We start from the raw sequence: 55,814 nt of genomic DNA on the forward strand, positions 1-55,814 counted from the left end.
TGCAGCAAGTCCGCTTCGCTCTTGTCTTGTGTGATAAGAATCACCACATCAGGACGCGCAGCGATGATGGCTTCGAGATTGGGACGCTTGGCATTTCCCCCTTGCCCTACAAGAGGCACCGTGTGCACCCAGTCGCGATTGACCCATGTGTACGTTCGGCGGCGCACGTCTTGTCGTTCAATGGCCTCGACACCTACAACCTTATCGCGCCCGTGAAGGTATGTCACAAAACTCAAACTCGTCCCCAACGGCACAACGCGTTCAACCTGCAAAGGAAGCGACACCGTTCTACCTAAGACATCTCTAACTTCTTGGTGCGTTGCGCAAGCTAGCGTTGCTAGTAGTACCACGCACCCTAAAATAGCTCTCAAACTACCCATGTAATCAACTCCAAGCCCATGTTAAGGCGGTACTCCACTTGGCCGTTTTGACGCAACGGGGCCAGTGTTTTTTCAAGCTGCATATCAGAAAGCGTTGGGTTTTCCTCAAAAGCCACCACATACTCTCTCGCTTGCCGCAGCGCATCTTCCCACTCCATTTGACGCCGAGAGGTTTCCCTAAACGTGTGTACTTCACAAGGAAGACAACAGGCCTCTAGCCATGCTTTTAGCGGGGTAACTTCGTCAAACACACGGGTGCGAATTTTATATTCTTGTACTAGCGCATCTTGGATGTTAGAGTGTTTGACGCCTGCCCAGCCCAAATAAGCTACCGGCCCCCTCGTGTGGTGCAAAAGTTTTTCGTACTCTTTTGGGGTGCGAATCGCAGGGGTTTTAGAAGCAAAAATGAGGTCAAATTTTCGCTCTCCCAGTGCCAAGACATCCCAGCTTGCCTGCACTGTTTGGACGTTGGCGATGGCACAGTCCGCAGCGTCTTTAGCTAAGATGTCAAGCATTTTTTGCGACAAATCCATCCCCACAACGTGCGCAACACGCTTGGCTAAAGAGAGTGTGTAAATCCCCGTACCGCACCCAATATCCAAGGCCTCCGTTTGAGGATTCATGTACCCTTTGGCCTCCAAAATGTGCCAAATCTTTTGTGCAAAAGCATCCTCGGCGGGATTGTAGCGTGGAAAATACTCCGCTTTTTGATCCCATCTTTTCTCTTCTTCGTGACGACTAACACCCTTAGACAATCCTTCTTTCATGCCTACTCCTTTAAATATTTACTGTATCAATAATCATTATTAATTTGAAGTCTAACAAAGTGAGGCTAAGGAGTAGCTTATGTAACTATGCACATAACTATGCTGTTAATTTTTTTCTTACATGTAGGCTTATATATTTAAAATAGTAGTAAAAAAGCGTTACATGTAAGGCAAAAACGCCTTACATGTAAGCAGGAGGGGAAATTACTCGACTTCGGCGTCGATGACGTCGTCGTCTTTTTTCTTGGCTTCTTTTTTGGAAGCTTCGGCGTTGGGGTTTTGGTCTTTTTTATACATCGCTTCGGCAAGCTTGTGGCTGGCTTCTGTGAGTGTTTTGACCTTCGCGTCGATCTCTTCCTTGGTCGCGTTTTCGTTTTTAAGCGTTTCTTTAAGGGCGTCAAGTGCGCCTTGGATGGTCGCTTTGTCCTCGGCACTGATGGCTTCACCAATCTCACCTAAGGATTTTTCTGTTTGATGCGCTAGCGCGTCGGCTTGGTTGCGCGTTTCGACGGCTTCTTTGCGTTTTTTGTCTTCTTCTTTGTGCAGTTCCGCGTCTTTAACCATTTTTTCGATTTCCGCTTCATCAAGCCCTGAACTACCTGTGATCTTAATCTCCTGGACTTTACCCGTAGCTTTGTCGCTTGCAGACACAGTCAAAATACCGTTGGCGTCGATGTCAAAAACCACTTCGATTTGTGGCACACCACGTGGTGAAGGCGGAATGCCTTCTAGGTTAAACTGCCCCAAAGACTTGTTGTCTTTCGCAAATTCACGCTCCCCTTGAAGGACGTGAATGGTCACCGCAGGTTGGTTGTCTTCAGCAGTAGAGAACGTTTGGGTTTTTTTCACAGGGATGGTCGTCCCTTTTTCGATAACACGGGTCAACACGCCACCTAGGGTTTCGATGCCAAGGCTAAGGGGCGTTACATCAAGCAACAACACGTCTTTCACGTCGCCTTTAATAACCGCACCTTGAATCCCCGCACCAATGGCGACTACTTCATCAGGGTTTACAGACTTGTTAAGGTCTTTGCCAAAAGCCGCTTTTACGCGCTCTTGCACCAAAGGCACGCGGGTAGAACCACCCACCATAACGATCTCTTGCACTTCGTTTTTTGTCAATCCCGCGTCTTTTACAACCGCGTTGATTTTATCAATAGTCTCTTGCACCAAATCTTCAATCATCCCCTCAAACTTGGAGCGGGTAAGCTTTTTGACCAAGTGTTTTGGGCCGCTTGCATCCGCGGTGATAAAGGGCAGGTTGATTTCTGTTTCACTCGCACTGGAGAGTTCTTTTTTCGCGTTTTCTGCCGCTTCTTTAAGGCGTTGAAGTGCCATCACGTCGTTTTTAAGGTCGATGCCATTGGCTTCTTTAAACTCTTTGATGAGCCAGTCGATGAGGCGGTTGTCAAAATCATCCCCACCCAAAAATGCGTTACCGCCAGTGGCTAAAACCTCAACCACATTATCGCCCGTTTCAAGCACGGTCACGTCAAAGGTCCCGCCGCCCAAGTCGTATACGACGATTTTTTCGGCTTCTTTTTTGTCAAGTCCATAAGAAAGTGCCGCCGCTGTTGGCTCGTTGATGATGCGAAGCACGTTTAGTCCCGCGATGGTTCCTGCTTCTTTAGTGGCTTTACGTTGCGCGTCGTTGAAGTACGCAGGCACCGTGATGACCGCGTCGGTGACGCTCTCGCCCAAAAACGCTTCCGCGTCTTCTTTGAGTTTCATGAGCACTTTTGCGCTGATTTCTTGTGGCGTATACACTTTGCCCGCAATCTCAATAGCGCACGCGCCATTGCGGTCAACCACATGGTAAGGCAAGCGTTTTTTCGCTTCCACAGCCGCGTCTTCGTTGCTCATCAACCCCATAATGCGCTTGATAGAGTAGATAGTTTTCTCAGGGTTTGTGACGGCTTGTCGTTTGGCAGTGTCGCCCACAAGCACTTCACCCTTGTCGGTAAAGGCTACCACGGAAGGTGTTGTGTTTTTGCCTTCTTTATTACTAATAACCTTGCTCTCGCCACGCTCATAGACTGCAACACATGAGTTAGTGGTTCCAAGGTCGATTCCGATTACTTTTCCCATTGTTTTTTCCTTTTACTGATTTTTACTTTGAAATACTCACCATCGCAGGCCGTAAAACGCGGTCTTTGATGGTATAGCCTTTTTGAAACACTTGGACAATCTGGCCGCCTTCGTGCTCCGCACTTTCTACTTGCATGACCGCTTCGTGCACGTTGGGGTCAAATTCCCCTTCGCCACTCACCGTACTCACGCCGTGTTTTTCAAAACATTTTTTAAACTGTTCAATCGTTAGCGCGATGCCCTCTTGAATCTTGCCCGCCGCTTCGTCCCCTTGACTGCCTGTATTTGCCGCAATCTCTAGGGCGTCGATAACAGGCAAAAGGTCTCGCGCAAACTGCTCGTGTGCATAAGCGATGGCCTGATACTTCTCTTTTTCAAGGCGCTTGCGCAAGTTTTCAAACTCCGCATTCGCACGAAGGTAGCGGTCTTCAAGAACGCTCACTTGCTCTTTTAACGCCGCCACTTCTTCCTCGCAAGAGGGCGCTTCTAACACCTCTTGGACATTTTCTTCTTCTAGTGGTTGCTCACACACAGGCGTCTCTTCCTGTGGCGTATCGGTTGCATTTTTTTTACTCACGCATCCTCCTTTGTCATCATAAAAAACCGCTCATAGTCGGCATACAAGCCGCCCAAACAAAACACATGCGCGTCCTCACCTTGGTAAATCGCTTTGTGCTTCATGGCGACGTACCCCTCTGGCACTAAATCTTCAAAAAAAAGTCCCTCGGTGAGCGCATCTGGAAATCCAGGGTCTAAAAAGAGGCGAAACATGGTCGGGTTTTCCTCAGCTTTTGCCATTTCATACACGCTCATTTCTCCTCGCTTAAACAACACTTTTGCCTCTTTGACACGTGCTGCTTTGTCGCGCAATTCGTACAACCCGACCTGAGCACCAATACTCTCAAGGTCTTTAGGCGTTGCGCCTATGAGGCTCGTCAAAAAACGCTCCAGGGGGCTTGAATACCCCAACACTATCTCTTCGCCGCCTAAAACTAACAATAAATAACGGTTTTCAATATTTACAATCTCTTGGAGTGCTAGAGGCACCGCTGAGAGCACAAGACAGTATAGGCCAAAGGCGTCCACTGCAAGGGCAAGCTTGTCGCTCAGTTTGAGCGGTCGGTCAAAACGCAAGCGTTCTTCCCAATACTGCTTCATCGCAACATCCGTAGGCACGCGTCCCCCGCTTACATGTAGCTGGGTAAGCACACCCTCTTGGGAGAGTTTTTTAAAATACACACGAATGGTTGAGGCGGGAATGTCTCCTGGCATACGCAAGCCAAGTTCAGAAGAACCGATAGGAAGGTTCTCTTCCAAATAGGCTTTGATAATGGAGTCAAGGATTAAATCGCGCTTACTTACTCGTGGCATATTAGCACTCTTCCTTTCTGATTGCTAGGTGTATTATACAGCATTGAGTGAATAGATGTCAAGAGTTTATATGCAATGCTTTAAATAAAGATTCTTTAGTCTAGTAGACTCAATCTTTAGAAGAAGTGTTGCACAGGAAGGCGTTTTCAGCAGGCGTGAGGGGAAAGGGTTTGGAAGAGGTTCTACATGTAAGGCAAAAAATCCTTACATGTAAGGCGAAAGAAAAAACGAACGAAGTTTGTAAAACACACGGAGGTAAAAAGGGGTTGGTTTGGAGCACAAGCAAGAGAAAAGGTCGTCAAGTCCTTGGCGCTCTTGGTTGGTTAAGCGGGTCATTCCTTTTCCTTTAGTCCTCGACGAATGCGTCGAATTAAATGCAAGGCATCTTCATCTTCTAGCTCGCACAGCAATTCAAACACAGCCTTAGCCGCCTGAGGGTCTGAGTTGCCAAGTCTCCAGTCTTGATAGGTGCGCATGGAAACCCCAAGTCGCTCGGCCATCTTTTTCTGAGAAATCTTTTTGCCAAAATGTTTCGACTCCACCGCATTGTGAAGCAGATTGAAAATGTCGCTCGTTTTCATGGTGGAGATTATAGCCTAGATTGAATTAAATACCACAAATCTTTCACATAAACAGTAGAATGTTACCACAAGTAGGTAGTAAATGCAACCAAAAAAGTCTAAAAATACTTATTTTATGCAGAAAAGCGTATAAAAAGGCTTACATGTAAGAAGGAAAAAATACAAAAGGGGAAAAGCGGGGAGGAAAAAGGCGGCAAGATGCCGCCGTGGATTATTTGTCTCGAAGTCCTAACTCAGCAATAACTGTGGTAAAGGTTGCATAATCTTTACGTTTAAGGTATTTCATGAGGCGTTTGCGTTGGCCAACAAGTTTCAAAAGTCCTAAGCGAGAAGAGTGATCTTTCTTGCTTACTTTTAAGTGTTCTGTCAAATACTTGATGCGCTCAGTAATGAGTGCAATTTGAACCGCTGGAGAACCGGTATCTCCCTCTTTTTTGGCAAACTTAGCAACAATTTCTTGTTTTTTCGCCGAATCCAAAGCCATAGTGACCTCCTGATTGGTAATATTTGGAGCGGTATTCTACCCAAATAAACCAAAAAAAGGCTGAAACCTCTCCTCTTTTCAAAAGCGTGAATTAGGTCGCGTCTTTAAACGAAAGTGCAGTGTAGATTTAGTACTATTATACTCTTATTTGCAGATCCACTAGGAGTCCTGATGCTATTAACCAAAGCGAGTGAATACGCCCTGCTCTCCTTGATTGCTATCTCTCAAAAAGAGACGCCACAAGATGTAGACACCCTTTCCACACAGTTAGGCATTTCCAAAAGTTTTTTGGCCAAAATCCTCCAAAGCCTCGCCAAAGAAGGCGTGCTTCGCTCTTTCAAAGGAGCCCACGGCGGGTTCTTGCTCTCTCAAGAGGCCAGAAAAATGACCATCAAACACATCATCGAATGCGCCGAAAAGCGCGCCATGAATGTCTTTGAATGCTCCCCATCTCCTAGCCTGTGCCCCAACAACCGTGCTGAATTTTGTAAAATTTGGCCCTTTCTCAACAAACTCCAAACAAAAATTGATGACTTTTTGGATACCATGACGCTCAACGATATCATTAAAGAATAAAGGCAGTGTTTGGCACGTTCTAAGCGGAATATCCTCGCCCTTATAGCTCCTTTTTTAGAACCTCTTATTCGGGCTAAAGACCTTACTATTGTTGCTTTGATTATGGCGATTCTTGCCATCATCATCGTCCCACTGCCTAGTGGTGTGCTCGATTTTTTCCTTACCATTTCCCTTTCCCTCTCGGTGCTGATTATCCTTATTTCTCTCTATATTCCCAAGCCCACCGACCTTACCACCTTTCCAACCCTCATCCTTATCATCACCCTCTTCCGCCTCTCACTCAACATTGCCACCACGCGGATGATTTTAAGCAAAGGCCACGAAGGGCCAGATGCCGTGAGTGACATCATCTCAAGCTTTGGAGAGTTTGTCGTAGGAGGCAACTACGTCATCGGGATTATTGTCTTTACCATCCTTGTGCTCATTAACTTCATGGTCGTCACCAAAGGCTCCACGCGGGTTGCCGAAGTGGCCGCGCGCTTTACACTTGATGCCATGCCTGGCAAGCAAATGGCCATCGATGCTGACTTAAACGCGGGGTTGATTGATGAAAAGACCGCCAGAGAACGCCGTGAATCCATCATCCAAGATGCCAACTTTTACGGCGCCATGGACGGTTCAAGCAAATTTGTCAAAGGTGACGCAGTCGCGGGCATCATCATCACCATCATTAACATCATCGGCGGGTTTTTAATCGGGGTTTTTCAAAACGACCTCGACATGGCCACCAGTGCGCAAACCTACACTATTTTAACCATCGGGGATGGTCTTGTTTCCCAACTTCCTGCCCTCATCTCCGCCACAGCCACAGGCATCATCATCACACGGGCTAGCAAAGAAGAAACCAATTTTGCCGAAGGCGCCATCAATCAACTTTTTGATGAGTACAAAACCTTGCTCATTGTGGGTTTTATTTTGCTCATCTTCGCCCTTGTGCCTGGACTTCCTACCTTTTCACTGGGGTTTGTTGGAATGATTTTTTTAAGCATTGGGTATTTAATGAAACAGACCAAAGAGGGCAATCTCACCCTCGACCTCACCAAACCTTTGCCTAAAGCGGAGGCAAAAAAAGCAGCGGAGGCAAAAGAGGCCGAAAAGAAACCTGTGCGAAAAAGCCCTGATGAAATCAAAAAAGAAGAAGAAAGTGCCCTGCAAGACATCTTGAAACTAGAAATCCTAGAACTTGACCTTGGCTACCAACTCATCAAACTTGCCGACCCAAACCAAGGGGGAGACTTGCTAGAACGCATCCGTAGCATGCGCCGTAAAATCGCCCAAGACTTTGGCTTTTTGATGCCCCAAGTGCGCATCCGAGATAACTTACACCTTAGTCCAAACCACTACCAAATCCAACTCAAAGGCATCGACATAGGCTCAGGAGAGATTTACCCTGATAAATTCCTTGCCATGGATAGCGGTCTTGTCACCGACGTCATCCAGGGCATCCCCACCAAAGAGCCTGCTTTTGGCCTAGATGCATTGTGGATTGACCCTGATAAAAAAGAAGATGCCATCATTAAAGGGTACACCGCCGTAGACCCCGCCACAGTCATCTCAACCCACATGAGCGAACTGGTGAAAAAATACGCCGAAGAGTTGCTCACGCGCCAAGAAGTGCAACATTTGGTTGACAAACTCAAGCACGATTATCCTGTGGTTGTGGAGGATTGTTTACGCGTGGCAAGCATTGGGCTTATCCAAAAAGTACTCAAAGCTCTTTTACATGAAAATATTCCCATTAAAGACCTCCTCACCATCCTTGAAGCCATTAGCGACGTGGCAGAGATTACAAAAAATGTGGACATCCTTGTTGAACAAGTGCGCGCCAAGCTTTCTCGCGTCATCACCAAGCTTTACAAAGACGAAGAAGGCCGGCTTAAATTGCTCACCTTTAACGCCACTAGCGAACAACGCCTTCTTGACATGCTCAAACAGCGCGATGGCATGCGCGATTTGATGCTCAACATTGGCCAAATCAATGCCTTGGTTCAAACCACTACCAAAGAAGCCCAGCGACTCCTTGGGCGTGGCATTGCTCCTGTGGTCATCATTGTCGACCCCTTGTTGCGCAAATCCCTTTCGGATATTTATGAAAAATTTGGCTTAGATGTTGTGGTGTTAAGCCACGCCGAAATCGACCCGAGCACCCCTTTTGAAGTCATGGGCTCTATCGAAATCGAAGGCTTTTAAGCTGTACACACTACGAAGGATTGTCTTATGAATACCTACCACCTTTATCACCTCTCCCATACCGACCTTGATGGGTACGGGTGCCAACTGGTCACCCAACACTATTTTGAAAATGTCAGCTTTTATAACTCCAATTATGGCAAAGAAATCGAAGAGCGTTTTTTGGAGATTCTTGAAGAGATGGAAGAGCGCAAAGCGGATAAAAACCTCGTCCTCATTACCGACCTAAACCTGACGGTCGAACAATGTGAAAGCCTCGAAAAAGAGTTGCAAAACGCCTCCGTAGAAGCACGATTACTCCTACTTGACCACCACAAAAGTGGCGAAGACTCTTACGAAAACTATCCGTGGTATATGCTAGATGACACACGCTGTGCCACCAAAATCACCTATGATTTTTTTGCTTCTATCTACCAACCCGATGACGCACTAGGGCGCTTTGTAGAGGTGGTCAATGCTGTGGATATTTGGCTTGACCAAGACCCAAATTTTGAGCTTGGAAAGGTCGGCCTTGGCCTTGTGGCAAACGCCAAAGAGATTAACCGCATCATGTTCGCCAAGCCCAACAGCCACTACCTCCTTACCCTTCTTCAAAGCACGCAAGCGTTTTTTGACCAACACAACCCGCACATTGCTCTTGATGAGGCTATTCATATGCTCAAAAAACGTTATTTTAGAGCGGACAAGCCTGATGACACCCTTAGCAATCTTGTCTCTAGCCACATGGTTACCTTACTAACGCGCTACAAAGAGCGCATGAGCATTCATTACAAGGGACACAAGGGTATTTTGACTTACAATATTGGCAATGTCTCCGTCGTAGGCAATGATTTTTTGGTCGCTAACCCTGATTTTGATTTTTTCATGGACGTCACTTCCCGCAAAACCGTCAGCTTTCGCTCTAGCGGCAAAATCGACGTAAGTAAAATGGCTAAAGCCCTTGCCAATGGTGGCGGTCACCCCAATGCAAGCGGGGGAATGTTAACAAATCTCAAAGATAGCTTTGTGTATGATAGGGTTCTTTCTCAAGTCAAAGAAATCATCTCCAAAAACGAGGACAAATAAGATGAATATCGAAAAAACAAACGAAGAATTGGTGCGCGCAGAATTTGAAATCGAAGAGCTCGCCATGCAACTTGCCGACATGCTAGGCGTAGCACTCTATTTTGCAGGTGTCAAAAAAGATAACATTCAAAAAGCAGTGGATGCTTATCTTGATGGCTTAGATGAGTGTTTTGGCGAGGAAGAAGACGGAGAGATGGGCTTTGAAGAAGTCATCAAAGTCATCACGCACCTCCAAAAAAACAAACCCGAACTCTTTAAGTAGACAAAGCCACCCAACGGTGGCTTTTTTCCATGAAATCACCCCTAGCTTCCTCTTTTCTAAAAGCACTTTTTGCCATTGTCGCAGGGCTTATCCTGGGTCTCTCGGGCGGCAAAATCCTCAACGGCGAAGGGACGCGCACTTTTAATCAAGAAATCGAAATCATCAAATCTTTTTTTAAACGCTAGCATACACCTTTGCTATTTAGGGCTTTTTCGCCAAATAAGTGGCAAAATTTCCCCACTTAAACAACGTTTCCACGTGAGCAAACCCTGCTTTTAGTGCCATCTCTTTGTTTTCTTGCTCCGTGTAGGGCACAAGGACATTCTCTAAGGCTTCGCGCTTTTGTGCTATTTCAAAATCACTGTACCCTTGCTCGCGTTTGAAGTTCAAATACACATCCACCATCGCTTTGCTGAGGGTTTTATCTTCGTGCACAATCTTTTCACTAAAGACAAACATGCCTCCTTGCATCAGTGCCTCACAGATAGACTTTACAAGCAACGCGCGCTTGGGCGGGCGGATAAACTGCAAGGTGTAGTTTGCCACAATCGCGCGGGCAGGAGGGATGGCAAGGGTGGTGATGTCTGCTTTTTCTAGCTTGATTCCTGCTCCAAAGGCGTGGGATTTTTGTGCGGCAATTTCAAGCATCGCCTCGGCATTGTCAAAGCCAAAAAGCTGCAACGGAATCTTAGCGTGTTTGTGAATCATAAGCAGGGTATTGGCGGTCGAACATCCAAGGTCAACAACCGTGTCATTCTCCTTAAGCATAGCGCACAAAAGCTGGGCGATGAGGGTAAGGTTTTCTTTGTAAAAAGGGATGGAACGCGCCGCCATATCGTCAAACACACTTGCCACAGACGCATCAAATTCAAACTGCTTTTCAATGGGGCGTGTAAAAACCGTGTCCATGGGTCACCTTTGTCTCATTTTTTAACAGCATTATACAAAAGCTTGCTTGGAATGCGCTATAATTCCCCCAACGTTGGCATCATTGTCACAATTTCATCACCAGGAAAGCATCATGAACCATGAGCTCCAAGAACTCACCGATGATACCATCAGAGAAATTCGAAAACTAGAAATCGTCCTCCCTGAAATCTACCGTGACGTATTTTACACCATGGCACAAAAACGCGGCGTCACCATTAACGAAGATGACAAAGAAGAGGCCCTCACCTACGCCCTTGCTAAAATCCAAAAACTCTCCGAAGAGACGCAAAAATCTGCCCACCAACTTCAAGAACACGTCGCCCAAGCCAAGGAAGCCGTCGAAAATAGAGACGATGAAGCCTTACACACCATCCAAGATGACCTCATGACTTTAGAGAAAAAAATCAAACGCTTGCAGCATGAAATCTATCTTGATAGCCTCACGGGCATGTTTAACCGCCGTTGGCTCTTTGAAAAGTTTTTAGACCAAGACACCTTTACATGTAAGGGTGCTTTTGCCTTTTTGGACATCAATGATTTTAAGTCCATTAACGATTCTTTTGGACACACCACGGGTGACAAGGTCTTAAAAGTCCTGGCGATGGTCTTGCAAAAGATGGAAAACGTCAACGTGATCCGTTTTGCAGGAGATGAATTTGTCGTAGTCAGCGTTGTGCATTCAAGCGAAAAACTTCGCCAGATGCTCTCCACTGTCTACAAAAACCTCAAACACACCCCTTTAAAAACAGGCGAACATAAATTCCTTGTCTCTTTTTCTTACGGCGTGAGCGATTTTGACAAAGGGGACGTGTTTAACGACGTTTACGTTCAAGCCGATGCCCTTATGTACGAAGATAAAGCCCTTCACAAAGCAAAAAAAGTGTAGCAAAAACAACTCCCCTGCCCTGGGGTTGAGCGCACCTGAATCTCAATCCCATTTTTCATGCAAATCTCCTTAACAATACTAAGCCCAATCCCAAAACCCCCGCGAATCTCATCCCCGCGAAAGTAACGCTGAAAAATAGCTTCCGTGTCCGCAATCCCCACGCCAGAATCACTGATACACAACACGACTTTTTCCCCTTGGCGCAAAAGCTCAAGGTGAATACTCCCTTGGGCGGGCGTGTATTTGATGGCGTTAGAGAGGGTGTTATCCACAATCCGCTGCCACTCTTGGCGGTTAAGCAAAAGCATCACGTCTGGCGTGATTGCATGGGTTACATGTAAGCGTTTCATGGCAACCATGTCGGCAAAAAAATCAAGCCGCGCCAAAAGTGCTTCTGAGGCGCAAAAGGATTCGGGGCGGTATTCTACCCGACGGTGTTTGATGAGGTATTCGATGTCTTCGTAGATTGTCGAGAGGGCAATCAACGCCGAATTTGCCCGCGAAATCGCCCGGTGTGGGCCGATGTGCTCGCCAAGCATTTCAAGGTTGAGGCGAATCACCCCCAAAGGTGTCTTTAGTTCGTGCATGGCATCTTTGAAAAAACGGTCCATTTGGCGCGCTGCTTCTTCAAAAGGCTGAATACTCCGAGACAAAATCAACAAAGAAAAAGCAAACACAAACACCCCTATCACACCCACAAGCATGAGGGCGTCTAACAACACCGCTGTGTACGAAAGAGGGCGTGAAACCACTAGCGAATGGGCCTCAAGGCGATTAGGAGCAAGCAACACGCGGTGGCTTAACCGCCCTTTTAGTTTTGCCGTCCCCTCCCCTAGCACCACTTCATTTTCCTTTAGCAGTGAAAATAAAGGCTCCCCATTTTTGTCAAAAATAGCAGATTCAAACAACAAAGAGCGCGGATACACAAAGGTTGTGGCCTCTGGCCCGATTCCATAAATCGCCCGTTGCACTTCTAGGGCGTACGCTTTGAGCTCTTGTTCTTGTTGAAGTTGCGCATGAGAAAGCGCCAAAGAGACATACGAATACAGCGGAATTGCTGTCACAAACACCATCACAAAGGTGTAAAGCAGGGCGTACCCCAGAGCGCTTTTAGTGCTTTTTTTCAATCACATACCCCTGCCCACGCACGTTTTTAATGAGGTCTTTGTGGGTCTTGTCGCGCAGTTTTTTAATCGCCATGCGGATGTCGCTATCATTGACCTCTTGCCCATTCCACGCGTATTCACGCAAGGCTTCGGGGCTTAAAATCTGACCTAGGTTTTGGGCTAAAACACAGATGAGTTTTTGCTCGGTTTTTGTTAGTGCTACCTCCACTCCTTTGCGCTCTAAAACAAAACGCTCGCAATGAAACCGTGTTTCCTCACCTAGGGCCACCCACGCTCCCTTGGAGCTTTCAAAGCGGCTTTTGAGCACTTGATTGACGCGGTATTTTAACTCTTTCATGGCAAAAGGTTTGCGCAAATAGTCATTGCACCCAAGTTCATACCCAAGGCTCAGGTTATGGATGTCTGTTAAGGAGGTCACAAAAATCACAGGGGTTTCCATCTGGTATTCGCGAAGAACCTTGACAATCTCATACCCGTCCATCCCCGGCACACGAATGTCCAAAAGAAGCAGGTCATACCGTTGGGAAAAAGCCGCGTCAAGAGCCTCTTGGCCATTGTCAAAATCATCCACCCAATACCCCAGCGACTCCAAATACTCCCGCATGGTTTCTTTGTAAGCAAAGTCATCTTCTAAAAGCAAAATCTTCATTGGATTTCCACCTTGGGCAAAGGGTGTTCAAGCAAAGGCGTCACGGGCAATACGCCCACTCCACTAGAGCGCACGAGAGCAAAATGCCCCTTGTGAAGTTCGTATTTATTGAGCGCAACACCCAAAAATCCCAAAGGGGTGGCATCCACGTTAAACAAAGGCAAGAACCCATACACCCGTTGCTCATCTTCTAAAAATCCCCGCGAAAAAGCACGCGTGCGGGCAAATTTTTCAAGGGTGACCTCGCACGGACAGGTATCGCTGATGAGGATAAAATTCCCGATTCGGTGTTTTGAACTCTCCCATTCTGCAATCTCCAAATACGCCTTATCGAGTAACACCATCAACTCGATTCCCTTTTCCATCAACTGCGTGGAGAGGGTATCAAACCCCACAATCACTTCTACCGACCCTGCAAATTTCCCTTCAAGGAGGATGGGGGCAATGGCTTTGATATTCAACCGCTTTCCAAGCTCAATGGAAACATGGGGCTTCAAGCTCTCTTTCACATACACCAACCCCTTGCGAAACTCCGACAAGGGCATCCCATAAGAGTCTTTATCCCAACTTCGCACCCACGCGTGTAGGGTCTGGGTGTGAAATTGCACTTCCATGGCGTGGTAGTTGCCCGCCATTGCCGCCTCATCAAAATACGCCTCTAGAGCCCTTTGTACCGCCTCGCGATCATGACGCGCGTACGCTTCTTTGACCGAAGGGCTTCGGGAGAGAAAAAGGGAGAAGGCCAAAGCTTCGCGCTTTTGAGAGTCGATGGCTTCTTGGGCATGCCACAGGGCAGATTCCACTTGTTTTTCCAAAGATTCTTGCTGAACGCTTTGATTAATAGCATGAACCCCGTACACGCTAATAGCAATAGTTACTCCAAAAAGGAGGATAAGAAAGATAAGGGGGCGCAAGGTGAAAATGGTAAATCCTTAATTATTTCTTAAAACAATAAGTCAAATCTTGACACAAAGTTGACATAAATCATTTAGAATTATCGCACAACAATACTAAAAAGGAGAAAAAATGCGTCGTTTGACTCTAGGCCTTGTCCTCTTTGGCCTTACATGTACACACGCTTTGGCGTTTGAGCCGTGGACACTGGCAGAACGCGGAAACCGAGGGTATAAGCAACCTTCCATTCAATGGATAGAAGGCACCACCATCAATGAGGTGGAAAATGGCACCCTTAATTACGCCTTGCCTGCTTTTGAAGGCGACCCACTGTGGGACCCCCTCAATGCCAAGCCCATCACCCCAGACACCAAATACGGCGAAGCGGTACAGTATGGGTACCAACTCATTGTGGCCACGTGGCGCCACATTGGCCCTGAAGTGGAAGATGAAAACATGCGTTACGCGGGTAACAACAATGCATGTAGCAACTGCCATTTAGGCGCGGGCACCATGCAATACAGCGCCCCTTTTGTGGGCATTTACGGCCACTTTCCCCAATACCGAAACCGTGAAGATGTTCTAGGCACGCTCACCTCACGTATCAACGGCTGCATGGAGCGCAGCATGAACGGCTACAAGCTTCCCCCTGAGAGCACAGAAATGAAAGCCATGCAAGCCTACATGCACTGGCTTAGCCAAGGAATTCCCGTGGGTGCCTCTAAGTTTGAAGGGCGCGGACTCAAATTGGTCAACCGTCCTATGATTCGCAACAATGCTGCGGACATAGAGAATGGAGCGAAAGTCTACGAAGCCCAATGCGCGGTATGTCACGGAGAAAATGGCCAAGGAGAAAAACGGCTAGATGCCAATGGTAATGTTGATGGGTACACGAATCCACCCCTCTGGGGAACGGATGACACCTACAACACAGGGGCTGGCATGTACCGCACCTTAAAAGCTGCGGATTTTATCTTTAGCACCATGCCCAAAGGTTCAAGCCCGCATGCGCCTATTCTCACTGACAAAGAAGCGTACGATGTGGCAGCGTTTATCAACCAAGATGCCCATTACCGCCCTGTCAAAATCAACCGCAATGTTGACTTTAGCGACCCAAAAGTGCGCGTTCCCGACCAAGATGTCATGGGATATTATGGCAAAAATGGCGAGTTGATGTTCCCCGATGAAGGAATAGACCGCATGCGCTATAAAGTGGGGCCTTACAAAGACATCATCAAACAAAAACCGGCAAACTAAGGAGTCACCATGAAATCCCTCTACACTGTTTTAACCGCGCTTGTGTTGCTTGGCTTTGCAGGATGCGCAACCCCTTCGACACCCAAAGCAAGTACCCTTCAAGGGAGCGTAGCCAATGTCAACAAAATGGCGCCCCAACGTACTGCCGTGACCCTTACCACGGAAGGTAAAAATGTCACCATCGCCTTCCCAAATCTTCAAAATAACACTGGCGTTGGGTTTAGCGCCACGCCATGCCATGGCACCTTTACCCTTATAGGCTCTCACGCCAACGCCCTTACCAAGAGCGTCACGCATGTGTACCAAGGGGGCTTTGTTGCGAACAACAATTGTGCGCTTTTTACCGAACAATCCTCAACAACATACACCGACGCACAAACACCACGTTTTGCGCATCTTGAGAGTACGAAAGAAGGATGGGAGATTCGCATTAGCGAAGATTTAGCAGGGAAGTCTCTTCTGATTGTAGGACAAGTGCAATAACACCATGTCCGCGCCATTGACGCGGACATTACTGCTTTACATGTAAGGCTTCACGTGCCTTGATGATGTCTTCTCCGATTTGTTTTTTTAGCGCCTCAAGTGTTTCAAAAGTTTTATTTTCGCGCAAATATTCCACAAAAAACAATTCCACATAACCTGCGGTTTCCAACGCCTCTGTTTCTAGAATGTGGGTTTCGATGGCAAATTTTCCATCGGTACTGCTACGCACCCCTACAAAGGAAACCGAATCCATCAAACGCCCTTTAACCAACGTGCGTGTCGCATACACCCCTTCTTTGGGTAGCAAATAGTGCCTTACATGTAAGTTCAAAGTAGGATACAGTGCTTTTTTTCCAAGCCCTTGACCGGCAATCACATTACCAATGATGCCATATTCCCGCCCAAGCAAACGGTTTGCCAAAGAAATGTTCCCCTCTTTTAACAAGGTGCGAATGGTCGAAGAATGCACCGAAATACCCTCAAGCGCAAACTCTTTCACAATCTCCACTTCCCCATCAAAGAGCATCGGCAAATCACTGGCGCGGTGGGCACGCTTGGCCCCAAAACAAAAATCATACCCCACCACAATTTTTTCAAGCTTTGGAAACTCTTTTTTTAAAAGGGCAACGAAGGCTTCTCCGCTTAAATCCTTCACTTTCAAAAAATGGTAAAACATGCACGGGTACGCCGCGTATTCGCTGCGTTTTGTCCCTGGGGTCAGATTGGCTTCGTCTTTATCAATCACCAAAAGTGCCCCATGCTCTCCAAGGCGCGCGATGAGTTGCTGATGCCCTAAATGCACCCCATCAAACCCGCCAATAGCAATAGCGGTGATGCTATCTTTTTTTAAATGCATAGAAGAATTCGACATTCCCCTCTTTTCCTTTTACTTTAGACTCTTCCACATAGCACAACTCCCAGCCAAATCCCGCCGCGGCTATCTCAAAACGTCGGCGCGCTTGCAAGGTAGCGACACCGTCTTTTACGACCCCTTTTTTACTGCGTTTGGCTTCTTTTCCCACTTCAAACTGGGGTTTAAACAACACAACAATCATCCCGCACGCTAGCGCATCAATGGAAGGCATCAACGCTTCAACGCCCACGAAAGAGACATCGCATGTGACCACGTCAAAAGGCGTGGGTGCAATAAATTGGGTGATATTGGTTTCTTCGTATACCGTAAGGTTTTCATAGGCACGCAAAGAAGGGTGTAATTGGTCTTTACCCACATCCACCGCGCTTACATGTAAGGCTTTGTTTTCAAGCAAGACTTGCGTAAAACCGCCCGTACTGCTTCCCACGTCCAAACACCGTTTGCCCGCTATCTCAAGGGGAAAATCTTCTAAAAATTTGGCTAGCTTTTCTCCGGCACGGCTGACGTATCGCGCGTGCTCTAGCACCTTCACCTTGTCTTTTTCGCTCACTTCAAAGGCGTGCTTTTGAACACATTCGCCATTGACAAGCACAAACCCTTCGCTAATCATCTCTTGGGCTTTGTTGCGGCTTTGCGTTAAGCCTTTATCGGCCAAATAGGCATCAAGTCGCATGGGATTCGCTTAATAATGTGTGCATCGTTGCTTCTGGCATGGTTTCTACTCCTAGAGTGATGGCTTTGTCTAACTTACTTCCTGCGTCTTCTCCAAAAATCACCACATCGGTTTTTTTAGAAACACTGTTTGTTACTTTTGCCCCATGGGCTTCCAAAAGGGCTTTGATGCCCTCTCTTGCCATACCCATGCTTCCTGTGACCACCACGGTCTTACCCGTAAAAAACGAGGGTATAACTTGGGTTTTTTCAGGGATTTTAGGCGCCACATGGGCCAAGAGTCCCGCTACTTTTTCACGGTTAACGCGGGCGAATTCTAGCACACTTTGGGCCATCTCTTCCCCAAAGCCTTCCAGCGCCAACAATGCCTCGTGGTTCGCTTCCAAAAAATCCGCGCCAAACGCGTATGCTAGCTTTTTAGCCGCCACTTCACCGATGTGCTCCATCCCAAGCCCTGCAATAAAACGCTCCAACGGTGCGCCTTTACTGGCCCCAATAGCCTCTAAAAGATTGGTGATTTTTTTGGCCTTAAACCCTTCCAACCCTTCCAAATCCTCAGGGCGCAACGTGTACAAGTCCGCCACCGTTTTAATCTTGCCCTGCTCAAAAAGTTGCACCACAATCCGTTCGCCCAGACCGTCAATGTTGAGGCATTTTTTGGAAGCAAAATGGATAATCGCCCCCACCACGCGCGCAGAACAGCTGAGGTTTTGGCATTTAATCAAAGCACCCTCATCCAAAAGCTCACTACCGCATTCTGGGCACTGCGTTGGGCGAAGGATGGGGGAAAGTTCCTCACTACGGCGCTCAGTCAGCACTTTGGTGATTTTAGGAATCACATCCCCACTGCGAATCAAAATCACCGCGTCCCCTACCCGCAAATCTTTGCGCTGTATTTCATCGAAGTTGTGTAGGGTCGCCCGCTCCACCTTCACACCCGCTAACAGCACGGGCTCCACATTGGCCACAGGAGTTACTACTCCCGTGCGCCCTACTTGCAAATCCACACTCAACACCCGCGTGGTTTTTTCTAGGGCAGGAAATTTAAACGCCACCATCCAGCGGGGATTTTTGACCGTATAGCCTAGCTCTTCTTGGAGGCTAATCTCATCAATCTTCACCACCATCCCATCCATCATCATGGGCGAATCATAGGCGCAAAGTTCATGGTAAAGGGCCATCACCGCTTGGATGCCTTGGGTGCTCAGCGCCTTAGGAGGGCGCAAAAATCCAAAAGTGTAAATTTTTTCCATCTTTTGGCTAAGTTTTGCTTCTTGCAAGGTGTTTACGCCGATGCCCCACGGGTAAAAAACCAATTTTCGTCCCGCCGTCACTGCCGTATCAAGCTGGCGCAAACTCCCCGCTGCTGCGTTGCGCGGATTGGCAAACAACGCCTCACCCGCCTTGGCACGCGCAGCGTTCATGCCCTCAAAATCTTCCAAAGGAATGACCACTTCCCCTCGAATCTCAATAATGCCTAAGTGGGGGATGCGCAAGGGAATGGAGCGGATGGTTTTCACACTTTGGGTAACATTTTCCCCCTCATTGCCATTGCCTCTAGTGATGGCCTTAACCAAAACCCCATTTTCATAGACCAAGTTCAAACTCGCCCCATCAAATTTTGGCTCACAGTAAAAGGAAAACTGTTCCTTGGTTTTCTTTACCCGCCCAATCCACGTTAAAAACTCTTCCTCGCTAAACACATCCTCCATGCTCCACATAGGGCTTAGGTGCAGGGCTTTTTCAAACCCTTCTAGCACTTCACCACCCACGCGCAACGAGGGAGAATCTGGTGCAATGCGTTCAGGGTTCTCTTGCTCAAACGCAAGCGCGCGATGGTATAAAACGTCATACTCTTCATCACTGGCGATGGGATTGTCTAAGACATAATACGCATGGGCCCACGCATTGAGCGTGGCTATTGTATCAAGGTACACTTCATAGGTCATAGGGTATTCTTTGGATGGAGATTTGTTAAAAATTCGGGCGAACTGGCACGGCGCATGAGTTCGTGTTGTACAAGGGTCATCACATAGCGCCTATCACCGCCCACAATACGGCCTTTTTCTTCGCCGTTACAGGCTTTACAGATAAAAAACGTGGTTTTTTCATTGAGGTTTTTTGTGGTGCGACAGTTTTCATCATCAAAGCTCAGCTCCCCTTTACATGTAGGGCAATAACACCACAACCCCACAACACTTCGCCCGCGCCATGTCCAACGCCACACTACCCCATACAAGCCTTCCTCTTTGTAACGTTTAAAAAGGGGTTGTTTGGCGACAATCCACCACCCCAGACCAACCCCAAGCACCACAAAAGCAGCTACGACGTAAATCCATAACGTCATAGACATCTCCCCTGCACCAAGGTCTCCTCAAGGGCTTCCATGACCCGCACCGCTTGCACGTGCTCAAAGACATCATGGCACCGCACGATGCTCGCACCATTACGCAGGGCTTCAAGGTGCAAAGCAAGGGTGCCGCCAAGGCGCTCTTCCACCCCAGAAGGCGAGAGCGTGTTGATGAGTGACTTACGGCTCGCACCCACAAGCAAAGGGTAACCAAAACGCAAAAAATGCCCTTGGTGTTTTAATAACACCAAGTTATGCTCCACTGTTTTTCCAAATCCAATCCCCACATCCAAGATAATTTTTTCGATTCCAAAACTTTTTGCTTTTTCAATCCGCTGTTTAAAAAAACTGTCCACTTCCCCCATCACATCCTCATAATGCGGATGCTGCTGCATGGTTTTGGGGTCTCCTTGCATGTGCATGATGCACACGATAGCCCCGTACGCCCCTGCAAGTTTTGCTACCCCATCGTTTGCAAGCCCTGTGATGTCATTCACTAGTCCAAAACCATGAGAAAGTGCGTAGTCTAGGCACCTTGGCGTATAGCTGTCAAGGCTAAAAATCGCTTTTTCGTACAATTTATGAGCATACACTGCGTCGATGACAGGCTTGATGCGCGCCATCTCTTCTTCTTCACTCACCCCTTCACTACCAGGACGCGAGGAGACCCCACCGATGTCAATATAGGCAGCGCCTTGGGCTATCATCGTCTCAATGCGCTCTAAAGCAGTGTGTTCTTCACAGCGGCTTCCTTTAAAAAAACTGTCTGCATTGAGATTGACAATCCCCATCACCGAAGGCTTCTCCCTTGTAATGGCACCTAAAGAGTGTAAAAAGAGGCTGAGGTTTTTAAGTCCAAAAGGCTGCGCGCTTGCTTTGCGCGCAAGGGCTTTTACCTGTGCATCCGTTGCCATTAAAAGCGCGTCCACCGTGTGTGTTTCACAACAAATCGTTCCACGAGGTACTGCTAAATCTGCCCCCACAGAAAGGGCGTCTTGTTTTAAAATATTTGCCCCAGGTGTGCGCAAGTCTCGGAGATAAATCAGGTTCATCGCCCCTTTTTTCTCCAAAATCTTCACCCCCTCAGGGGTAATATCCATGGTTTTTAGCAAAGCGTGCACATCCGTAGAAGGCGAAAGAGCGCAACAGGTCATGAACGCACCCTTTGGTAAATGGTGAGCAGTTGCGTCATGAGCAAATTGTGTGCTCTGGAATTTAGCTCCGCGAGTTGCACCAAAACCCCAAAAAGTTCCAAATCTTGATGGGTAAAACGCACCCCTTGCTGGGTTGCTTCTACCGCAATGGTTTGCAAGAGGGTTTTTAACTCTTGGCGTTCTAAAAATTTTCGCGCCTGCACAAAGGCATAAATCTCTTTCAGCCCAAGGGAACGAAACTGCAATGCCGTTGCATGAGAGGTTTTTTCTTGGGCAAAAGAGCGGATAGGAAGCCTGGAGCGAATCGTAGGCAAAAGGGAGGTTTTTGAAAGCACCCCGACCACAAACACGGTATTGCGCGGGGGCTCTTCAAGGATTTTAAGTAAGGTGTTTTGAGCATACATATTGTAGCTTTTTGCCCCAAGGGCAATGACTTTCACCGTCGCTTCTGCTACGTAGGCTTCTTTAATCACCGCTTTGGCATCTTCGACCAAAAAGTCGTCTTTAACAAAGAGCTTCAACACACCCTTGCCATGAGTTTGAAGAAGGGAGGCTTGGAAGGCTTCAAGGTCTTGGACAATGGCAATGTAACTAGAGAGTTCTTTATTCATCTTCGACACTCACCTCAGCAAAGAGGAGTGCGTCAATGGTCTTTTCCATGAGTTTGTACAGCTGGATAAGCTTGACATCCAAGAGTTCATCTGAGGAACTAAGGTAGAAGCTATTTTGCATCTGCTCGTCCAAAAGCCACATGAAACTATCATCCCTTTGCTTTGCAATTTGTGATTTAAAATCGTTACTCTTGCCAATATAAAACAGCGTGTAGCCATTGGGAAAAGAGAGGGAAAGCATGTCTTCGAGTAACACAATCTCCTCCCGTGAACGCAATTGATCCAAATTGGGAAAAAAGGTTTTTAAAGAAACAAAGGGCAAAAGTGGACGGCTATTTGTGTTGCGATTAATGGACGAAATCATATAGTGCGCAAACCACTCTCGATCTTCGTCCGTTACCACAATAAAGGTGTGTCCATTCATAAGGTTTTGAAGTCTTGAAGCAGCTAGGGGTACCCACTCCAACCGCTTTTCCTCCATCCAACTCATCCAAGAGCCTTCCTTGCGAATGGTTTCAAGCGTCCACTTTAAAAATGCCTGCATGGGTTATTGGTCCAGCCCGTACGCTTTGTGCAGTGCTCTAACGGCCAATTCGCCGTATTTTCGGTGCACTACCATGGAAATTTTAATTTCGCTTGTGCTAATCATCTCGATATTAATCCCCTCGTCTGCCATGGTGCGAAACGCACGGCTTGCGACACCACTGTGTGATTTCATGCCCACGCCCACAACGGAGACTTTGACGATTTCACTGTCGTATTCCACCACATTAGCAGGTTGAAGCTCGTCGATTGCCTTACGGGCAATCTCTAGCTCATTCTCAGGAACGGTAAACCCAAGATTGGTCGTACCATCGTGTCCTACATTTTGAATAATCATGTCCACATTGATGTTGCAATTAGCCAACGTGGTAAAAATCTCAGCCGCAATACCCGGTTTGTCTGTCACACCCCGAAGGGTAATACGCGCTTGGTTGCGATCAAGAGCAACGCCGCTTACAAGTGGTTGTTCCATAATATTTTCTTCCTTTGTGATTAAGGTTCCAGGGTTATCATTAAAACTGCTACGCGTGACAAGGTTTACATTGAGCTTTTTGGCTAGTTCAACCGAACGGTTTTGAAGCACTTTTGCCCCCAGGGAAGCAAGTTCAAGCATCTCTTCGTAACTGATTTTATCAAGCTTCTTTGCCTTAGGTTCAATGCGCGGGTCTGTTGTGTACACCCCATCTACATCGGTGTAAATCTCACAAACATCCGCTTCCAACGCCCCTGCGATAGCCACGGCAGAAAGGTCACTTCCTCCCCGACCTAGCGTAGAAACGTCTCCTAGCGTATTCACCCCTTGAAAGCCTGCTACAACGATGATAGTGCCCTTACTAAGCTCTTGTTTCATGCGCGTTGTGTCAATATGGTCAATGCGTGCTTTGGTGTGCACATCATCCGTAACAATACCCGCTTGTCGGCCTGAAAAAGCAACCGCAGGGTACCCTTTTTCACTCAGTGCAATGGCAAGCAAGGCACTTGTTACGCGCTCTCCTGCACTTAAAAGCAAATCCATTTCCCGTTGTTTTGGGGTTTTGCTAAAATGCTCTGCGTATTCGATTAGTTTGTTGGTTTCGCCACTCATCGCTGAAACCACCACCACCACATCATGCCCCTCGGCCCTTGTTTTTGCAACGCGCCCAGCAACTGCCTCGATGCGTTCCAGCGTGCCCACACTGGTTCCTCCGTACTTTTGTACAATCAACATCCTACAAATATCCTTCTTGTTTAAAATAGTGTAATACTTTTTTATAGACAGGCTTTTTAAAATGGGTAATCACCTCAAGAACGCGGCTTGCATGCACAAAGGTGTGGTTAATAAACTCAGGGTGGTCTGACCCTAGGTTTATTTTTGCTTTGGGCTTAAGTCGCACTAAAAAATAGGTTTGTATTTGCCCATCGTACGGATACATTTTTTTGGCAATCTTATCAGGAAACTCATAAGAAAGCCATTCGGGATACCGTGCGATAATCTCAACATCTCTTGTTCCAATTTCCTCTTCGAGTTCTCGTAAAAGGGCTTGCTTTGGGGTTTCTCCTTTGTCGATGCCCCCTTGCGGAAACTGCCACGCCCCGTCAATATCACCCCGAAGGGCGATTAAGATATCGCATTTGTGTGGATAGTGCGGAGAAAGCACAATCGCGGCGACATTCGGGCGAAATCGTTTTTTCTCTGCCATTGGGTTACCTTAGCGCTTTGTGTGTCCATTTTTTGTGGTAAAATAGTAGCCAAACTGTCATTAAAAACTACTTTTGGACTTTCATGCTTTTGTATTTACATGTACCTTTTTGCCAAACCAAATGCCACTACTGCTCTTTTCATTCTTACACCCAACACAGGGGGCTTAAAGAGGCCTATATCCAAGCGGTAATTACCCAATTTCACGAAGAAGTACGCCACTTTGGGCTTACGCCTCGCTCCCTCACTTCTTTTTTTATTGGCGGAGGCACCCCCTCAACCCTCACCCCTGCCCAATTTGCACCGCTGTTTGAAGCAGTCTCTCCCTACTTGCACCCTGATGCGGAAGTCTCTACAGAAGCCAACCCCAACACCGCCAAACCTGCGTGGCTTGAAGGCATGATGGCGCTAGGCGTTAACCGCATCAGTTTTGGCGTGCAAAGTTTTCACCAAGACAAACTTGCGTTTTTAGGCAGAAACCACACCGGCGAGGAGGCACGCCATGCCATAGAGAAGGCGGCAAGCCTCGGCTTTCGCTCGGTCTCTATTGATCTCATGTATGGCACAGCCATGGACACCAAAGGCTCGTTGAAAAAAGAGCTTGACCAGGCCTTTGCCCTTCCCATCTCCCATCTTAGCGCTTATGCCCTCACCCTTGAAAAAGGGACCCCATTTTTTAACCGCACAGAAACCCTTAACCCCTCGGCTTCTTTAGCACGATGGTTTGCCAAAGAAATCATACACCGTGGGTTTGAGCAGTATGAAATCTCCAATTTTGGCACCATTTACTGCCAACACAACCTTGGTTATTGGGAGCACAAACCCTATATTGGGCTTGGATGCGGGGCGGTGGGGTACGATGGTACGGCGCGCCTTTACCCCACGCACGATATACATGCTTACCTTAGCGCACCCACAGCACACCGCCGTGAAGTGGTCTCATCCCAAGAGATTGTCACCGAAAAGATCTTCCTAGGATTGCGTAGCCGCATCGGCGTCGCCATGGACATTCTCACACCCACCCAACAAGCACAGGTTTTTCTTCTCGAAAAAGAAGGAAAAGTGCGTCTTTGGCAAAACCGTATTTACAATCATGATTTTTTCCTCTCTGATGAATTGGCCCTTTTTATTCTCTAAAACACCTTTTTGCCCTTCTTTCCCATTGTGGTAAGAAGGGAATCTTTTAGGCGAAATTGAGCTTTAAGTGGGTAGAATCCTCTGCGTTAGATTGCCCAAGGAAAACCCATGTTTGGAATGAGCTTTACCGAAATCCTCATTGTTGCTGTCATTGCTGTGCTCTTTTTAGGTCCTGACAAACTCCCCACGGCCCTTGTGCAAGTGGCGAAGTTTTTCAAAAGTTTCAAAAGTAGCATCAACGAAGCCAAATCCACCTTTGAACAAGAAGTGAAGCTTCAAGAGTTGCGTGAAGACAGCTTGAAGTATAAAAAACAGCTTGAAAAAGGGGCGGCAGAAGTGCGTAAAAAGCTCACCTTTGAAGAGCTTGAAGAACTCAAAGAAACCAAGGCCAACGTGAACAAAACCCTCAACGACATCAAACAAGACCTTGACCTTACTAGCACCCTTGATCCTTCCAAAAAAGAGACCCCCTCTACTCCTGTTGTAGAGGCACCCAAAGAAACGCCAACCCCCTCAACGAAAGAGAGTAATGCCTAATGCTTGACGAACTCAAACCCCATTTGGTCGAACTTCGCAAACGCTTAGGGATTTCCGTAGCGGTTGTTTTTGTGATGTTTTTTGTCTGCTTTACCTTTTGGGAGCCTTTACTCAACTGGATGATTGCCCCCCTTGAAGCGGTTCTCCCTCCGGGAAGTTCTGTCATTTTTACCAAAGTGCAAGAGCCTTTTTTTACCGCCATTAAAGTCGCTTTTTTTGCAGGCTTTATCCTTTCTTTGCCCATTATTTTTTGGCAGTTTTGGCTTTTTGTAGCTCCTGGACTTTACGAACATGAAAAACACCTCGTGGTTCCTTTTGTCTTTTTTGCAACCTTGATGTTTTTAATGGGCGCCACCTTTTGTTACTACGCGGTTATTCCTATTGGATTTGATTTTCTCATTAATTTTGGTAATGCTCTTTTCACAGCCCTTCCAAGCATCGGCGAGTATGTTGGGTTTTTTACCAAGCTCTTGATTGCATTTGGTATTGCTTTTGAAATGCCTGTTATCACCTTTTTCCTCGCCAAACTAGGCCTCGTGGATGACAAAACCCTGAAGGGCTTTTTTCGTTACGCTGTAATCTTTATCTTTATCTTTTCCGCACTCCTCACCCCACCTGATGTTATCACACAATTTCTCATGGCGGGACCTATGATTATCCTTTATGGTATCTCTATTTTGATTGCCAAGTCGGTCAATCCAGCTTCCGAAGAAGAGGAAGAAAGTGACAAAGAAGACGAAGACGAAGGAGAAGAGGACAAGAGTGGCGAAGACGAAATCGGATAACCCCCTTCTTCAAAGCAGTTACGATTACGCACTCCCTGATGCGCTTATCGCAACTGCTCCTGTCTCTCCGAGGGATCATGCAAGGCTTTTGGTTTACAATCGGGCAACACAAACCCTAACCCACACGCGCTTTGATGCATTGTTTGATTTTATTCCTCCCCAATGTGCCATCTTGCTTAACGATACCAAGGTTATCAAAGCACGTCTTTTTGGCACCAAACAAAGTGGTGGAAAAATCGAATTGCTGCTCAACTCTCCCTTGCAAGATGGGGCCTACAAAGTGTACATTCGAGGAAAAGTAGCGCAAGGGACGGTTTTACACTTTCAAGAAGGGCTCAACGCACACGTTGAAGCATTGCACGAAGATGGCATGCGCGTTGTACGCTTTACATGTAAAGGTCTTCCTGTCTCATTGCCCACCCTGTATGACATCCTTGAACGTATCGGGCACATTCCTTTACCGCCTTATATTAAGCGCGAAGATAACCAAGAAGATACGCACGATTACCAAAGTGTGTTTGCCTCTGTCCAAGGCGCTGTAGCCGCGCCCACGGCTTCCTTGCATTTCACCCAAGAGATGTTAAAGACACTGCAAAAACGCCATAAAAACGCCACGTTGACCTTACATGTAGGCGCGGGAACCTTTAAGCCTGTAGAGGTCTTGGATATTCGTGAGCATGTGATGCACGAAGAACAATTTCACATCCCAAAAGAAGCGCAAACCCTCATCGACAGCCCCACGCCACTGCTTGCAGTTGGCACCACCGTAACGCGCACCATCGAACACTACGTGCGCACCAAAGCGCTTCATGGGGCATGCGATTTGTTTTTACACCCCCACAATCCTCCCCTGCGTGTCACTCATCTTTTGACCAATTTTCATTTGCCAAAATCTACGCTTTTGATGCTTGTTGCGGGGTTTGTTGGATTGGAAAAAACGTTAGAACTTTACGAAGAGGCCGTCAAAGAGCGGTATCGGTTTTTTTCTTACGGGGATGCGATGCTCATCCTCTAAGCATCGCACGGTTAACTGCGAATATCTAGCACGGTTCCTAGCATATCGTCTTTAGTCTGGATGGAGCGCACCTGCGCGTCAAATCCCTTGTCAATCACAATTTGGTCTGTTAATTCTCTTGCTAAAGAGGTTGGGTTAGGCGTCTGAGTAACCGAGGCAGTTACATTTCCTTGCACGTCATTATTGAGCGAAGTTTTGAGCGCCCCATGGCCTTCGGTGTTAACGTTGGCAACATTGTTGGCATTGGCCGCGAGGTAGGTTGTGTGTGCGGTCATAGAAGTTTGGTTCACTTGCATGGGAGCTCCTTTGGTATGGTATACTACTCCTTGGTCATTTAAACCAAGCTAAAAAATAACATTCAAAAAAGGAAGCGCCCCATGATTGTTTATGGGATTAAGACCTGTGGAAGTGTCAAAAAAGCGTTGGCGTTTTTTAAAAATCACGCCCTTGATATTGAGTTTATTGACTTGCGCCAAGAGCCTATTGGTGGGGAAAAACTTGATGGGTGGCTCAGCTACACCACCATAGACACCCTCTTAAACACCAAAGGAACAAAATACCGCACCCTTGAACTCAAAGAGTTGCACTTGGATGATGAAGCAAAGCGTGAATGGCTACTAAGAGAGCCCTTGCTTATCAAACGCCCAGTGATTGAATACGACCACGGTATTTTTGTAGGTTACGATGAAAAAACCTACACCAAACTGTTTTTAGCCTAACCTTTCTTGTGCTGTTCTAAGTAGCGCTCAAGGATAATCAACGCGGCGAGGGAGTCTATTTTTCCATCCCGTTCTTGTTTTGTTACACCCCGCATACGCTCTTTTGCCTCCACAGAACTTCCTTGTTCGTCCACATACACTACCTCGCCCTCAAAACCAATCAGCCCTACAAAATGGTGGATTCTGCGCGCCATCTCCTCGCTACTTTGCCCCTCTTTTGGAAGTCCCACCACAAGGCGCCCAACCTTCCACTCGTGCGCAAGCTTTAAAACATCCCTTGAGGCTTGTTCTCTATTTTTACGAAGAACGCACGGCTGAGGAAAGACCAACGACCCATCAAAACTTAGAGCCACCCCAATCCGCTTTAGCCCCACATCAATCGCCATGGTACACACTTTAACCATGTACCACCACCATGGGTCCCTCAATGCTTAGCCGTCCTTCTAACTCATAGGCATACACCGCATTGCCAAATTTTTCAAGGCACTTATCTAGCCGTGGCTCTTTGGCACAAAAGGCTAGCAGTGCATCGCGAGCCTCTTCTTTTTGTCCAAACAACCGCGCAAAAGCGTCTAAGTCATCGATTAGCTCCGCCCTCTTCTCTTTTAAAAGCCAATTCGTCCCCTCGCTCTCCCCAAGGCGTTGCGGCAAAACATACAAAGGCTTTCCCAGTTCTTGTGCAATTCTAGCACTGTGCATCGAGCCACTTTGTGCTTCTGCTTGGGCGATAACAACGGCACAAGAGAGCCCTACTACAATGCGGTTTCGCTCCACGAAACTGTGCTTCATCGCCCGTGTTCCCTTGGGATATTCGCTGAGCAATAAGGCCTTTTCTTGCACACTGCGAAGCAAAGGCTCATTGACTTTGGGGTAAAAAATATCAAGCCCATTTGCCAATACTGCAATAGTGTTAGGAAAAGCCCCCTGATGGGCTAATGCATCCACACCCATAGCCCCGCCGCTCACCACCACCACGCCATGGGCACTGAGGGTTTGGCAAAGGCGCAATGTGATTTGACGCGTATACGCGCTTGGACGACGGCTTCCCACCACAGCCACCAAGGGCAAGTCTAGCAATCGCACATCACCCGCATAAAAAAGTTGCTCTACAGGCTTAGAAAGCGGGGTCAAAGAAGCGGGAATTTCCTCAAGTGATTGCATCAAAGCTCTCCCACATACACCACATCCACCTCTGCTAAAATCTCTTGCGCAGTCGCTAGCACGCTGAGCGTATTGGCATGAGGATGGCCGATGGCAATGGCTTGGCCGTTGCGTTTTGCAAGACGAACGGCTTCTTTAAGCTGGGTTTGAATGGCTTCTTTTTCGTAAGAATTGTCTAAAAATACATCCCGCGAATGGATAAGCATCCCATATTTTTTAGCCAATTCTGGTGCTTTTGCATGGGGAGTGGTACGGCTATCAAGAAAGATGAGTTTTTCTTTTTTAAGCACGCGGATAAGTTTTTCCATGGAACCAAGGTGGGCCGTAAACCGGCTGCCTGTGTGGTTGTTGTAATACACGGCTTTGGGAAAAAGGGTTTTAAGCTCGCGAATCCATGCGTGAATGGCCTCTTCCGTGTCGCCTACCTTAAGGGTTTTTTCCTCAGGGGTATTGTGACTTAAAGCCTCCAGGGGCAAGTGCACCATATAGACAGAAAACTCTTTAGCAAGGGTGTGGGAATCAGGATGCCTCGCAGTAGGAGGAAGGATAGAAGGGGTGATTTTAAAAGGAATTTCTTTGATTTTGCGCACATGATGGGCAAAAGAAACATCATCAATAATAATCACTAACTTTGGCCTGCCCGAAAATGTCGCGGGAGGTTTTTTTTCAAACACAATGGACTTGGAACTTTTTTGCAAACTTTTTTCATAATCCACAACCTCAGAGGGGCGCTGTTGTGTTTCTTCGTAAACCGTAGGTTCAATGGGTTCGCTTTTGGAGGACTTTTCAGGCTCAGGAGGAAGTACCGCTTTAGAGCGTTCTGGCACATCCAAGACAGGGAGGGTTTTCTCACTCAGACGTCGGCGCTCATTTTCGAGCATGGCTTTCATCTTTTCCATTAGTTCATCACTCACTACTACTTCTTGCTTCTTGGGCGCTACTGCAGTTTGAAAAAGGTGGTACATGTAAGCCCCGCCGGCTGCAATTGCACCAACAAGGAGTACTGATAGTAAAAAAATAGCATATTTTTTAAACGAAGAGTGTTTACGTTTTGGGATAGGTTTCTTTCGGGTTCGCTTGGTCATTAAAAAAGCTGCCTTGGGGAAAAGCGGGCGCAATGCCCGCTTTAGGAAGTTTAGTTTTTGTCTTTGTCGATGATTTTATTGGCAGAAATCCAAGGCATCATGCCACGAAGTTGTTCGCCTGTTTGTTCAATAAGTGAACGGCGCATATTGGCACGTTCTGCGTTCATGCGTGCGTAGCCTGCTTTGCGCTCAAGAACGAAATCTTTGGCAAATTGGCCGTTTTGAATCTCTTTGAGGATTTGTTTCATAGCCTTTTTAGATTCGTCATTAATAACGCGAGGACCGCTCACATAATCCCCATACTCAGCGGTATTGGAGATAGAATAACGCATATCAGCAATGCCACCTTGGTACATCAAATCTACGATAAGTTTAAGCTCATGCAAACACTCAAAGTAGGCCATTTCTGGCTCATAGCCTGCTTCCACTAGGGTTTCAAAACCTGCTTGCACAAGAGCGGTTGCACCGCCACAAAGCACGGCTTGTTCGCCAAAAAGGTCTGTTTCCGTTTCGTCTTTAAAGGTTGTTTCGATGATACCTGTGCGTCCGCCGCCAATAGCGCTTGCGTAGCTCAATGCCAAATCTTTGGCATTGCCCGAAGCATCTTGGTGTACGGCGATAAGATCAGGAATCCCGCCGCCATTGACAAATTCGTTGCGTACCGTGTGACCAGGTGCCTTAGGGGCTACCATGATGACATCCACGCCTTTTGGGGCCTGGATTTGGCCATAGTGGATGTTAAACCCATGTCCAAATGCGATGGCATTGCCTTCTTTGAGGTTGGGGCGAATTTCTGCTTCAAACACGTCTGCTTGCGTCTCATCAGGCAACAAAATCATAATCACATCTGCCTCTTTAGACGCATCGGCTACGCTTTTTACCACAAAACCTTTGGCTGCTGCTTTTTTCCATGAGCTACCGCCCTCACGCAAGCCTACAATGACTTCAACACCGCTGTCGCGAAGGTTTTCTGCGTGTGCATGTCCTTGACTTCCAAACCCAATCATCGCAACTTTTTTGCTCTTGATGATACTTAAGTCGCAATCTTTGTCGTAGTACACTGTTACTGCCATGAACCTCATCCTTGTAAGTAAAATAATGGGGCAAGTGTACACAAAAAGTTCTCAAAAAGCCCTGAACCACCCAAGCCCCCATAAACAGACAAAATACCCCTACCAACACCCCTTTGTGCATGCTAAACTTTGGTACAATATGACCCTACAAGGAGTTACCATGCTAAAAGATGTACTGTACACAGGAATCGGTGCGGCAACGCTATTTAAAGAGCACGTGGAAGCGGAGCTTAAAAAGCTAGAAGAGCGGGGTAAGCTGGGTGCTAGTGATGCCAAAAGCGTACTCGCCTCCCTTGAAGCACGAGGCAAAGAAGAGGATGAGAAAATCAAAACCCGCCTCAAAACGCTCCTCAAAGAGGTGATTGACGAAGTAGGTATTGCCACCAAGGCGGATTTAGAAGCCCTTAAAAAGGAACTCAAATAGCCCCATTGCGCCACTACGCTCCCACACGCATTTGGGGTGTTTTTACCTTTTTGCTCACGGTCTATTTAGCCATCAAACGCCGGCCTAGTTTTTTGGGTCTTAAACCCCTTTCGCCCAAAAAATTGGGGCAGGTTATTCAACGCCTTGGGGCGAGTTTTGTCAAACTGGCCCAAGTCCTAGCTACCCGTGCGGATTTTTTCACGCCTGAGTATTTGCATGAGCTAAAAAAATTGCATGATGAGCTTCCGCCCATGCCACAAAACGCTTTTGAGAAACTCTTTTCGCGTGCGTTTACTCCCGACACCTTTGCACGCTTTGAGACCACACCCATCGCTTCGGCCTCCATTGGGCAAGTGCACAGCGCGTGGTTGCATTCGGGTAAAAAGGTTGCTGTGAAGCTCTTGCGCGAAGGTATTAAGGCGCAGGTCAAAGCGGATATTTTTATTTTAACTGCCTTTAATCGCCTCTTTCGGCCGCTCTTTTCTTCCCACACAAAAAACTCCATCGAAGCGGTGATTCAAGAGTTTTCCAAAATGATTCTCCAAGAAGTCAGCCTCACCAATGAACTGCAAAACCTCCAAAAATTTGCCAGTACCTACAAAGACAGTGGTGTGCGTTTTCCGCACCCCTACCCCCATTATTGCACCGATGAAGCGTTAGTGATGAGCTTTGAGGAGGGCTTTCGATTCGACGACAAAACAGCACTTTTGGCCCACAAGATAGACTTTAAACCCATCATCAAAACCTTGGTGACTTTTTACGTGGAACAGATGCTTATCAAAGGCTTCTTTCATGCCGACCCCCATCCTGGAAACGTGCTTGTTAACGCCAAAGGGGAGCTCATTTTTCTCGATTTTGGGATGGTTAAAACCGTTCCAAGCAACACACGCATTGCTATTATTGAGCTTTTAAAAGCGGCCAATACGCAAGATTATGAGCTCTACATCAACGCGTGCAAGCGCCTAGGCACCGTGGCTTACGAAGCACCCACGGCGGAGTTAGCAGAGTTTACGGCCAAAATGTTTGCCATCTTTTCCAACGATAACCTCAGTAATGAATCCATGCAAGATTTAGCCTTTCACGTGCTTGAGGGCACCCGAAACCTTCCCTTTAAACTCCCCAGTGATGCCATTTATATCTTGCGTGTCAGCGCCATCATTGAAGGCCTTGGCACCACGTACATTCCTAATTTTAACGGCGTCAAAGACATTTTACCCCTCTTGCTTCAAAACCTCCCGCGCGCCCTTGGGGCCAAGGATTCTGTTTTAGAAACCATCATCGAACAGGTTAAAGATTTGCCCTTTGTAGTCCAAGACACCAAAACCGCTATGAAAAAAATCGCCCAAGGGGAAGTGCGCGTGGAGCTTTCCAACGACCAACTCCACTGGCTTGGCCGCGAGGTCAAAACCTACGCCAAAGAGGCCCAAATCACCCTGTGGCTAAGCCTTGGCGCTTTGGGTGTTTTGCTCTACGACCCTGCCCTTTACGGGTTTACTCTTGGGCTCTTTGGGCTTGCTTTTTTACGTCTTTTATACAAGTAGGATTCATGAAAGAAAACCTCTTTACAATGCGCAAAGAATACACTTCCGCTCCTTTACATGTAGAGGATTTAAACCCCGACCCCTTTGTGCAATTTCACGCGTGGTTTGAAGAGGCCAAACCCCTTTTAGAACCCAATGCCATGACCCTTGCCACCGTAGATGCCCAAGGCAAGCCCACCGTGCGCACGGTGCTGCTAAAATATTTTGACACGGAGGGGTTTGTATTTTTCTCCAATTACACCAGTAAAAAAGCGCAAGACTTGGCGCACAATCCCCACGCGGCGGTGCATTTTGCGTGGTTAGGACAAGAGCGTCAAGTGGAGATTTGCGGGCGTGTGGAGAAAATCTCCCGCGCTGAGTCTTTGCGCTATTTTCTCTCCAGACCCTTTGGAAGCCAGTTGGGTGCGTGGGTTTCAAATCAAAGCACGGTTATCAGTTCGCGCTCTTTGCTAGAAGCCAAATTTGCACAGCTTAAGGCGAAATTTGCCAAGGGCGAAGTGCCTTTGCCCGATTTTTGGGGCGGATACAAGCTTTTTCCTACCTCTTTTGAATTTTGGCAAGGGGGCGGCGACCGGTTGCACGACCGCTTTGAATACACCCGCCATGAAAAAAATTGGTCCCTTCAGCGCCTTGCTCCCTAAACTTAAAACACCACTACATGTAAAGCGTTTTAAGCTATTTTTAGCTAAAATCAGGCCGTTGTAAACTTATCTTCACCACAAGGCGACATCATGGATGAAACCATTTTAAAGAAAATCAAGTCTCTTCCGCCACTTGATGATACCATTCTCAAAATTCAACGCATCTGTACGGATAAAAACAGTTCGCTGAATGATTTGGTCAAAGTAGTAGAGAGTGACCCCATGTTGACCGCCAATATTCTCAAATCTTCCAACTCCCCCTTGTATGGATTTAGCCGCGAAATCAAAAACATCTCCCACGCCATCTCCCTCTTTGGCATGGCAACCGTGCGCGGATTTGCCCTCTCAAGCGCCATCAAGCAAAGCATGAAAATCAACCTTACACCCTACAACATCACCAACGGCCGCTTTTTAGAAATCAGCACCTACCAAAGCGCACTCATGTTTAACTGGTACACCAAGGTTGATCACTCCTTGCTAGATGTTCTCTTGCCTGCTTCTTTTTTGATGGAGGTCGGAAAAGTCGTCCTTGCTAACATCCTCATGGACAAAAACGCCTATGGGCCTTTTTTGGCGAACATTAAAACCATTCGCACCCTCTCTGAACTTGCCGAACTGGAATACCAAACCTATGGCATCACTAGCGAAGAAGTAACCGCAAAAATTTTCAAACAATGGAACCTTGAAGCAGAACTAGTAGATGCTATCCGTTTTTCCAATAACGTCGAGAACGCACCAAGTGCTATCCAACCCTTAGCGTGTGCCCTGCATGTGGTCAAAACCGCCGTTAATGTGTTTGACCAACTCTCTCTCATTTCCACCCAAAACGCCAAAGCACTCGTAGACAAGCACGGGTTTGACCCAACTATTTTTGACGAAGCCATCCAAAAAGTGACCGTGTGAAAGCATTCTTACTCGCACTCACGGAGGGGGTGGATAGCACCACTCTCACCAAAGACCAACTTGCCCTAATGGGTGAACTCACACGCCTTAAAGCGTGTGTTTTTACCAAGGGTCACTACAAACTCGACAGTGCTTTTCGCGTGGGAAAGGTCGATGTTGCCTCTAGCGGCACGGGTTTTTTAGAGGTGTTTGAAGCAGGACTGGCGCGCAAAGATTTGATGATTGAACCCAAGGACTTGCAAGGAGCGATGCGCGGAGACTTGGTCCTTGCCAAGCGCCTTCCTATCCGCAAAGGACGCCCCAAGGCCAAGGTGGTCTACATCCTTAAGCGTGCTAGCGGGGTTGCCATTGTTTACACTAAAACGGTTCAAAAGCAGGTCGTCGCCTTACACTTAAAAACAGGCCTTGCTTTTCCACTGGCTGCAAGTCAAAAATCCCTCAAGCAACTCCCCGAAGCTTCTGTGTTAAAAATCGACACCGTAACAGGCACTATTTTAGAAGTCTTAGGCGTCTTTAGCGACCCTACGGTGGATGAAAAAATCTGCCTCGCCGCCCACAATAAAACCGAATTTTTTAGCCCCGAAGCCGAGGCAGAATCCAAAGCCCACGGCACCCGTGTAGAGAAAAGTCTTTACCCTGAGCGCGTGGATGTCACGCACCTTCCTTTTTGCACCATCGACCCCCCCGATGCAAAAGATTTTGACGATGCTATCTATTTTGACCAAGAAAACTATGTCCTTTACGTCGCTATCGCCGATGTGAGTGAGTACGTTTTTCCCTTTGGGCCCACCGACAAAGAAGCCAAAGAGCGCGGGTTTTCCATCTACTTTCCCCACAAATCCATCCCCATGCTTCCGCGCACCCTGAGTGAAAACATTTGCTCTCTTAAACCCAACGAAGACAGGTTGGCTTTTTGTTTTAAAATCACCCTAGATAGAACCTCTTTACATGTAAAGAGCGAAGAGCTTTTTAGTGGCATCATCCACTCCAAGCGCCGCTTTACCTACGACGAAGTTGACCGTTTTTTAGCGGGTGATTTTAGCCAACAAACCCCCGAAGATGCCCCTATTCTTTCGTGGCTTTTGCCTTTGCGAGACACCATTTTTAAGGTACGCAAAAAACGCCTTTATGATGGATTTGAATTTCGCAGTAACGACACCCGCATGGAAGTGGACGCCCAACAAAACCTCATTGCGACACACATTGAGAGCGAAACCCCTTCCCATTCTCTCATCGAAGATTGTATGCTTTTGGCCAACCAAGCTGCCGCCAAGCGCATCCAAAAAGGGATTTTTCGTAACCACGAAGCCCCTTCCTTTGAGCGCATTGAAGAGTTGCTCGTTGACCTTGAAACCATCGGCTTACATGTAAGCTTTTCCCCTGACCTTCCTAAACTCATCGGCCTCATTCAAGAACAAGCGGGCGCTCTTGGCATGCGCGAAGACGTGGACAAGCTCATCATTAAAAGCCAAAAACGCGCCTTGTACGAATCCGAATCCAAAGGCCATTTTGGCCTTGGTTTTGACACCTACACCCATTTTACCTCCCCCATTCGGCGCTACAGCGACTTACTCCTTCACCGCTTGCTAAAAACCGGGCTTTCTCATGATGAAAAACTGCACCGTTACCTACTAACTGACATCGACACCGTTTGTGAACGCGTCAGTGAACTTGAACGTGAAAGTGATAAGGTCGCCTGGGAATACATGGACAGAAAGTTTGCACGTTGGGCGGCGACACACTTAAGAGAAACCTTCAAAGCCATCATCACCGATGTCAACAAAGCGGTCATTGCGCGCCTTGATGACACCATCCAAGGGGCACGGCTGTTTATCATGGATGATGATGTGGAACTTTTAGAGCGCGTGGAAGTTATGTTGGTGGAAGTTGATTTGCCCAGTGCCAGAATTTACGCGCGCGTCACCAAAAGGCTTGACCCTTAATGTACCGCCGCGACCTTGAAAACGCCCTCCATGCGGGCAAATTACCAAAATCCTTGCTCTTGCACGGCCTGTGTGATTTTCAGATTTCCCACTTTGGCACTGCTATTTTAAAGCATTGGAACACCGCAGGGGACGACCCTTTGGTCTTTTATTTTGATGCGTACGATTTTCACTCTGCCAAGTCGCACATCTCCCAATCTTCGCTTTTTGGCGACAAAAACCTCTTGGTTATCAAAACCGACAAGCCCCTTCCCAAGCAAGAACTTGAAGTCCTTCTTGCCCTGTGCCACAAAGATGCCAACAGCTTTTTACTCTTAGAATGTTACAGTGATGATGCCAAGGTTAAAACCATGGCAAAGTCCTTCTCCAAGGCCCTTAGTAGCGATGTAGTACGTTTTTTCAAGCCCTCCCTTTCTGAGGCCATGGGGTTCATGACACAAGTAGCCAAAACCAAAAACCTTTCCATTCAATCCTACGCCCTTAACCACCTCTACCTCACCCACAACGAAGATTTAAATCTGGCCATTAGCGAATTTGACAAGCTAGCTATTCTTGAGCGAGAAGTGACCAAAACAGACATTGACCGTTTGGTCTACGGCGCAGGAACAGTGGGCGTGGAAGAGTTTGCCTCAAAACTCTTGGACCTTAAAGAGATACACGCCGATTATCAAAGCTTTGTAGAATCTGGGGCCTTTGATGAAGTGCGCGTTCTTAACGCCATCCAAAACCACCTGGTGCAATTGTCCACCTTTCACCTTTACATCAAACTTCATGGGGACTTTGATGCCAAAGAAATTCTAGGTTACCCGCTCCCACCACACCTTGCCAAAGAGCGCGCTAGCCAAAGTTTGCGCTTTCCGCTTTCCTTGTATCAAACCCTCCTAGAAGCCCTTGCCCATGCCGAACACACCCTAAAAACAAAAACCCACTACGACAAAGCCGCCTTTTTACTCGCCACCCTTTTACATGTACAATCCCTCATCAAAAAATTAGGAAAGTCTTAAGTTATTTTAAGATATAATCGCCGCTTACTCTTAGCCACTAAGGGTTCCTTGCTCTTACCAAAAGAGCTACATATCCACAAGGAGAACACATGCGACATTACGAATTGTTGTTTGTACTAAAGCCTACGCTTACCGAGGAAGAAGTACAACAAAAGTTAAACCTCATGAAAGAGGTTCTAGAAAAGAACGGAGCTGAGATTGCTTCCGTACTTGAAATGGGAACACGCCGCCTTGCCTACGAAGTGCAAAAGTTTGAGCGTGGTGTTTATTTTGTTGTCTACTTTACAGCCCCAACTGCGGCGATTAAAGAAGTTGAGCGTATTATCCGCATCAACGAAGAAATCATCAAATTCATGACCGTTAAATTTGAAAAGAAAAAAGAGCTTGCACACTGGGAAAAACTTGCCAATGCAGCCAAAGGTAAAAAAGAGGAAGCAAAGCCTGCGCAAACTGAAGAAGTTGCAGCGGCTCCTGTTGAAACCGTAGAAGCTCCCGTTGAAGCTCCTGTTGAAACCGTAGAAGTTGCCCCAGAAGTCCAAGAGGCCTAATACCCCAAAGGAGAAGGCATGTTTAACAAAGTCATTTTAGTAGGAAACCTTACCCGAGACCCTGAGCTTCGCTACCTTCCTAGCGGAAGTGCGGTGTGCAACACAGGCATCGCCACTAACCGAAAGTTTAAGAGCCAAACAGGAGAGCAAAAAGAAGAGGTGTGTTTCATCGACATCACTTTTTTTGGCCGTTCTGCGGAGATTGCGAACCAATACCTCAAACGCGGATCAAAAATTCTTGTTGAGGGACGTTTGAAGCTTGATCAATGGACGGACCAAAGCGGCGCAAAACGCAGCAAGCACTCTGTTTCGGTTGACTCCCTTCAAATGCTCGACAGCAAAGGGCAAGGGCAAGCAGACCACGGCAACGACGAGGCACCAACTTACGGGGAACCACGCTACACCAATGACCAACAAAACATGCCACCACGGCAACCCCAGCAAAAAGGCTCTGGAAACGTTTCGTATCCAGAAATCGACATCAATGATGACGAAATTCCATTTTAGAACCATACAAAGGTAAATCCCATGGCTGAAAAACGTAAATATTCACGAAAATACTGCAAATACTGCGAAGCAAAAATTGAGTTTATCGACTACAAAGATACAAAACTTTTGAAGCACTCACTTTCTGAGCGTTTTAAAATCATGCCACGCCGCCTAACAGGCAACTGCAAAAAACATCAAGAGATGGTAGAAGCGGCAATCAAACGTGCACGTCACGCGGCGATCGTTCCGTACATCGTTGACCGCAAACGTGTTGTTGCCAACCCGTTTGAGATTCTTTAAGCCTTACATGTAAAGGAGTTCCTTATAAAAAGGAACTCCAATAACAAAAGGGGTTTTGCCCCTTTTGTTATCGCCTCTTAAACCAATACTCTTTTTAAGACTTCTTCGATTCGTTCCACCGGAATAATCTCCAACGCCTCTTTCACTTCATCGGGAATCTCTTCCAAATCACGCTCGAAATTTTTCTTTGGAATCAAGGCTGTGGTAATCTTGGCTTTAAATGCCGCAATGAGTTTTTCCTTTAAACCGCCAATAGGCAATACCTTGCCCGTTAGGGTTAACTCCCCTGTCATCGCCACATCACTGCGTACTTTTTTATCCGAAAGGATGGACGCAATGGCTGTTGCCATCGTAATCCCTGCACTTGGTCCGTCTTTGGGTGTTGCGCCCTCAGGGACGTGCAAATGCACATCAAAACGGCGGTACATTTCACTGGCTTCGGGCAGGACATTGTCTTCTTTTTCTTTGGTGGTTTGAGGAATAATGCCCTGTGGAATGGAAAGCTTTTTCTCATCAATCAACACTTTAACCACGCTAAGGGCAATCTTTGCAGACTCTTTCATCACTTCACCCAAAGAACCCGTGATTTGCATGGAACCTTTGCCTTGAATGCGAATGGCTTCGATTTTGAGCACATCGCCCCCCACGCTTGTCCAAGCTAGGCCATTGACTTGACCAATGCGGGACTTTCTGTCCGTTGCTTCAATCTCAAACACCCGTTTTTCGAGGTATTCTGGGATATTTTTAGTGGTGATAGAAATTTTCTCTTGGCTAGGGTCCAAAAGCAACTGCTTGGCTACTTTTCGGAAGATATCAGCCAAACGGCGGCGCAAATTTCGTACGCCAGACTCTCTGGTGTAGTTAGCAATAATCATTTGCAAGGCAGGTTTAGCGATAGAAACCTCGATGCTTTTAAGACCGTGTTTTTTTAACTCTTGGGGAATGAGGTACTTTTTGGCTATCTCATACTTTTCTTGTGGCGTGTAAGAACTAAGGAAGATAAACTCCATACGGTCGCGCAAGGGTGCGGGGATGGAGCTCACGTCATTAGCCGTAGCCACAAACACAATCTTGCTCAAGTCGATGTTGAAGTTAAGGTAATAATCCCTAAATTTGTTGTTTTGCTCAGGGTCAAGCACTTCTAAAAGCACCGCCGTTGGGTCGCCCCTAAAACTGCGCGCAACTTTGTCAATCTCATCAAGCACCACCACGGGATTCATTTGCTTAGCCTCAATCAACCCTTGGATGATACGTCCTGGCATCGCACCAATGTACGTGCGTCGGTGGCCACGCAGCTCATTGACATCTTCAAGCCCTCCTAGGGCAATCCGTACAAGCTCGCGTTTTAGCGCTTTGGCAATGGAGTTTGCCAGCGAGGTTTTACCCACCCCTGGAGGGCCTGCAAAACACAAGATGGCGCCTTTGTTGGACTTGTCTTTGATGCCGCGCTTTTCAAGGAGTTGCTTTACGGCAAAATACTCTTCAATGCGCTCTTTTGGCTTGGTAAGCGAGTAATGGTCTACGTCTAATTGGCGTTTCACTTCGGCAATGTCTAAGCGTTCTTTGGCTACAGATTCGTACGGGATTTCAATCACCCAATCAAGGTACCCTTGAATCATGTTTGCATCCGCAGAATCCGGGTGCATGCGCGCCAGTTTGTCGATTTGTTTGCCAATCTCTTTCACCGCATCTTCGCTCATATAAGGCTTTTTGGCTTCAAGTTTTTGGCGGTATTCGGCAATCTCTTCTTCGCGCTGGGAGTCAGTACCTAGTTCTTGTTGAATCTGTTTGAGTTGCTCTTTTAGAAAGTACTCTTTATTGACTTTTTCAATGCGCGAATGGACTTTGGTTTTGATTTCCCGTTGCAATTTGCTTGATTCGATTTCTTCAATCAAATAATCCACCAAAAGCAACATGCGCGCCTCAAGACTAGCTTCGGTAAAGAGCTTATATGCTTGCTCTTTTTTAAGCCGCATGGAGCTTGAAATCAAGTCACAAATGCGCCCTACTTCGCTGTTTTCTTCAATGGTTTTGAGCAAATCGGGTGGAAAATAATTACTCACCCCTGCAAGCACGCGCACTTTTTCGCGCATGATGGACAAAATCGCATCGATCTTGTTTTCATTTTCACGGGTAGTGTGCAACACTTCTACCATGGCTTTGAGCGGTTTTACACCAAGCTCTTGAGTGATAACACCCTTTGTCATTCCTTGAAAAAGCACCTTAACCCTGCCATCAGGCAAAGCAACTTTACGCATAATAGAACCAATCACCCCTGCTTTGTACATGGAATCAAAATCGCGGGTGCCTTCTTCGCCAGGTTTTGCCGAAGCCACCAACACAAGCGAATTATGCTCTAGCGCAGCATTGGCTGCGGCAATGTTTTCTTCATCGTTTAAAAAAAGTGGTGAAATCATAAACGGGTATAAAAATAAATCATCTTCGACAATAATGGGAAGTGCGGCTGGAAACGCACTATAATCACTAAGTTGCAAAGTCTTCCCTCCTTTATCTAGGTTATTCAAAAAGTGCGCGGTACCACGGCAATGTTGGCTTGATCATGTTGGCATCTTTAAGCGGTGTGCTTTGAAGTTTTTCTTCATAGATGGCAGCTGACGCGTCCTTGCCTGTGCGCTTGTATAGCGCGGCGATTTCTTGTTTGAGGTAGTACTCGCCCAACTCCATTTTAGTTAAAATCGTCTCTACCATGGGACGATAAACAGACTGAGGGTACCGTTTAACAAACTCTTTCGTCTCTTCAATGGTGTCAAGCAAAAGTTGTTGGTTGCGATTTGGGTAAGAGAAAGAAGCGAAGTTGGCTTTGATTTTTAAAAACCGTGCATACTCCACTCTGGCAGGATTCCCATAACGCTTCACGTATTCGTCTAGGTAAAAATTGGCCAACAAGTATTCCTCATCTTCCATGTGTGCATGGGCTAAAATGAGCATAGCCTCTTCCAATAAGGGTGAAGCAACATGTTCGCTTGCCATAGACGTATAATGCAAGTCCGCCGACTCCAAATCTCTGTCTTTGATGTCTTTGATAATTTGTTCATACCAAAATGCTGCGGGTTGATTAAACAGTTCTTCTTGCTTGCTTGCACACCCGCCTAAAAGGGAGGCGACAAGTAACGATGAGGCAAAAAAACGAAGGTAACGCATGGTACTCCTTTACTATTAAAGTGGGTATTGTAGTCTTTTTTACGTTATCTACAGTTTAAATCTTTTTGAGCGATATAAAATAGAGTTTTAAACTCCCAAGTGCTACAATCATGGAAAACTTCCCTCCCCAAAAGGACGAGCATGGTCTTTACTGTGAAGAGCCCGATTCCCGGCTTTCCCCACATCACCACAATGGAACTTATTAAGATTGATGATTTTTTCATGCGACTTGAAAGCAAAGATGACGCCACTTCTTTTACCTTGTTAAACCCCTACATGTTGCGCGAGTATGCTTTTGAAATACCTGCTTATTATAAAACGCTACTTGAAATCACCGACACAACCAAGGTGATGGTGTTTAACATCATGATTATCGCTAATCCCATCGAGGACTCTTCGGTGAATTTCATTGCCCCGTTGATTTTTAACGCTGACACGATGGGCATGGCACAGATTTTACTAGACTCAGACAAGCACCCAGACCTTGGCATTTCCCAAAGCATTGGAAGTTTTTTGCAAGAGGAGGAGGCATGAAGCTTACTTTCATTGGCAACGGAGCTATGGCCAAGGCCATGATAGCAGGGCTCATTAACTCCCATGAAATCGAGGTTATCGGCAAAGACATGGCCAAACTTCGCGCACTCAACGACGCCTTTGATGGCAAGCTTTCTTTGGGATTACTCCAAGAGCGCGTGGACGCAACGGGTAAACTACTCATCTTGTGTGTCAAACCCTATGCTCTCGAAGCAGTTGCGCCTCACTTTTACGGTGAAGCGCACGGGCTCATCAGCGTGCTAGCAGGAACACCCCTTCACGCCCTCCAAAAAGCCTTTACATGTAAACACCTCGTCCGTGCCATGCCAAACCTTGCTGCAGCACACGGCGCATCCATGACCCTTTTAACGGGCGATGAACACTTTAAAGAAACCGCCGGAGCAATTCTAAAAAGCATCGGAAAAACCCACTGGCTAGCCACCGAAAAAGAATTTGACATCGCCATGGCACTCACAGGAAGCGGCCCCGCTTTTTTAGCCCTTGTGGCCGAAGCCTTGTGTGATGGAGTTGTGCGCGAAGGATTAAAACGTGAAGACGCTACGCTCTTAGCACATGGCCTTTTTGAAGGCTTTGCCCCACTACTTCAAGCCAACCATCCCGCCCTCATCAAAGAAGCCGTCATGAGCCCAGGAGGCGTCACCGCCGCAGGACTTGGGGTCCTAGAAGAACGCGGCGTAAGAAGTGCTTTTATAGAAACGATGAAAAAAACATACGAAAAGACTTTAAAGTAAGATTATTTTGCTATAATTTTTTTTGTGTTCTGGTAAAAACTACAGACCCAATAAAACACCAAAGGAGAGGCTATGACTAGTGCAGCAGTCCGCCGCTCACATGCTTCTGTTTCAAAAAGCTCAAACATAACCCTTCCTTCTTGTTCAAAAATACTTTTGACATTTTTTTACTTAGTTTTATTTCAAATCAACTTGAATGCAACAGGTGTTAACGTTGCGCTACTAGGCACTGCAACACAATCATCAATAGATTTTGGTGGTGACGCCTCAAGGGCGATTGATGGCAATACTGATGGTGATTATAACAATGGCTCCGTTACTCACACCAAAGGCAGTTCGCAACGTGACTGGTGGCTAGTTGACCTAGGAGATATTTACGATATCTCAAAAATAAACCTTTTTAATCGCACAGGCTATGAATCAAGGTTAAGAAATGTGTATGTCATGGTTAGCAAAACCCCTTTTACAACAGGAACAACTCCAGCTGCTTTAAACAACGCGCGCAACCTAGCAGCATGGGAAGGCCAAGTTGGAAATAATCCTGGAGCTTTAGTCTCTTTTGGCTCCATTAATACTTCGGGTCGCTATGTTCTCATCCAAAAATCTGGTAGCAGCAATGATACAAATTTTTTATCGCTTGCCGAAGTGGAAGTGTGGACAACCTCCCCAGAACCCATTGTGGATTACCGCATGGATGAGTGTTCTTGGAGTGGAATGGCCGGAGAGGTGAAAGACAATAGTGACAATAATCTTCATGCTACAGCAATCAGTAGCAATGTTGCCTCACTACAAGATGGCATCATAAATAACGCAGGGGCCTTCACCCGATCAAACTCGCAATACATACAACTCCCAACACTTGGGACAAATAAAATTAATTTTAATGATGGATTTACTATAACAACTTGGGCAAGGTTTTCAGCCACACCTGGAAATTGGGAGCGTATTTTTGATTTTGGAAATGGGGCAGGCCAAAACAATATTTTCCTAGGTAGAGAGGGAACAAGCAATACCCTCATCTTTGGTATTCATGAGTCTACAGCTGGCGATAACTACTTGCGAGCCAACGGCGCCATTTCAGATACAAATTGGCACTTTTTTGCCCTCTCTTGCAGTGGGTCTACATGTAACCTTTATAAAGATGGTACCCAAATAGCATCGTCAAGTTCCATGAAAATACCCTCTTATGTTAATCGAACTAGCAATTACATTGGGAAAAGTAATTGGAATGATGCTTATTTTGAGGGAGGGGTGGATGAATTCAAGGTCTTTGACCAACCCCTTAAGCCTTTGCAAATTCAAGCTATTTACAACCGTGAGTATACAGGCAATAACTACGATGACACGCTAAGAAGTAAGATTGCTTGTCTTGCCCCCTACTGTAGCGAAAATAATCTTCCAGATGGTTTTCATATTATTAATCCCTTCGACGAAGAGGAGAAGTCATTTGAAATATTTTGCCACAACAAGCGAGACTATATCGCCCTTCCCAATAAAAATACTTATAACAATTTTGTCTTTAACAGCAACTCTCTATCAAGCAACGACTATTACACCCAAGCTAATTCCAATGCTCAACAATTCCAAGCAATTGAAATCAATGCATTCACCATGAAAGTGCTACCAAGCAATAACACTTTGAACCCTGAAACCGTTGGAAATTTTAATGTGATGGGTTCTGCTTTTAGCAATATAAATCTCATAGGCACTCCTTTTGCTATTGATTGGAGTGAAACTGATATTTTCAATTGCACCGAGGCAAAACTTCGAAAAGCGTATTATGGGCAAACAGTTAAAATTAATACGCTAAATTATGATTCCAAAGCTATCTGCCAAATAAATTCCATGAAATTAAAGCTTTTGGATGATTATATGTATCTGACATTAAACAACGAAGAGGTTTTAGAGAACACATGTAAACTCATGGCCGAAGCAATACCTGCAAATATTTTACCGAGCGAAAACATCAAAGGACACTACTGGATAAAGCCAAATCAAAATGGTCGCTCTTACGCCAACAATGATATCACACAAGCGATCGAGCGTCCCATCGTTGCTTATTGTTGGTATCAAGCTGATTTGGATTGGGCATGGACATTTTTATTAGCCATGGACGGTGAACGAACAATTAGTAAAAATGACCTGACAAGCAAGCAAGACTCTTGTTCCAAAATGGGACTTTTTCCTTTTGTCCCTAATAGTGAAGATACTTTTGAGCGTGTAAGAAAATTCCTTTATGATAATAAAAGCCAATGGGATGGCTACACCGGAACCATTGAAGAAAAAGTAAGCGCTCTCCACAATAACACCTATTACTTAAGCTCAGAACGAGACCAACCTATTTGGCCTTATGGGTCGTTTGGGGTCTACTATCCAACCAATGGCAGCAGTTCAGTGTGGCGCGGGAGTAATGATACAAACCCTGGATACATGAGTGGAGCGCCCATGCATAATATATCCACCATCACTTCCGACTATGAACGTTATGGAGAATTTTATAGCTATGGCAGATACAGCAATACAGACACTATCGCCATACCTACAAATATTTATGAACACAAAGACACTATGGGGTACAAAGGCTGGGTGTCCATTCTTGGAAGCAACGACTTAAATGTTACTGATGCGTGGTTTATCTCGCGAACAGGGGCTGGAGAAAATATCACTGGAACTACAGTTTATTTTGAACCCAACGGTAACTATACCGGCGGCTGTTGGCTAAATTATCTTTTCGATGAACAAGGCAGAGTTAGACATAATGATGATTGGAACTGCAATTACCCCTATTATGATTACATGTGTATGGCAGAGGATAATTATGATTTTACACAAAGATACAGTCTCATTAGGGGCCATTTTGACGTTATAGAGCGCAGTGTTTTGCCAGGAGATGAGCTTGACAACAGAATGATCCAAACACAAATTGTTAACGCCACAAATGAACTTGATGGCATTCTTTTGAACTATGAAGGCACCGGTCTTGCTCAAGATCAAAACATTAGTTTTGGTCTCTTTCTTGCCACTACTCATATGGAAGGACAAATAGAAACACCTGAGGATATTTTTTACGTCGGAGATGATAGCACGTTGGATATATCCCAAGGAAGATTTCCATTACCTAACGTCCTGCCGGGAGAAGCCTACAAGCGTCTCTTTTTTAGATTCAAATTTTGTTCCTTAGCCAACACTCATTGGACAGAATGTTGGCAACCTGGCCTTGATGGAAGTAAAATCAATCAAGCTTTTGCTCAAATTTCAGAATCTGATGATTTTGCCTTGCGTCCAAAAAGTTTTGAACTAGCTTTTACTCCAAACACAGTCAACAAAATCGCTGAAAAAGAATACATACTAACCTTTAAGGCGGTTGATGCAGCAGAAAATCCGACGATAGCGTACAATGAGATAATCCCTTTTGAGCACACCAACACCATCACACATCCAAACTGTATCAATGGAACCTTTTCTCCAGACCCAAGCAATATTTCTTTTTTAAATGGGGAAAAAGTTGTGGATATCCTCACCTACAATGAAGCTGGCATAGTTAATATAAAAGTCAAAGAGACAGCAGGCTCGGAATTTGCTTTCGTAGATGCACTAGACACGCCTGAAAGCCGTCGTTTTATTACGGCTTATGATCAAAACATTAGTTTTACACCACACCATTTTGACATCAATGCCTCTTTAACGCAAGCTGGCGGCAATTATACTTATATCAACTCAAACATCACTGGCTCCACAGCTATGGCTGCTGTGTTTGACATCAACATCTCCGCAGTTGGAGAAAACAATGGCACCTTACGCAACTACTCAGGCAACTGCTACGCACAAGACAGTAATTTAACATTTAATTTTCAAACCGTCACCCCAGAACCTGCTAATGCGATTGGGAAAATATTTTTCTATGAAACAAACACCGACTCAGATAAAAATATCACTATCGATAAAAATGAATTTGTGTTGGATGGACTCTCCAAAAATATTTTTACTGATGGAAATGCGACCTTAGCCCTTAGGGTGAATTTTGAGAGAAAAACAAACATTGCTGCTGAGCCTTTCCGCTTGCGCCCTACCTCTATTGGTCTCAAAGATGATGATGACATCACCGGAACCTTTGCCACTAACAACCACAACGCCACCTTCTACTACGGGCGTGTTCACGCGCCTGATTACCGTTTTGGAGGCAAAAGTGGAACGGCAAGGGTTTATTATGAAGTGTATTGCAAAGATTGCAATACTACGGACTTTAGCGCCACAGGAACGGCAAGTCCCGACACACTCTATTGGTTTCAAAATGATTTTCATGACACATTAGCAGATGGCAATGTGTCACTCTTTAGCTCTGTAGGAAATGTAAGATTTGGTAATATAACCTATGCTGGCTCCCCAGCAACCGCTCAAACAACCGCTGTGGCAAATGGGATAGAAACACAAAATCTCATCATCAACCAAACCCCCTACACCGACCGTATTCGCTTCACACCATCCTCGTGGCTCATTCACGACCCTTTCAACGGAGCCGCCACGACGGGTGATTTTACCGTGGAGTTTTACGGGGCTGGCGCATGGGCAGGGGAAGGGTCTGTGCGCGATAACGCTGATGCAGTTGGTGCCCATTCCCACGGGACAGACGGAAACACTACTCTCAAGCGTAATAATCAAAGGATAAACTGGTAATGCGTAGCGCATTTTCGATGATTGAACTGGTAATTTCCATTGTCGTCATGGGTATCGTCGTAGCAACCTTGCCGATGATTTTACTCCAAACCCAAAACAACCTCGCCTACGCCCTGCAGCAAGAGGCCATCATGGCCACCAAAGCCAAGATGGGCTACATTCTCGCCTACGATTGGGATGTGAACTCTTACGAAGCGACTAGCGGTTTTACACGAGCGCTAAACACCGATGGTACTGCCGCTGACAATGCCTTTGACGTGGTAGCACTTTCTGTACCACCGCGCCGCATTGGACACGTGGCAGCAAATGGCAGACAGCGCTTGCGAAATGACCTTGCCACCCCAACCCCAAAGGCCACCTTTGCTGCCAACTCCAACCAAGCCACTGGCTATCCCGATATTGACGATTTTGATGGCGTTGGCGAAAATATCATCATTACCCCAACAGACTACGACGTAGTCCTTCCCATTACCCTGATGCCAACCATTAACTATGTTAGCGACAGTCCCACAAACAATTACAATCAAACACCCCTGAACTTCACTTTCACCACAGCCCAAACAGGCATCACCAATATCAAGATGATTGAAATCCATACCACAAACACGGGAGCAGGAGGCACAAACATCGACCTTACCTTGCGCGCTTATGCGAGCAACATTGGCGAAAGTCGCCCCCTGGAACGCACATGGTAAAACGCCCAGCTTTTACGCTTCTTGAGCTTGTGATGGTCATCGTCGTTTTTGGCATTGTCGCCTCCATCGGTGCAGATATCATCAGTTCCATGTACCAAAACTACCTGCGCACCCGCACCATTAACCGCCTGCAAGCACAAACGGAGATTACCCTAGAACAAATCGCCAGACGTTTGCAGTTCCGCGTGAAAGAGAGCGTCATCGCAAGAGAGCCGGGGGTTGCTTTTTTATCTTTAGCAAACGACAATGTCGACAACAACTTCGTTGTTCTTGAATGGATTGGCTACAGTAATGAAACCTTGCGAGGCACCACCACCCCCTTATGGACAGGACTCGTTGACCTAGACCCTAGCGCGAACCCCACCCTAGTAAGTCCTGGAAGTGATTTTGCAACCGCAGGAACGCTCATGAATGTTCTGACCGAGGGAGATGTTGACCTTACAGCGGGAAGGGAAGCAGCGCTTATTTTTAAAAGACCTACCAATATTGCAGATTTTGGCTGGGGACTCAACGCCAACACCGATGGAATCAATGCGCTCAAAGTCGCCCAAGGGGCAAACCAAGACGAACTCACTATCACTTCTGTCAATATTCCCAATGAAATTTACGAGCACTACTACCTTGCCCACACGGCGTACGCCCTTGTGCCTGTTTACGGTGCGGCCCTTAATCCCAACGATTTCAATCTTACCTTGCGGTACAACTACCAACCGTGGCACAACCAATTTTACACCGCAGGAAGCGAGGCTGTGATGGCCCAAAACGTACGACTCTTTCGCTTTCGTCAAGATGCGAACTTGATTCGTCTTAAGCTATGTTTGCATGACAACAACCAAACAGGCGTAGGAGATTTCATCGTTACATGTAAAGAAAAGGTGGTCTTTTGATGCGACGCGGATTTAGCATGATTACGGCGATTATCTTCATCGTTTTAGTAGCCACTTTGGGCGCGTTGGCGCTCTCCCTTTCCACCCAAACTACCAAGCAAACCACCGACTTGTTCTTGCGCGAACAAGGGGAACTTTTAGCCCAAAGTGCTACGGAATTTGCCCTTTTGGCTTTTTCGGCCCATGAAATCAATGCCACCAATGGCTGTTTGCAACAAATTAACGCCCAATACCCACAAGCTGGTGCCAACGCTCTTTTTGACATCAACATCACCTTGCGCTACTTAGGGAGCGGCCTTCCTGCAGCTTGCAACGAAACTTTTGTCACCACAGCCGACTCTAACCTTACCCTCATCATCGACACGGTTGTGACTTCCAATGCCGCCACCGAACCCATCCGTTTCCACCGTCGCACCCTGCAAAAACCTTAAAAAAATAACAGACTCTTTTTCTCTTATCTCTTTAAGAATGGCTATGTTATAATTTCCAAAGTCCCCAAAAATGGGGCTAGGAAAGGAGTTACCATGAACACTAGTATTGTTGGAAAACAATTCGAACTCACCGAAGCTATCAAGGGCTACATCGAGACTGGATTTGATTCTTTAAGCAAATACAGCCTCGACATCATCTCTGCACGCGCCGTCATCACTGCGGATGAAAAAAAAGGCAAAAAAGGCTTTGGGGTTGAGCTCATCATCAATCTTGCACACATGGACACTGTCGTTATCAAACAAAAAGAAAAAGACCTCTACGCTGCGGTCGACCTTGCGGTTGAGCGCGCTAAAAAAGTCCTTCGTCGTCATCACGACAAAGTCACAGGGTACCGCGCAAAAGCCGAAGAGACGCCTTCTGTCAAAGAAGTGGCTGAAAAAATCGATGGCGTGGATGAGATTGTTCCCATGGAATTAGACTTGTACAAACCTATGGAAATCGAAGAAGCGCTTGAAAAACTCAAAGAGAGCGGACAGCAATTCCTCGTCTTTAACGATCAAGAAGCCAAGCTTCGCGTCCTTTACAAACGCACAGACGAAAAATTCGGCTTGTATTAGCCATGTGTAGGGGTTTAGGCCCCTACTCTCTCTTTTATCTCCTCTAAAATCTCCCTATCTTCCGCCATATCAAACCACACAAACTGGTCTCCATGTTGCACGTCGCCACTTAAAACATCCCCGCTTCGACGGTATTTTAGGTCAAGCTCCGCTATCTCAAACCCATCCAAGGTGCGCGTAAAATCTTCCAAACGCTTTGATGCCTCTTTGTAGGTAAATAAAAAACAATACCCTTCCAAGCCCGTGCGACTCACGCGACCCCGCAACTGGTGTAGTGAAGCTAGCCCCAAATGTTCCGCGCCCACAATCACTACCGTAGAAAGTTTGGGTAAAGAAATGCCCACTTCCACCACCGTAGTCGCAAGCAAAATCTTGCCTTCTTTGGCAAAATGAGCCAAAACAGCCTCTTTGTCTTTGTCTTTCCCGTGCGTCACATACACCCCTTCAAAGCGCTTCTCCCAAAACGCCCTCCCCTCTTCCAAGGATTGGTATGCGTGCACTTCACTCTCCTGGGTTAGAGGGTAGATGACCGCCACTTGGTGTCCTAAAGCTACCTCTTTTTCGATGTGTTCTAGCAAGGGTTTAAAGTCCGCTTTTCCGATGAGCGAGGTCGTAATTTTTTTAACAAAGGGCATTTGTTTGATAAACGAATAATCCACCAACGTCGCATTCATCATGCTCAGTGTCCTAGGAATGGGTGTGGCGGTAAACTGCAAAAAATGCGGCTGGGTGCGTGCATTTCCTGTGAGTTTTTTAATGCGATCACGCTGTTTGGTACCAAAACGGTGTTGTTCGTCCACCATCACCAAATCGCATTTTGGCAGTGTCTCAAACAACAACGCGTGGGTACCAATGATGCAATCCGCTTCTTCTAACACACCTTCCTTGGTCGCGCTTGTCACAAGGGCGAGGCGCATGGAGGGAGGGAGAAATCGCTGGGCCTCTTTAAAAATCTGCACGGCTAAAATCGTCGTAGGCACCATCAAAAGGGACTTTTTAGGATACGCCATCACCATGGAAGCCAAAATCACCAAGGTTTTTCCACACCCCACGTCGCCCATGATGACGCGCTTGGCCGCATGCTCTTTTAAAAAATCCTCGCGTATCTCACCAATCACCCGTTTTTGATCATCCGTAAGGGAAAACGGTAGGCTTTTCACAAAGGGCTCCACCGGTGAGTTCAGGGTGGCTGAAGCCTTAAAATAGCGTTTTTTCTTGAGGAGTTTTTGAAGGTGGTTGAGTACTTCTACGCGTTTTAGCACCGGCACCACGCGTTCTAAAAAGTACGGCTCTTGACGCAGTGCAATAGCCTCTTGATTGGGCATATGCAATGCCTTTAACACCTGCGCTTCAGGGGCACTTAGCCCCGCTTCCATGAGCTTTTCTTCGTGCACATACGCACCCACCAGTGCTTGCATTCGCGCGTTTTGCAAAGGGGTTTTATAGCGAGGCACCACCACACCTACGGCGTGGATGACCTTGGGCTGTACCAATTGCCACACCCCAAAACTAAACTCCGCCTTGGCACGCACGGTGCACACTTCACCTTCTTTAAATAAGGCAAAATGAAAGGGTTTTGGGTTAAAAATCACCCCACGCACTTCCTTTTGCCACGTTTCACACCATGCCCTTACATGTAAGGTTTTCGCATGGCGCGCCAACCCTTTACATGTAAGGCTTACGACCACGTCGCCTAGCGTTGGTGCTCGCGTCAAACAGTGGTTGTCGTGATGATGGGGAAGGAAAAGGGCAAGGTCTAAAAGCGTCGTGACGCCAAGTTTTGAAAAATCCTTGGCGTCTTTGGGATTACTGGGCTGCATCCACGTTGGTCACAACCGCGAAACTAAGCTGCGCAATCTCAGCATGAGACGCAATGAAAGCATTGAGCTCTTCTAAGCTTAGGGTTTCTATTTTGTGGAGTTGTTCCTTGGAATACCCAAGTGTGAACCCGCGGTAGTACTCGAAAAAGGCGCGAGAGAGGCGCTGAGAGAGGGTTTCGGTGCGCAAAGGTTCGGAGCCTAGCAAAAAGCGTTTGGCTTGGGCAAGTTCTTCTGCGCTAACACCTTCTTTGATAAATGCTTCAACCACCTGACGCACAAGCGCCATGGCTTCGTCTTTGTTTTCGTTCTTGGTTTGCAGATGGCCTGTAAATTTACTCGAAGAACGGTTGATGCTAATCTTTCCATAGGCCGAATACGCAAGCCCGCGTTTGACGCGAATCTCTTCCATGAGGCGACTGCCAAAACCGCTTTCTCCCAAGATAAACGCGGCAACCCGCGCCTTGTGAGAATCCGCATCACCACTTTGCATGTCAAAAGGGGCACCAAAGTAGATGTACGCTTGTTCGCTTGGCTTTTGCAGCACTGACACTTTGGGTGTTTTGGTAACTTCCACGTAAGGCAAAGGACGTTTTGTGCCAACGTTCAAAGTCGCTAGCACTTTCTTGGCATATGCTTTGGCTTCCTCTTGGCTTAACGCACCTCCGATGACCACAATGGCGTTGGACAAATCCATGCGCGTGCGGAAAAAGGCTTCTATGTCTTTAAGGCTCAAGGCTTTGATGGTTTCAGTAGTGCCAAGCCCAGGATGTGCCAAAGGCGTACCCTCAAACATGAGTTCGCGCAAGGCGGTTGTGGCCACATAATCAAAATCACTGGCACGTCTAGAGATGCCTCCAAGGGTCATCAAACGGACTTTTTCCATGCTTTCTTGGGTGAAATTTGGTGCTTCAAGCAAGGCGTTTAAGTGCGCGATACCCTCATCAAAGGCCTCTTTTAAGGCGCCAAGTTCAAACACTAAGGTTTCTGTGCCCGCGTTGGCGGAGAGGTTGATGGCGCGCTGTTCGAGTTTTTTAGCAAATCCAACCGCGCCTAGGGTTTTGGTGCCCTCTCCCAACATGCTTGCCACAAACCGCGCAAGGCCTGGCGTATTGCCATCTTCAATGCTTCCAGCCACTTGCATCACCAATTGCAACGAGACAATCGGCAAGGTGGTGCTTTGTTCAAAAACTACGGGGACTTCAACCCCTTTGACGTTTACATGTAAGAGTTCTTGGCTCAAAAGTGCTCCTTGCATCACCAACAAAGTGGCAATACTTTTATTTAAGTTCTTGCGAAAGCCTTGATACGCTTCAAAAGCAACGCTTTTTGAAGCTACGCTAACGCTGAGTTTTCCTCGGCGGAAAGCCCACGCACCTTTGGTGCTCTGACTTTTTGCAAAAAATTTTGCAAAAAGTCCTCTAAGAAAAGGTTTCAAGAATTTCATAGGCAGTGTTTCGCTTTGCGGGAATTTCATCCACATCGTTAATGAGGCGAATCATTTCACCCTGATTCATTTGGTTGGTCACGCCAGCAGCCGCGACGACATTTTCTTCCATCATGGTACTGCCCAAATCATTCGCGCCAAAGAGCAACGCCAACTGTCCCACGTAACTTCCCTGCGTCACCCACGAACTTTGGATGTTGGGAAAGTTATCCAAGTAGAGCCGACTCACGGCCAAAAGACGCAAGTAACGGTTAGGGGATTGTTTTTTAAGCTCGGGAAATTCCGCCAAGAGCTTGGTGTTTTTACCCTGAAAACTCCACATAATAAAGGCGCGAAACCCTTGGGTTTCATCTTGCAAATCCCGAATCATTTCCCAGTGTTTGATGATTTCCTCGTCTGTTTCGATGGTGCCAAACATCATCGTCGCAGTGGATTTCATACCCACATGATGGGCTTGGCGGTGGATGTCGAGCCACTGGGCGCTGTCAAGTTTTTTGGGCGCAATGATGTCCCGCACGCGGTCGCTTAAAATCTCCGCACCCGCACCCGGAATGGAAAACAAACCCTTTACATGTAAGCGCTCCAACACTTCACGGGTGCTAATTTTAGAGATTTTGGCGATGTAATCAATCTCAATGGCCGAAAATCCGTGGATGGTCACTTGGGGGTAGTGGGTGCTTATCCATTCCACCAATTCCTCATACCATTCAATTTTCAACGTCGGGTGCACGCCCCCTTGGAACAAAATCTGCGTCCCGCCGATAGCTAAAAGCTCTTCGATTTTTTGGCCGATTTCTTCAAAGCTGAGCACGTAGGCATCTTCGGCTTTGGCATGGCGGTAAAAGGCGCAAAATTTGCAATCCACCCAACACACGTTGGTGTAGTTGATGTTGCGGTCTACAACAAAGGTGGTGATTTTTTGAGGATGAAGGGCGCGTTTTCGCTCTAAAGCCATCCGACCAAGCTCGGTCAAATCGGCTTCACGGATGAGGCGCAAGGCCTCTTCGTTGGTCATTCGCTGCATGTTTCTCTCTTATTTTTTTGTGGGCATATTATACCTGCCTAAAGTTAAATGCAGGTCAAACAAAGGCCTTATTTTAGGCTTCGCGCTGTTGTTTCAGCCAGTTGTAAATAGTAGCGCGCGACACGGCAAGCACCCCGCACACATACCCCACCCCATTGCGAATGGCAAAGGTGCCTTGGGCCTCTAAAAACACCACAAGTTCTCGCTTTTCGTTTGCGCTAAGTCCTTGAAGCGACACATTGCGCTCCCCTAAAAACTGGGAAATGAGCTCATCCGTGTGCTCTTTCCAGTTTTGGGAAAAAAACGCGCCCGGACTGGGCGCGGTTGCCTCACAAGCAAACATGTTTTTAAGGGACTCAATGAGGGCTTTAGCAGGGGTAATGTCATAGTTGATGCACAACATCCCAATGGGCTTTCCTTGCACATCTTTGAGGATGACGCTCACAGCTTTTACCGTCTTGCCCTCCTCCAAGCTCTTATCGTACGGCCCAACCCAATCCCCCTCTTCTGGCATTTGGGGGTGGCTTAGCATGGGGTCTCCCGCGCGACGGGTAGTGAAAGCATTGGCGATAAAAACAAGGGTTTTTGCTTCAAGG

General features: G+C 46.8%; 61 protein-coding genes (2 of these 61 cut by a window edge). 29 read left to right on the top strand and 32 right to left on the bottom strand.

From position 1 onward, the window contains the following. The 8 genes from AC5SLM_RS01925 to rpsO form a co-directional block, all read right to left on the bottom strand. Positions 1–380: the start of an ABC transporter substrate-binding protein gene (locus tag AC5SLM_RS01925; RefSeq protein WP_495249237.1), read on the bottom strand. Its footprint begins 697 nt before the window's first position; the window shows 380 of its 1,077 coding nt (coding positions 1–380); its start codon is at positions 378–380; the stop codon falls past the left edge of the window. Then, entirely contained in the window at positions 368–1,147 is a 780-nt protein-coding gene (locus tag AC5SLM_RS01930) for a class I SAM-dependent methyltransferase (protein WP_495249238.1), read from the bottom strand. Before AC5SLM_RS01930 ends, AC5SLM_RS01925 begins: the two co-directional genes overlap by 13 nt. A gap of 204 nt (positions 1,148–1,351) precedes the next feature. Next, entirely contained in the window at positions 1,352–3,235 is a 1,884-nt protein-coding gene (gene dnaK / locus AC5SLM_RS01935; RefSeq protein WP_495249239.1) for a molecular chaperone DnaK, read from the bottom strand. Between the two features lie 22 nt (positions 3,236–3,257). Further along, the gene (gene grpE / locus AC5SLM_RS01940; RefSeq protein ID WP_495249240.1) at positions 3,258–3,812 is read right to left on the bottom strand and encodes a nucleotide exchange factor GrpE; all 555 of its coding nucleotides are present in this window, start codon (positions 3,810–3,812) and stop codon (positions 3,258–3,260) included. Then, entirely contained in the window at positions 3,809–4,606 is a 798-nt protein-coding gene (locus tag AC5SLM_RS01945; protein ID WP_495249241.1) for an HrcA family transcriptional regulator, read from the bottom strand. The genes grpE and AC5SLM_RS01945 overlap by 4 nt, the downstream gene beginning before the upstream one ends. 204 nt (positions 4,607–4,810) lie before the next feature. After that, the gene (locus tag AC5SLM_RS01950) at positions 4,811–4,942 is read right to left on the bottom strand and encodes a hypothetical protein (protein WP_275898336.1); all 132 of its coding nucleotides are present in this window, start codon (positions 4,940–4,942) and stop codon (positions 4,811–4,813) included. After that, positions 4,939–5,187 (bottom strand): helix-turn-helix domain-containing protein, encoded by a 249-nt coding sequence (locus AC5SLM_RS01955; protein ID WP_205458200.1) that lies wholly within the window; start codon positions 5,185–5,187, stop codon positions 4,939–4,941. Before AC5SLM_RS01955 ends, AC5SLM_RS01950 begins: the two co-directional genes overlap by 4 nt. A gap of 211 nt (positions 5,188–5,398) precedes the next feature. Beyond that, entirely contained in the window at positions 5,399–5,671 is a 273-nt protein-coding gene (gene rpsO / locus AC5SLM_RS01960; protein WP_205458201.1) for a 30S ribosomal protein S15, read from the bottom strand. A 171-nt stretch (positions 5,672–5,842) separates the two neighbouring features. Here rpsO and AC5SLM_RS01965 point away from each other — a divergent pair, with 171 nt between their 5' ends. From AC5SLM_RS01965 to AC5SLM_RS01985, 5 genes are read left to right on the top strand one after another with little or no spacing between them, the layout of a single operon-like run. Continuing rightward, positions 5,843–6,247, top strand: coding sequence for an Rrf2 family transcriptional regulator (locus AC5SLM_RS01965; RefSeq protein WP_495249242.1), 405 nt, complete (start codon positions 5,843–5,845; stop codon positions 6,245–6,247). A gap of 9 nt (positions 6,248–6,256) precedes the next feature. Beyond that, on the top strand, positions 6,257–8,437 hold the full coding sequence (gene flhA / locus AC5SLM_RS01970; protein ID WP_495249243.1) for a flagellar biosynthesis protein FlhA: 2,181 nt from the start codon (positions 6,257–6,259) through the stop codon (positions 8,435–8,437). Positions 8,438–8,464: 27 nt separating this feature from the next. Continuing rightward, positions 8,465–9,502, top strand: a complete 1,038-nt coding sequence (locus AC5SLM_RS01975; RefSeq protein WP_495249244.1) for a DHH family phosphoesterase — start codon at positions 8,465–8,467, stop codon at positions 9,500–9,502. A gap of 1 nt (position 9,503) precedes the next feature. Then, complete coding sequence (locus AC5SLM_RS01980) at positions 9,504–9,764, top strand: hypothetical protein (protein ID WP_495249245.1); 261 nt, start codon at positions 9,504–9,506, stop codon at positions 9,762–9,764. Positions 9,765–9,793: 29 nt separating this feature from the next. Continuing rightward, positions 9,794–9,949, top strand: a complete 156-nt coding sequence (locus AC5SLM_RS01985) for a hypothetical protein (protein WP_495249246.1) — start codon at positions 9,794–9,796, stop codon at positions 9,947–9,949. Between the two features lie 16 nt (positions 9,950–9,965). Here AC5SLM_RS01985 and cmoA read toward each other — a convergent pair whose 3' ends face one another. Further along, positions 9,966–10,673, bottom strand: a complete 708-nt coding sequence (cmoA, locus tag AC5SLM_RS01990) for a carboxy-S-adenosyl-L-methionine synthase CmoA (RefSeq protein ID WP_495249247.1) — start codon at positions 10,671–10,673, stop codon at positions 9,966–9,968. A gap of 112 nt (positions 10,674–10,785) precedes the next feature. Between cmoA and AC5SLM_RS01995 the strand changes: the two genes are divergently transcribed. Beyond that, on the top strand, positions 10,786–11,580 hold the full coding sequence (locus AC5SLM_RS01995; protein ID WP_495249248.1) for a GGDEF domain-containing protein: 795 nt from the start codon (positions 10,786–10,788) through the stop codon (positions 11,578–11,580). Here the strand turns inward: AC5SLM_RS01995 and AC5SLM_RS02000 are convergent. From AC5SLM_RS02000 to AC5SLM_RS02010, 3 genes are read right to left on the bottom strand one after another with little or no spacing between them, the layout of a single operon-like run. Next, complete coding sequence (locus AC5SLM_RS02000) at positions 11,559–12,707, bottom strand: sensor histidine kinase (RefSeq protein ID WP_495249249.1); 1,149 nt, start codon at positions 12,705–12,707, stop codon at positions 11,559–11,561. The genes AC5SLM_RS01995 and AC5SLM_RS02000 overlap by 22 nt on opposite strands. Then, positions 12,691–13,356, bottom strand: a complete 666-nt coding sequence (locus AC5SLM_RS02005; protein ID WP_495249250.1) for a response regulator transcription factor — start codon at positions 13,354–13,356, stop codon at positions 12,691–12,693. Before AC5SLM_RS02005 ends, AC5SLM_RS02000 begins: the two co-directional genes overlap by 17 nt. Then, positions 13,353–14,270 carry a cache domain-containing protein gene (locus AC5SLM_RS02010; protein ID WP_495249251.1) on the bottom strand — a complete coding sequence of 306 codons (918 nt, stop codon included), beginning with the start codon at positions 14,268–14,270 and terminating at the stop codon, positions 13,353–13,355. The genes AC5SLM_RS02005 and AC5SLM_RS02010 overlap by 4 nt, the downstream gene beginning before the upstream one ends. Positions 14,271–14,382: 112 nt before the next feature. On the opposite strand from AC5SLM_RS02010, the gene AC5SLM_RS02015 reads away from it, so the two are divergent. Together AC5SLM_RS02015 and AC5SLM_RS02020 are read left to right on the top strand one after the other, a co-directional pair. Next, positions 14,383–15,507, top strand: coding sequence for a c-type cytochrome (locus tag AC5SLM_RS02015; protein ID WP_495249252.1), 1,125 nt, complete (start codon positions 14,383–14,385; stop codon positions 15,505–15,507). Between the two features lie 9 nt (positions 15,508–15,516). Next, positions 15,517–15,990 carry a hypothetical protein gene (locus AC5SLM_RS02020; RefSeq protein WP_495249253.1) on the top strand — a complete coding sequence of 158 codons (474 nt, stop codon included), beginning with the start codon at positions 15,517–15,519 and terminating at the stop codon, positions 15,988–15,990. Positions 15,991–16,018: 28 nt separating this feature from the next. Here AC5SLM_RS02020 and AC5SLM_RS02025 read toward each other — a convergent pair whose 3' ends face one another. From AC5SLM_RS02025 to AC5SLM_RS02065, 9 genes are read right to left on the bottom strand one after another with little or no spacing between them, the layout of a single operon-like run. Next, complete coding sequence (locus AC5SLM_RS02025; RefSeq protein ID WP_495249254.1) at positions 16,019–16,861, bottom strand: bifunctional riboflavin kinase/FAD synthetase; 843 nt, start codon at positions 16,859–16,861, stop codon at positions 16,019–16,021. Further along, complete coding sequence (tlyA, locus tag AC5SLM_RS02030; protein ID WP_495249255.1) at positions 16,827–17,537, bottom strand: 23S rRNA (cytidine-2'-O)-methyltransferase TlyA; 711 nt, start codon at positions 17,535–17,537, stop codon at positions 16,827–16,829. The genes AC5SLM_RS02025 and tlyA overlap by 35 nt, the downstream gene beginning before the upstream one ends. After that, positions 17,527–19,485, bottom strand: coding sequence for an NAD-dependent DNA ligase LigA (gene ligA, locus AC5SLM_RS02035; RefSeq protein WP_495249256.1), 1,959 nt, complete (start codon positions 19,483–19,485; stop codon positions 17,527–17,529). Before ligA ends, tlyA begins: the two co-directional genes overlap by 11 nt. After that, on the bottom strand, positions 19,482–19,883 hold the full coding sequence (locus AC5SLM_RS02040; RefSeq protein ID WP_495249257.1) for a hypothetical protein: 402 nt from the start codon (positions 19,881–19,883) through the stop codon (positions 19,482–19,484). The genes ligA and AC5SLM_RS02040 overlap by 4 nt, the downstream gene beginning before the upstream one ends. Then, the gene (gene folP / locus AC5SLM_RS02045) at positions 19,880–21,040 is read right to left on the bottom strand and encodes a dihydropteroate synthase (protein WP_495249258.1); all 1,161 of its coding nucleotides are present in this window, start codon (positions 21,038–21,040) and stop codon (positions 19,880–19,882) included. Before folP ends, AC5SLM_RS02040 begins: the two co-directional genes overlap by 4 nt. Next, entirely contained in the window at positions 21,037–21,651 is a 615-nt protein-coding gene (locus AC5SLM_RS02050; RefSeq protein WP_495249259.1) for a DNA polymerase III subunit delta', read from the bottom strand. The genes folP and AC5SLM_RS02050 overlap by 4 nt, the downstream gene beginning before the upstream one ends. Next, positions 21,644–22,195: a HobA family DNA replication regulator gene (locus AC5SLM_RS02055; protein ID WP_495249260.1), complete on the bottom strand. Its 552-nt coding sequence runs from the start codon at positions 22,193–22,195 to the stop codon at positions 21,644–21,646. Before AC5SLM_RS02055 ends, AC5SLM_RS02050 begins: the two co-directional genes overlap by 8 nt. Before the next feature lie 3 nt (positions 22,196–22,198). Next, positions 22,199–23,401, bottom strand: a complete 1,203-nt coding sequence (locus AC5SLM_RS02060; protein WP_495249261.1) for an aspartate kinase — start codon at positions 23,399–23,401, stop codon at positions 22,199–22,201. Position 23,402: 1 nt separating this feature from the next. Beyond that, positions 23,403–23,873 (bottom strand): RNA pyrophosphohydrolase, encoded by a 471-nt coding sequence (locus tag AC5SLM_RS02065; RefSeq protein ID WP_495249262.1) that lies wholly within the window; start codon positions 23,871–23,873, stop codon positions 23,403–23,405. 83 nt (positions 23,874–23,956) lie between these two features. On the opposite strand from AC5SLM_RS02065, the gene hemW reads away from it, so the two are divergent. The 4 genes from hemW to queA all read left to right on the top strand — a co-directional run bounded on the left by hemW (position 23,957) and on the right by queA (position 27,346). Continuing rightward, on the top strand, positions 23,957–25,009 hold the full coding sequence (gene hemW / locus AC5SLM_RS02070) for a radical SAM family heme chaperone HemW (RefSeq protein ID WP_495249263.1): 1,053 nt from the start codon (positions 23,957–23,959) through the stop codon (positions 25,007–25,009). Between the two features lie 108 nt (positions 25,010–25,117). Further along, complete coding sequence (gene tatB, locus AC5SLM_RS02075) at positions 25,118–25,546, top strand: Sec-independent protein translocase protein TatB (protein ID WP_495249264.1); 429 nt, start codon at positions 25,118–25,120, stop codon at positions 25,544–25,546. Then, the gene (tatC, locus tag AC5SLM_RS02080) at positions 25,546–26,331 is read left to right on the top strand and encodes a twin-arginine translocase subunit TatC (RefSeq protein ID WP_495249265.1); all 786 of its coding nucleotides are present in this window, start codon (positions 25,546–25,548) and stop codon (positions 26,329–26,331) included. The genes tatB and tatC overlap by 1 nt, the downstream gene beginning before the upstream one ends. Continuing rightward, positions 26,309–27,346 carry a tRNA preQ1(34) S-adenosylmethionine ribosyltransferase-isomerase QueA gene (gene queA / locus AC5SLM_RS02085; RefSeq protein WP_495249266.1) on the top strand — a complete coding sequence of 346 codons (1,038 nt, stop codon included), beginning with the start codon at positions 26,309–26,311 and terminating at the stop codon, positions 27,344–27,346. The genes tatC and queA overlap by 23 nt, the downstream gene beginning before the upstream one ends. Before the next feature lie 11 nt (positions 27,347–27,357). Here queA and AC5SLM_RS02090 read toward each other — a convergent pair whose 3' ends face one another. Further along, positions 27,358–27,642: a flagellar basal body rod C-terminal domain-containing protein gene (locus tag AC5SLM_RS02090; RefSeq protein ID WP_495249267.1), complete on the bottom strand. Its 285-nt coding sequence runs from the start codon at positions 27,640–27,642 to the stop codon at positions 27,358–27,360. An 81-nt stretch (positions 27,643–27,723) separates the two neighbouring features. Between AC5SLM_RS02090 and AC5SLM_RS02095 the strand changes: the two genes are divergently transcribed. Continuing rightward, positions 27,724–28,065, top strand: coding sequence for an arsenate reductase family protein (locus AC5SLM_RS02095; protein WP_495249268.1), 342 nt, complete (start codon positions 27,724–27,726; stop codon positions 28,063–28,065). On the opposite strand, the gene ruvX is transcribed toward AC5SLM_RS02095, so the two are convergent. The 4 genes from ruvX to ilvC all read right to left on the bottom strand — a co-directional run bounded on the left by ruvX (position 28,062) and on the right by ilvC (position 31,384). Beyond that, a complete protein-coding gene (gene ruvX / locus AC5SLM_RS02100) occupies positions 28,062–28,469 on the bottom strand; it encodes a Holliday junction resolvase RuvX (protein WP_495249269.1) in 408 nt (135 codons plus the stop codon). The genes AC5SLM_RS02095 and ruvX overlap by 4 nt on opposite strands. After that, a complete protein-coding gene (dprA, locus tag AC5SLM_RS02105; RefSeq protein WP_495249270.1) occupies positions 28,462–29,226 on the bottom strand; it encodes a DNA-processing protein DprA in 765 nt (254 codons plus the stop codon). The genes ruvX and dprA overlap by 8 nt, the downstream gene beginning before the upstream one ends. Then, a complete protein-coding gene (locus AC5SLM_RS02110; RefSeq protein WP_495249271.1) occupies positions 29,226–30,140 on the bottom strand; it encodes a divergent polysaccharide deacetylase family protein in 915 nt (304 codons plus the stop codon). The genes dprA and AC5SLM_RS02110 overlap by 1 nt, the downstream gene beginning before the upstream one ends. A gap of 221 nt (positions 30,141–30,361) precedes the next feature. Next, the gene (gene ilvC / locus AC5SLM_RS02115; RefSeq protein WP_495249272.1) at positions 30,362–31,384 is read right to left on the bottom strand and encodes a ketol-acid reductoisomerase; all 1,023 of its coding nucleotides are present in this window, start codon (positions 31,382–31,384) and stop codon (positions 30,362–30,364) included. Positions 31,385–31,544: 160 nt separating this feature from the next. Between ilvC and AC5SLM_RS02120 the strand changes: the two genes are divergently transcribed. The 9 genes from AC5SLM_RS02120 to rpsR all read left to right on the top strand — a co-directional run bounded on the left by AC5SLM_RS02120 (position 31,545) and on the right by rpsR (position 39,177). Beyond that, complete coding sequence (locus tag AC5SLM_RS02120) at positions 31,545–31,808, top strand: hypothetical protein (RefSeq protein WP_205458251.1); 264 nt, start codon at positions 31,545–31,547, stop codon at positions 31,806–31,808. Between the two features lie 5 nt (positions 31,809–31,813). Beyond that, positions 31,814–33,349, top strand: coding sequence for an ABC1 kinase family protein (locus tag AC5SLM_RS02125; protein ID WP_495249273.1), 1,536 nt, complete (start codon positions 31,814–31,816; stop codon positions 33,347–33,349). Positions 33,350–33,354: 5 nt separating this feature from the next. Continuing rightward, complete coding sequence (pdxH, locus tag AC5SLM_RS02130) at positions 33,355–33,990, top strand: pyridoxamine 5'-phosphate oxidase (protein ID WP_495249274.1); 636 nt, start codon at positions 33,355–33,357, stop codon at positions 33,988–33,990. Between the two features lie 90 nt (positions 33,991–34,080). Next, positions 34,081–34,893, top strand: coding sequence for an HDOD domain-containing protein (locus AC5SLM_RS02135; RefSeq protein WP_495249275.1), 813 nt, complete (start codon positions 34,081–34,083; stop codon positions 34,891–34,893). Next, on the top strand, positions 34,890–36,836 hold the full coding sequence (locus tag AC5SLM_RS02140) for an RNB domain-containing ribonuclease (protein ID WP_495249276.1): 1,947 nt from the start codon (positions 34,890–34,892) through the stop codon (positions 36,834–36,836). Before AC5SLM_RS02135 ends, AC5SLM_RS02140 begins: the two co-directional genes overlap by 4 nt. Continuing rightward, a complete protein-coding gene (holA, locus tag AC5SLM_RS02145; protein WP_495249277.1) occupies positions 36,836–37,840 on the top strand; it encodes a DNA polymerase III subunit delta in 1,005 nt (334 codons plus the stop codon). Before AC5SLM_RS02140 ends, holA begins: the two co-directional genes overlap by 1 nt. Before the next feature lie 89 nt (positions 37,841–37,929). Beyond that, positions 37,930–38,388 (top strand): 30S ribosomal protein S6, encoded by a 459-nt coding sequence (rpsF, locus tag AC5SLM_RS02150; RefSeq protein WP_495249278.1) that lies wholly within the window; start codon positions 37,930–37,932, stop codon positions 38,386–38,388. Positions 38,389–38,406: 18 nt separating this feature from the next. After that, on the top strand, positions 38,407–38,895 hold the full coding sequence (locus AC5SLM_RS02155) for a single-stranded DNA-binding protein (RefSeq protein ID WP_495249279.1): 489 nt from the start codon (positions 38,407–38,409) through the stop codon (positions 38,893–38,895). A gap of 21 nt (positions 38,896–38,916) precedes the next feature. Then, the gene (gene rpsR, locus AC5SLM_RS02160; RefSeq protein ID WP_205458267.1) at positions 38,917–39,177 is read left to right on the top strand and encodes a 30S ribosomal protein S18; all 261 of its coding nucleotides are present in this window, start codon (positions 38,917–38,919) and stop codon (positions 39,175–39,177) included. Positions 39,178–39,254: 77 nt separating this feature from the next. On the opposite strand, the gene lon is transcribed toward rpsR, so the two are convergent. Together lon and AC5SLM_RS02170 are read right to left on the bottom strand one after the other, a co-directional pair. After that, positions 39,255–41,672: an endopeptidase La gene (lon, locus tag AC5SLM_RS02165; protein ID WP_495249280.1), complete on the bottom strand. Its 2,418-nt coding sequence runs from the start codon at positions 41,670–41,672 to the stop codon at positions 39,255–39,257. 22 nt (positions 41,673–41,694) lie between these two features. After that, on the bottom strand, positions 41,695–42,339 hold the full coding sequence (locus AC5SLM_RS02170; protein ID WP_495249281.1) for an outer membrane protein assembly factor BamD: 645 nt from the start codon (positions 42,337–42,339) through the stop codon (positions 41,695–41,697). Between the two features lie 141 nt (positions 42,340–42,480). Between AC5SLM_RS02170 and fliW the strand changes: the two genes are divergently transcribed. The 7 genes from fliW (at position 42,481) to hpf (ending at position 50,930) form a co-directional block, all read left to right on the top strand. After that, complete coding sequence (fliW, locus tag AC5SLM_RS02175; protein ID WP_495249282.1) at positions 42,481–42,873, top strand: flagellar assembly protein FliW; 393 nt, start codon at positions 42,481–42,483, stop codon at positions 42,871–42,873. After that, a complete protein-coding gene (locus AC5SLM_RS02180) occupies positions 42,870–43,625 on the top strand; it encodes a pyrroline-5-carboxylate reductase (RefSeq protein ID WP_495249283.1) in 756 nt (251 codons plus the stop codon). Before fliW ends, AC5SLM_RS02180 begins: the two co-directional genes overlap by 4 nt. Before the next feature lie 72 nt (positions 43,626–43,697). Continuing rightward, entirely contained in the window at positions 43,698–48,299 is a 4,602-nt protein-coding gene (locus AC5SLM_RS02185) for a LamG-like jellyroll fold domain-containing protein (protein WP_495249284.1), read from the top strand. Beyond that, the gene (locus AC5SLM_RS02190; protein WP_495249285.1) at positions 48,299–48,994 is read left to right on the top strand and encodes a type II secretion system protein; all 696 of its coding nucleotides are present in this window, start codon (positions 48,299–48,301) and stop codon (positions 48,992–48,994) included. The genes AC5SLM_RS02185 and AC5SLM_RS02190 overlap by 1 nt, the downstream gene beginning before the upstream one ends. Next, positions 48,988–49,881 (top strand): prepilin-type N-terminal cleavage/methylation domain-containing protein, encoded by an 894-nt coding sequence (locus AC5SLM_RS02195; protein ID WP_495249286.1) that lies wholly within the window; start codon positions 48,988–48,990, stop codon positions 49,879–49,881. The genes AC5SLM_RS02190 and AC5SLM_RS02195 overlap by 7 nt, the downstream gene beginning before the upstream one ends. Further along, positions 49,881–50,312 (top strand): type IV pilus modification PilV family protein, encoded by a 432-nt coding sequence (locus tag AC5SLM_RS02200; protein ID WP_495249287.1) that lies wholly within the window; start codon positions 49,881–49,883, stop codon positions 50,310–50,312. The genes AC5SLM_RS02195 and AC5SLM_RS02200 overlap by 1 nt, the downstream gene beginning before the upstream one ends. Positions 50,313–50,405: 93 nt before the next feature. Then, the gene (hpf, locus tag AC5SLM_RS02205; RefSeq protein ID WP_495249288.1) at positions 50,406–50,930 is read left to right on the top strand and encodes a ribosome hibernation-promoting factor, HPF/YfiA family; all 525 of its coding nucleotides are present in this window, start codon (positions 50,406–50,408) and stop codon (positions 50,928–50,930) included. A 14-nt stretch (positions 50,931–50,944) separates the two neighbouring features. On the opposite strand, the gene recG is transcribed toward hpf, so the two are convergent. From recG to AC5SLM_RS02225, 4 genes are all read right to left on the bottom strand, one after another. Further along, a complete protein-coding gene (recG, locus tag AC5SLM_RS02210; protein ID WP_495249289.1) occupies positions 50,945–52,750 on the bottom strand; it encodes an ATP-dependent DNA helicase RecG in 1,806 nt (601 codons plus the stop codon). Next, entirely contained in the window at positions 52,737–54,224 is a 1,488-nt protein-coding gene (locus tag AC5SLM_RS02215) for a M16 family metallopeptidase (RefSeq protein ID WP_495249290.1), read from the bottom strand. Before AC5SLM_RS02215 ends, recG begins: the two co-directional genes overlap by 14 nt. Next, on the bottom strand, positions 54,169–55,218 hold the full coding sequence (locus AC5SLM_RS02220) for a dehypoxanthine futalosine cyclase (protein WP_495249291.1): 1,050 nt from the start codon (positions 55,216–55,218) through the stop codon (positions 54,169–54,171). The genes AC5SLM_RS02215 and AC5SLM_RS02220 overlap by 56 nt, the downstream gene beginning before the upstream one ends. A 73-nt stretch (positions 55,219–55,291) precedes the next feature. After that, on the bottom strand, positions 55,292–55,814 hold the 3' portion of the coding sequence (locus AC5SLM_RS02225) for a helix-turn-helix transcriptional regulator (RefSeq protein WP_495249292.1). Its footprint extends 86 nt past the window's final position; the window shows 523 of its 609 coding nt (coding positions 87–609); its start codon lies beyond the right edge, outside the window; it ends in the stop codon at positions 55,292–55,294.

Source organism: Sulfurospirillum sp. HTRB-L1 (assembly GCF_059415125.1).

What these genes read in the sequence shown, in the direction of transcription:
- AC5SLM_RS02190 (WP_495249285.1), top strand. Translation starts at nt 48,299, where the DNA reads ATGCGTAGCGCATTTTCGATGATTGAACTGGTAATTTCCATTGTCGTC.
- rpsO (WP_205458201.1), bottom strand. Translation starts at nt 5,671, where the DNA reads ATGGCTTTGGATTCGGCGAAAAAACAAGAAATTGTTGCTAAGTTTGCC.
- AC5SLM_RS02170 (WP_495249281.1), bottom strand. Translation starts at nt 42,339, where the DNA reads ATGCGTTACCTTCGTTTTTTTGCCTCATCGTTACTTGTCGCCTCCCTT.
- AC5SLM_RS02055 (WP_495249260.1), bottom strand. Translation starts at nt 22,195, where the DNA reads ATGCAGGCATTTTTAAAGTGGACGCTTGAAACCATTCGCAAGGAAGGC.
- AC5SLM_RS01995 (WP_495249248.1), top strand. Translation starts at nt 10,786, where the DNA reads ATGAACCATGAGCTCCAAGAACTCACCGATGATACCATCAGAGAAATT.
- hemW (WP_495249263.1), top strand. Translation starts at nt 23,957, where the DNA reads ATGCTTTTGTATTTACATGTACCTTTTTGCCAAACCAAATGCCACTAC.
- AC5SLM_RS02015 (WP_495249252.1), top strand. Translation starts at nt 14,383, where the DNA reads ATGCGTCGTTTGACTCTAGGCCTTGTCCTCTTTGGCCTTACATGTACA.
- pdxH (WP_495249274.1), top strand. Translation starts at nt 33,355, where the DNA reads ATGAAAGAAAACCTCTTTACAATGCGCAAAGAATACACTTCCGCTCCT.
- AC5SLM_RS01945 (WP_495249241.1), bottom strand. Translation starts at nt 4,606, where the DNA reads ATGCCACGAGTAAGTAAGCGCGATTTAATCCTTGACTCCATTATCAAA.
- dnaK (WP_495249239.1), bottom strand. Translation starts at nt 3,235, where the DNA reads ATGGGAAAAGTAATCGGAATCGACCTTGGAACCACTAACTCATGTGTT.
- rpsR (WP_205458267.1), top strand. Translation starts at nt 38,917, where the DNA reads ATGGCTGAAAAACGTAAATATTCACGAAAATACTGCAAATACTGCGAA.
- cmoA (WP_495249247.1), bottom strand. Translation starts at nt 10,673, where the DNA reads ATGGACACGGTTTTTACACGCCCCATTGAAAAGCAGTTTGAATTTGAT.
- AC5SLM_RS02090 (WP_495249267.1), bottom strand. Translation starts at nt 27,642, where the DNA reads ATGCAAGTGAACCAAACTTCTATGACCGCACACACAACCTACCTCGCG.
- tatB (WP_495249264.1), top strand. Translation starts at nt 25,118, where the DNA reads ATGTTTGGAATGAGCTTTACCGAAATCCTCATTGTTGCTGTCATTGCT.
- ligA (WP_495249256.1), bottom strand. Translation starts at nt 19,485, where the DNA reads ATGACCTATGAAGTGTACCTTGATACAATAGCCACGCTCAATGCGTGG.
- ilvC (WP_495249272.1), bottom strand. Translation starts at nt 31,384, where the DNA reads ATGGCAGTAACAGTGTACTACGACAAAGATTGCGACTTAAGTATCATC.
- AC5SLM_RS02220 (WP_495249291.1), bottom strand. Translation starts at nt 55,218, where the DNA reads ATGCAGCGAATGACCAACGAAGAGGCCTTGCGCCTCATCCGTGAAGCC.
- AC5SLM_RS01980 (WP_495249245.1), top strand. Translation starts at nt 9,504, where the DNA reads ATGAATATCGAAAAAACAAACGAAGAATTGGTGCGCGCAGAATTTGAA.
- folP (WP_495249258.1), bottom strand. Translation starts at nt 21,040, where the DNA reads ATGACCTGTTGCGCTCTTTCGCCTTCTACGGATGTGCACGCTTTGCTA.
- dprA (WP_495249270.1), bottom strand. Translation starts at nt 29,226, where the DNA reads ATGCAATCACTTGAGGAAATTCCCGCTTCTTTGACCCCGCTTTCTAAG.
- ruvX (WP_495249269.1), bottom strand. Translation starts at nt 28,469, where the DNA reads ATGGTTAAAGTGTGTACCATGGCGATTGATGTGGGGCTAAAGCGGATT.
- recG (WP_495249289.1), bottom strand. Translation starts at nt 52,750, where the DNA reads ATGCAGCCCAGTAATCCCAAAGACGCCAAGGATTTTTCAAAACTTGGC.
- AC5SLM_RS02025 (WP_495249254.1), bottom strand. Translation starts at nt 16,861, where the DNA reads ATGTCGAATTCTTCTATGCATTTAAAAAAAGATAGCATCACCGCTATT.
- AC5SLM_RS02050 (WP_495249259.1), bottom strand. Translation starts at nt 21,651, where the DNA reads ATGAATAAAGAACTCTCTAGTTACATTGCCATTGTCCAAGACCTTGAA.
- rpsF (WP_495249278.1), top strand. Translation starts at nt 37,930, where the DNA reads ATGCGACATTACGAATTGTTGTTTGTACTAAAGCCTACGCTTACCGAG.
- AC5SLM_RS02215 (WP_495249290.1), bottom strand. Translation starts at nt 54,224, where the DNA reads ATGAAATTCCCGCAAAGCGAAACACTGCCTATGAAATTCTTGAAACCT.
- AC5SLM_RS02095 (WP_495249268.1), top strand. Translation starts at nt 27,724, where the DNA reads ATGATTGTTTATGGGATTAAGACCTGTGGAAGTGTCAAAAAAGCGTTG.
- AC5SLM_RS01975 (WP_495249244.1), top strand. Translation starts at nt 8,465, where the DNA reads ATGAATACCTACCACCTTTATCACCTCTCCCATACCGACCTTGATGGG.
- AC5SLM_RS02005 (WP_495249250.1), bottom strand. Translation starts at nt 13,356, where the DNA reads ATGAAGATTTTGCTTTTAGAAGATGACTTTGCTTACAAAGAAACCATG.
- AC5SLM_RS02195 (WP_495249286.1), top strand. Translation starts at nt 48,988, where the DNA reads ATGGTAAAACGCCCAGCTTTTACGCTTCTTGAGCTTGTGATGGTCATC.
- AC5SLM_RS02020 (WP_495249253.1), top strand. Translation starts at nt 15,517, where the DNA reads ATGAAATCCCTCTACACTGTTTTAACCGCGCTTGTGTTGCTTGGCTTT.
- tlyA (WP_495249255.1), bottom strand. Translation starts at nt 17,537, where the DNA reads ATGCGACTTGATGCCTATTTGGCCGATAAAGGCTTAACGCAAAGCCGC.
- AC5SLM_RS02060 (WP_495249261.1), bottom strand. Translation starts at nt 23,401, where the DNA reads ATGTTGATTGTACAAAAGTACGGAGGAACCAGTGTGGGCACGCTGGAA.
- AC5SLM_RS01955 (WP_205458200.1), bottom strand. Translation starts at nt 5,187, where the DNA reads ATGAAAACGAGCGACATTTTCAATCTGCTTCACAATGCGGTGGAGTCG.
- AC5SLM_RS02065 (WP_495249262.1), bottom strand. Translation starts at nt 23,873, where the DNA reads ATGGCAGAGAAAAAACGATTTCGCCCGAATGTCGCCGCGATTGTGCTT.
- AC5SLM_RS02155 (WP_495249279.1), top strand. Translation starts at nt 38,407, where the DNA reads ATGTTTAACAAAGTCATTTTAGTAGGAAACCTTACCCGAGACCCTGAG.
- fliW (WP_495249282.1), top strand. Translation starts at nt 42,481, where the DNA reads ATGGTCTTTACTGTGAAGAGCCCGATTCCCGGCTTTCCCCACATCACC.
- AC5SLM_RS02040 (WP_495249257.1), bottom strand. Translation starts at nt 19,883, where the DNA reads ATGACGTTATGGATTTACGTCGTAGCTGCTTTTGTGGTGCTTGGGGTT.
- AC5SLM_RS01930 (WP_495249238.1), bottom strand. Translation starts at nt 1,147, where the DNA reads ATGAAAGAAGGATTGTCTAAGGGTGTTAGTCGTCACGAAGAAGAGAAA.
- AC5SLM_RS02200 (WP_495249287.1), top strand. Translation starts at nt 49,881, where the DNA reads ATGCGACGCGGATTTAGCATGATTACGGCGATTATCTTCATCGTTTTA.
- AC5SLM_RS01950 (WP_275898336.1), bottom strand. Translation starts at nt 4,942, where the DNA reads ATGACCCGCTTAACCAACCAAGAGCGCCAAGGACTTGACGACCTTTTC.
- AC5SLM_RS02120 (WP_205458251.1), top strand. Translation starts at nt 31,545, where the DNA reads ATGCTAAAAGATGTACTGTACACAGGAATCGGTGCGGCAACGCTATTT.
- AC5SLM_RS02135 (WP_495249275.1), top strand. Translation starts at nt 34,081, where the DNA reads ATGGATGAAACCATTTTAAAGAAAATCAAGTCTCTTCCGCCACTTGAT.
- AC5SLM_RS01965 (WP_495249242.1), top strand. Translation starts at nt 5,843, where the DNA reads ATGCTATTAACCAAAGCGAGTGAATACGCCCTGCTCTCCTTGATTGCT.
- AC5SLM_RS01985 (WP_495249246.1), top strand. Translation starts at nt 9,794, where the DNA reads ATGAAATCACCCCTAGCTTCCTCTTTTCTAAAAGCACTTTTTGCCATT.
- AC5SLM_RS02185 (WP_495249284.1), top strand. Translation starts at nt 43,698, where the DNA reads ATGACTAGTGCAGCAGTCCGCCGCTCACATGCTTCTGTTTCAAAAAGC.
- hpf (WP_495249288.1), top strand. Translation starts at nt 50,406, where the DNA reads ATGAACACTAGTATTGTTGGAAAACAATTCGAACTCACCGAAGCTATC.
- AC5SLM_RS02180 (WP_495249283.1), top strand. Translation starts at nt 42,870, where the DNA reads ATGAAGCTTACTTTCATTGGCAACGGAGCTATGGCCAAGGCCATGATA.
- holA (WP_495249277.1), top strand. Translation starts at nt 36,836, where the DNA reads ATGTACCGCCGCGACCTTGAAAACGCCCTCCATGCGGGCAAATTACCA.
- tatC (WP_495249265.1), top strand. Translation starts at nt 25,546, where the DNA reads ATGCTTGACGAACTCAAACCCCATTTGGTCGAACTTCGCAAACGCTTA.